The sequence below is a fragment of the Kribbella swartbergensis genome (genome assembly GCF_054784135.1).
On sequence record NZ_BAAGPM010000017.1, the window covers coordinates 166,327 to 223,148 of the forward strand.

Consider the following 56,822-nt stretch of genomic DNA (forward strand, 5'->3'; position numbering starts at 1 on the left):
GTGGCCGCGCCCGCCGACCTTGCCGACTTCTGGCGCCGTTCCGTCGAGAAGGCGCGCACCGACGACCTGTCCGCCACCTTCACCGCGGTCGACAACAAGCTCGCCGTCATCGACACCTACGACGTGACGTTCGCCGGCTTCGGCGGGGCGCCGATCAAGGGCTGGCTGCACGTTCCGGCCGGTACGACGGGACCGCTGCCGACCGTGGTGCAGTACTTCGGCTACTCCGGCGGCCGCGGCTTCCCGCACACCACGAACCTGTGGGCGCAGGCCGGGTACGCCCACTTCTGCATGGACACCCGCGGCCAGGGCTACAGCGCCGGCAACCCGGGCGGCACCCCGGACGACAGCCCGTACGCCGGCCTGAACCACGCGCCCGGGTTCATGACCGCCGGCATCACCGATCCCGAGACGTACTACTACCGCCGGGTCTTCGTCGACGCCGTCCGCGCTCTCGAGGCGGCCCGGACGTCGCCGTTCGTGGACCCGGACCGGATCATCGTCACCGGTGGCAGCCAGGGCGGCGGCATCTCGATCGCGGCCGCCGGGCTCGCGGGCCTGGCCGGCATCAAGCTGGCCGGGTGCGCGCCGGACGTCCCGTTCCTGTGCCACTTCGAGAGGGCGCTGCAGATCACCGACAAGGACCCGTACGGCGAGATCACCCGCTACCTGAAGGGGTTCCGGGACCAGGTCGAGACGGCGTACCGGACGCTGAGCTACTTCGACGGCGTCAACCTCGGCCGCCTGGCCACCGCACCGACGCTGTTCTCGGTCGCCCTGATGGACCCGGTCTGCCCGCCGTCGACCGTGTTCGCCGCCTACAACGCCTACGGCACCGCCTCCGCCACCGAGGTCGCGAAGGACATCAAGGTCTACACCCACAACGAGCACGAGGGCGGCCAGACCTACCAGCAGGACGCCCAGCTCGACTGGTTCGCGGAGATCTTCGGTACGGCGTCCTGAAAAAACTCATCGCTGGACCGATGAGTTCCGGCCGGCGCTGTCGTTTCACCGTCTGACAGCGTCGGTCAGACTGTGACCGACCCGAACCGCGGGAGGCCGCAGATGGACTGGAAACTCGAACTCGTCATCGTCCCGGTGTCGGACGTGGACCGGGCGAAGAAGTTCTACACCGAGCAACTCGGGTTCACCGAGGACGTCGACCACAGCGCGGGGGACTCGTTCCGGGTGGTGCAGCTGACCCCGCCGGGCTCGGCCTGCTCGATCACCATCGGCACCGGCGTGACCACGGCGCAGCCCGGGACGTACCAGGGCACGCACCTGGTGGTGACCGACATCGAGGCGGCCCGGGCGGAGCTGGTCGAGCGCGGGGTCGACGTGAGCGAGCCGTTCCACTTCACCGCCGAGGGCAAGCAGCCCGGGCTGCACCCGGACCGGGCCGACTACAGCACGTTCCTGAGCTTCGAGGACCCCGACGGCAACGGCTGGACGGTCCAGGAGGTCGGCAGGACGAACCCGGGCCGGCTGTAACTGTGTTCGAATCATCGACAGAGTCATCGCTCGAGGCGGCGGCGTTCGCGGGCGACGAGTCCGCGTTCGCCGACCTCGCCGGACGGTACCGGCGTGAGTTGCACGTGCACTGCTACCGGATGCTGGCGTCCTTCGACGACGCGGAGGACGCCGTACAGGAGACTCTGCTGCGGGCCTGGCGGGGGCGGGACGGGTACGACGGCCGGACGTACTTCCGCGCGTGGTTGTACCGGATCGCCACCAATGTCTGCCTTGACGTGGCCCGACGACACGCGCGGAGGCAGGCCGCGTCGCCGGGGGAGATGGTGTGGCTGCAGCCGTACCCGGACCAGCTGCTCGACGAGATCGCCCCGTCCACGGACCAGCCCGACGCGGCGGCTGTGGACCGGGAGACGATCGAGCTGGCCTTCCTGGTCGCGCTGCAGTCGTTGCCGCCGCGGCAACGGGCAGCACTCATCGCCCGCGATGTGCTCGGCTGGTCTGCCAACGACACCGCGACACTGCTCGAGACGAGCGTGGCCGCGGCGAACAGTGCGCTCCAGCGAGCGAGGGCGACCATGCAACAACGGTTGCCTGCTCGCCGTACCGACTGGAGTGCACCGCGGCCGACGGCGGAGGAGCGCGAGCTGCTGGAGCGGTTCATTGACGCGCACGAGCGGTGTGACACCGCGGCGGCCGTGGCGATCGCGGCCGAGGACCTGCGCATCTCGATGCCGCCGGACCAGCTGTCCTTCGCCGGGCTGGACGCCTGCCTGCCGCTGTTCGACCGGGCGTTCGGACCGGACCGGGACGGCGACTGGCGGCTGGTGCCGACGTCGGCGAACCGGTCGCCGGCCGCGGCGACGTACCTGCGCCGCCCGGGCGACACGGTCTTCCGGGCGTTCAAGCTCGACGTACTGCGGATCCGCGACGGTGCGATCGCGGAGATCACGACATTCGGGTGTTCGCGCTTCCCTGCGTTCGGGTTGCCGCCCAGGCTCTGACTACTCTGGGGACATGCTGGGACTGCCGACGGGGATCAGGGCCTGCTTGTTCGATCTCGACGGGGTGCTGACCGACACCGCGGCGGTGCATGCCGCCGCGTGGAAGGAGATGTTCGACGAGTTCCTCCGGGTGTACTCCGAGCAGCACGGCATCGCGTTCCGGCCGTTCGACGCCCGGGACGAGTACGACGAACACGTCGACGGCAAGCCCCGGGCCGACGGTGTCCGGGACTTCCTGGCGTCGCGCGGGATCTCACTGCCGGACGGCAGTCCGGACGACCCACCGGCCGCGATGACGGTCAACGGCCTCGGCAACCGGAAGAACGAGGCCGTCCAGCGCCGGATCCGGACCGACGGCGTGAAGGTGTTCGAGGGCTCGAGGCAGTACCTGCAGGCCGTCGAGAAGGCCGGTCTCCGGCGCGCTGTGGTGTCGTCGAGCGCCAACACCCGCGAGGTACTCGAGGTCACCGGACTGGCGCCGTACGTCGAGGAAGTGGTCGACGGCGTGACGATCCGGGCCGAGGGCTTGCTCGGCAAACCGGCGCCGGACACGTTCCTGCGGGCGGCGCAGCGGTTCGGGGTCGACCCGGCCGAAGCGGCGGTGTTCGAGGACGCGCTGGCCGGGGTCGCCGCGGGACGAGCCGGTGCCTTCGGCATCGTGGTCGGTGTCGACCGCGTCGGGCAGGCCGAGGAACTGCGGGCCCACGGCGCGGACGTCGTCGTACGGGATCTGGCCGAACTACTGGGGAAGGACGACCGATGATCGACCGTGGGCACCACCCGATCGAGCCGTGGCGGTTGCGGGAGACCCGGCTCCAACTCGACAAGCTCGCGCAGTCGGAGTCGCTGTTCGCGCTGTCCAACGGGCACATCGGCCTGCGCGGCAACCTCGACGAAGGCGAGCCGTACGCGATCCCGGGCACCTACCTGAACTCGTTCTACGAGCAACGTCCGCTCCCGTACGCCGAAGCCGGCTACGGCTATCCCGAGTCCGGCCAGACGCTGGTCGACGTCACCAACGGCAAGCTGATCCGGCTGCTGGTGGACGACTCGCCGTTCGACATCCGCTACGGCTACCTCAGCCGCCACGAGCGGTCGCTCGACTTCCGCACCGGCCTGCTGGAACGCGACGTGGACTGGACGTCGCCGGGCGGCAAGCGGGTCCGGGTCCGCAGCCGCCGTATGGTGTCGCTCACCCAGCGGGCGGTGGCCGCGATCGAGTACATCGTCGAGCCGGTGGACCAGCCGACGCGGTTCGTGATCCAGTCCGAGCTGGTCGCGAACGAGACCCAGCCGAAGCTGTCCGACGATCCGCGGGTCGCGGCGGTGCTGGACAACCCGCTCAAGCCGGTCAGCCACGACGGCGGCGACAACGGCGTCGTGCTGATCCACCGGACCACGCGCAGCCGCCAGTTGATGGCCGCGGCGATGGCGCACGAGGTCGACACCTCGGTCCGGTACGCGATGGACCTCGACGTACGGGAGAACTGGGCCCGCCACACGGTGATCTGCCAGCTGCAGCCGGGGGAGTCGCTGCGCGTGGTGAAGTACCTGGCCTACGGCTGGTCGAGCCTGCGGACCGACACGGCGATCCGGGACCAGGTCGCCGCGGCGCTGGCCAGTGCGCGCTTCTCCGGGTGGGACGGGCTGACCAAGCAGCAGGCCGAGTTCCTGGACGACTTCTGGGACGGCGCCGACGTGGAGGTGCACGGCCATCCGGAGCTGCAGCAGGCGGTCCGGTTCGCGCTGTTCCATGTGGTGCAGGCCGGTGCCCGGGCCGAGCGCCGGGCGATTCCGTCGAAGGGTCTGACCGGAGCCGGGTACGACGGCCACACGTTCTGGGACACCGAGGGATTCGTCCTGCCGGTGCTCAACTACACGCTGCCGCACGCTGCCGCCGACGCCCTGCGCTGGCGGCACTCGACCCTCGAGCTGGCGCGCGACCGGGCCGCCGTACTGGGCCTGCGGGGTGCCGCGTTCCCGTGGCGGACGATCCGGGGCCAGGAGTGCTCGGGCTACTGGCCCGCGGGTACGGCGGCCTTCCACATCAACGCGGACATCGCCGAGGCGGTGATGAGGTACCACACCGCAACCGGGGACGACGAGTTCCTCGAGGAGATCGGGCTCGAACTGCTGGTCGAGACGGCCCGGCTGTGGATGTCCCTCGGTCACCACGACCGGCACGGTCGCTGGCACCTTCCGGGAGTGACCGGTCCGGACGAGTACAGCGCGGTTGCCGACGACAACGTCTTCACCAACCTGATGGCCGCCCGGAACCTGCGGTCCGCGGCCGAGGTGGCGGTGCGGCATCCGGCCAAGGCCCGTGAGCTCGGCGTCGACAGCGAGGAGGAGGCGTCCTGGCGGGACGCGGCGGCCGCGGTCCATGTCCCGTACGACGAGGAACTCGGTGTCCACCCGCAGTCCGAGGGGTTCACCGGGTACGCCGAGTGGGACTTCGACGCGTACAAGGACAAGTACCCGTTGATGATGCACGCGCCGTACTTCCAGCTGTATCGCAAGCAGGTGATCAAGCAGGCCGACCTGATGCTCGCGACGTACTGGTGCGGTGACGCGTTCACGGCCGAGGAGAAGGCACGCAACTTCGACTACTACGAGCGGCTGACGGTGCGCGACTCGTCCTTGTCGGCGTGCGTCCAGGCGGTGATGGCGGCCGAGGTCGGCCACCTGGATCTCGCCTACGACTACGCGTACGAGGCGGCGCTGATCGACATGCGCAACCTGCACCACAACACCGGCGACGGCCTGCACATGGCCTCGCTCGCCGGCGCGTGGACCGCACTCGTCGCCGGATTCGGCGGTCTGCGCGAGATCGGGGGCTGCCTCTGCTTCAACCCGGCGCTACCGCAGGGCATGTCCCGGCTCGCCTTCTCGATCCGCTGGCGTGGCGCCCGGCTGAAGGTCGACATCACCGAACTCGAGGTCACCTACGCGGTCCACGACGGCGCCGACTGCAGCATTTCCTTCAAACACGCGGGTGAGCCGGTCACCGTGACCCCGGACAGCCCCGTGACCCGATCACTCAACAAACGCACCCCGCTGCTGCCCCGGCCCAGCCAACCGCCCGGCCGCGAACCCCGCTCGGCCTTGGCCCAGAACAGTCTGGGTGGCTGATCGTCTCGGGCGAGCGTGCATCACCAAGGTGCACTGCGTAGAGCGCGTAGCAGCAGGACGACGCCGCGCAGGGCGTCGGCGTTGGCTGCCACCGCTACCGCGATCAGTCCCCACAGCGGGACACCGGCGATCGCCGCCACCGCGAAGATCAGCAGCCGGAACTCACGCCGGAACAACAGCCGTACGTCGGTGTCGCGTCCGACCGCGTGCACATAGGAGATGAGTAGACAGCCCACCCCGGCCGCAAACCCCCAGACCCAGGCGGCCGACGTCGGACCGGTCGCGAGGACGAGCGCCAGGACGACGGCCAGATCGGCGTACCGATCCAAAAGGGTGTCCAAGACTGCACCGTGCTTGGTGGCCCTTGCGCTGACCCGGGCGAGCTCGCCGTCCACTCCGTCGAGTGCAGACCCGAGGACGACGGTCAGCCCGCCGGCAATCATCAGCCAGGTGTTGCCGGTCGCCACCAGACCTGCCGCCAGCAGCGTGACGGCGAAGGCCACCGCGGTCGCCACGTCAGGTTTGAGGCCGGTGCGCAGCAGGAGCCGGGTGAGCGGCCCGGAGATGCGTCGATTGAGTACCCGGGCAACAACCCCGTCGGTCGGCTTCGGGCCGTACCGCTGCCACATGGACCGCTCAAGCGCTCGCACGGTCTCCGGCGTGTCCACATCGGCCCAAAGGCCCTCCACCTCCCGGGTCTGAATCTGGCAGCCGTGCGCGAGCAGCTGCTGCCGCACCTCCAGCCATGACTCCGGCTCCCGGTACGTCACCAGCAGCACGTCCTGTACGTCGACCACGGCAAGACCCGCGTCCACGCCGTCGTACTCGTCGAGGTCCGGTCCCAGGCTCGCGACGGTCCCGTCGTCGCGGAGCCGGACGAGGGTTGGTCGCGCGCCGTTCAGTGCGGCCGCTCGGCCGGAGCGGTCCACGGCCGCGACGTTCCCGGTCGGGGTCTGGATGAGTCGCCGTACGTCGTCCGCCTCGAACACGTGGTCACCCATCACCACCAGGCAGCGCCGGTCGCCGATCACGCTGAGTCCTGCCAGCAGCGAGGATGCCGTGCCGCTCTCCCAGTCCGGATTGACCACGACCTCCACCGGGAGGTCGCGTTCCTTGATCGCGGCGACCACCTCGTCGGCGCCGTAGCCGAGGACGACCACGATCCGCTCGACGCCCGCCTGTCTCAGCACCCGGACCGACCGCTCCAGCAGGCTGACGCCGCCGACGCGGTGCAGCGGCTTCGGCTGAGCCGACCGCATCCGAAGTCCCCGGCCGGCCGCGAGCAGCAGGGCCACCCGCACCTGATTCGTCTTGACCACAGTCAAACCTCCACTCGCCGTCCCCAGGATGCCCCAGATGCCCCCGATATTCGTTCTGAAAGTGAAATGTCGGGCACGTGGCCTAGCCTCGGGTTGTGGGTGTTCACGAGCTTTCACGGCGCGATGCGCGGCGGATCGCCGTGCGGGCGCAGTTGCTCGACGAGGAGCGGCCGGAGGACCTGTTCGACGTGGTCCGGCGGCTGACGGTGGTGCAGTACGACCAGACGGCCGCGGTCGCGCCGAATGCCGATCTGGTGGCGTGGAGTCGGCTCGGGTCGTCGTACTCGCCGAGCGAGCTGGTCGAGGCCCTCGAGACGCAGGCGTTGCTGGAATTGCGCGGGTTCGTGCGGCCACCCGAGAGCCTTGCTCTGTTCCGGGCCGAGATGGAGGAGTGGCCGGGGAGCGGGCCGCTGCTCGACTGGCAGGAGTACCGCCGGGACTGGGTGAAGGCGAACGAGGGCTGTCGCCTGGACATCCTCGAGCGGCTCCGGCAGGACGGCCCGCTGGTGATGCGCGAGCTGCCGGACACCTGTGTGAAGCCGTGGAAGTCGTCGGGCTGGACCAACAACCGCAACGTGTCGCAGCTGTTGGAGTTCATGCTGCAGCGCGGTGAGGTCGCGGTCGCCGGCAGGGACGGGCGGGACCGGCTGTGGGACCTGGCGTCGCGCGTCTATCCCGACGAGCCCGCCGTACCGGTCGAAGCGGCGAAGCGCATCCGTGACGAGCAGCGCCTGCGCTCACTCGGCATCGCGCGGGCCAAGGGGCCGGCCTGCCCGGGCGAGCCGCTCGACGTCGCCCAGGCGGGAGAGGCGGCAGTGGTCGAAGGCGTCCGCGGTCAGTGGCGGGTGGACCCGGCCCAGCTCGGTCAGCCCTTCTCGGGTCGTACGGCGTTGCTCTCGCCGCTGGACCGACTGGTGTACGACCGGAAGCGGCTCGCCGAGCTGTTCGAGTTCGACTACCAGTTGGAGATGTACAAACCGGCCGCCCAGCGCCGCTGGGGGTACTTCGCGCTGCCGATCCTGCACGGCGACCGCCTGGTCGGGAAGGTCGACGCCACCTCCGACCACAAGGGCGGCATCCTCCGCGTCGACGCGATCCACGAGGACGAGCCGTTCGGCAAGAGTCTCACCGCGGCCGTACGACGTGAGCTCGAGGACCTCGCCACCTGGCTGCAATTGGACCCCGTGCTGCCCAAGTAGCGGTCTAATGGAAGTGGCTGCGGGAGGCTGGTCGGATGGCGCCTGGACAAGGACCAGATCAGCGGACAGGCATGCGGCCGGCCGCGGTCGTCGCGGCGGCCGTGGTGGTCACGCTGCTGTCCGCCGTGCTGGCCGGGCTCGCGGTGCTGTACTTCGGCGGCGGTCCGGCCTCGACCGGGCAAGGCGCCGTACCGCTGCCGGGAGCGCCCACCGCGACCACCACGACTTCATCCCCGCAACCGGCCGAGCCGTCTCCGACCAGGCAGGTCCCGCCGAGTCCGCGGCGCTTCGCGTACCAGCCGTTGTGGCCGTTCGCCTCGGTGGCGGAGGCCTCCGAGTGGCAGGAGGAATACCGCGACAGCGGGAAGCAACCCTGGCATCTGGACGCGGATCAGACCGCGTTGTCCTTCACCACCGGCTTCCTCGGCTTTACCGAGATCGACCGTGTCGTCGACCGGGAGATCAGCGGTGACGAGGCCTGGATCTCGGTCGGCTACGAGTCGGGCGAAGGCCCGGCGAGTGTGGCGGCCGAGATCCACCTGGCCCGCATCGGCCAGGGCGACGACGCACCGTGGGAGGTCGTCGGGACCCGGGACTCCACGCTCACGCTCGAGCGGCCGCGGTACGGCGCGAGGGTGACCTCGCCGATCACGGTCGGCGGCCGGATCACCGGAGTCGACGAGTCGATCCGGATCGCCATCCGCCAGGCCGGTTCCGATCGGATCCTCGGCTCGGCGTGTTGCATTCCGGGCGGTGGGGAGCGGCAGCCGTGGTCGACCCGGGTCAGCTTCCGTGGTGCGGACGACGGTGCACTGACCGTGGTGGCGTCGACCGGCGGTCACGTGCAGGACGTCGAGCGCTTCGCGATCACCGCGGTCGAGGTCGGCTGACCCAGGGGTGACCTGCGCGCCGTCGAGCCCAGGCCGACGTCGCCGCCTGACAGGTGTGACTCCCGTCACATCTGATGTTGACGCAAACATCCGCCATTGACGGCTGCCCATGTTTACGTAAACATCGCCGCGATACAGAATCGCGGCGTCCGGGGCCGCCGCTCGCTCGTGAGGATCGGAGAGAGTGTGAGATCAACTGTTGGCCGCATCGCCGCGGCGGCGCTGCTCGCGTCGTCGGTGGTCGCCGCCGTGACCGTGCAGGCCGGGGCGTCCACCACCGAGGCCGGAACCGCAGCCGCGGCCGGCAGCACAGGGACCGGCGAGACCGCCGGGTCCACCGGACCGGCCGGGACGAGTGAGTTCCGCGGGGTGAACTGGGCGGACCCGCGAGACAACTACGCCGACGACGAGGTCGTCCCGTCCGGCCTGAGTACGGCGGACTCGTACGCGACGACGTACCAGAAGGCCACCGGCATCGTCGGCGAGTTCCGCAAGGAACTGAAGGCCAACACGATCCGGCTGCCGATCAACCCGTCGAGCGTCGGGACTGCCTGGTGGACGTCGTACCGGGGTGCGATCGACGCCTCGGTGGCGAACGGCTTCAAGGTCATCCTCAGCTACTGGGAGGCCGACAACGCCAAGGACGGCCGGGTCGACGACCCCGCGAAGTACACCGCGATGTGGGACACTGTCGTCGCGGCGTACGGCAAGAACCCGCGGGTGTACTTCGAGCCGATGAACGAGCCGTTCGGCTACTCGCTGACCGAGTGGGTGTCGCTCACCTCGTCGTGGATCGACCGGCACCAGAGCGTCCCGCGCGGCCGGATCGTCATCTCCGGCACCGGCTACAACGACAACGTCACCGGGGTCGGCGCGGCGCCCGAGCTGAACGGCACGCTGCTGTCCCTGCACTTCTACGGCTTCTGGGCCTCCGACGAGAACGAGGCCGCCTGGCTGGCGAACCTGCGGCCGCGAATCGGCGAGTACGGCTGGCGCACGATCATCGACGAGGCCGGTTCGCCGATGACGATCGGGCTGAACTACGGCAACCACGAGGGCAACGTCTACACGTCGTACCTCGCTGCTCTCACCCAGGTCGCGCGTGAGCAGAACATGGGCATCGTCTACTGGCCCGGCCTGCGCACCGGCGACTCGTACTCGATGACGACCCAGGTCGGCCCGAAGGACCTCCAGGTCAACAGCCAGAGTGGCCTGGCGCAGCTGTGGTGGGGCTGGGGCCTGCTCAAGCAGGAGCCGAGCAACGACCTGCCGCCGGCGCCCCCGGGTGAACCGATCCGTGGCGTGGCCAGCAACCGGTGTGTCGACGTGCCTGGCTTCTCGACCGCACCTGGTACGGCGCTCGACCTGTGGGACTGCAACAACGGCGGCAACCAGTCGTGGAACTACACGGCCGACAAGCAGCTCACCGTGTACGCCGACAAGTGCATGACCGCCGGCGAGGCCGGCAGCCGGGTCACCATCGAGAACTGCACCGGCGCGGCGAACCAGGCCTGGAACCTCAACGCCGACCTCACCATCACCAGCGTCGCGAACCCCGGCCTCTGCCTGGACGCAGCCGGCGGCGGAACCGGCAACGGTACGCCGATCGACGTCTGGTACTGCAACGGCGCCGACAACCAGAAGTGGACCCGCAGCTAGCCACTTCGCCGAGGTGCCTCCCACCCTCCCGGGAGGCACCTCCGGCTCGCTGCCGCGCTCACGTGCCGACAGCCGCCGGAGGACGTGTGTGGTGTGTGCCGTCAGCGCGGAGGCGCTGGGCGCGTTCGATGGACTGGCCCCAGGTGGTGCCGGCGACCATCAGTGCGGCGCCGATCGCGGCCGGGAGGGTGAGGTGTTCGCCGGCCAGGAGGATGCCGATGGCAACGGCCCAGACGGGTTCGGTGCCGAGGAGGAGGCTGGCGCGGCTGGCGGAGGTGCGTTGCACGGCCCAGGTCTGGGCCAGGAACGCGAACACACTGCAGAACAGCGCGAGATAGACGAGTTGCAGCCAGGTCGCCACACCGGCGTCGAGCGGCAGGTGACCAACGGCGGGTCCTGCGAAGAGCGCCGTACCGACGACCGTCTGTACGGTCGTCACCTGCAGAGGCCGGAGGTCGACGGCAAGCCGGCCGACCAGCGCGACATGGGCGGCGCGGACCACGGCGGCGGCGAGCATGAGCAGGTCACCGATGCCGGGTGTGTCGAGCCCGTTGCCGGACATCAGCAGACCGACCGCGACGACGCAGATGCCTGCCGCGAGGAAGAATCTCGGCGGCAGCCGGCGACGGTCCATCAGCGGCGTCAGGACGAGCGTCAGACTGATGATCAGCCCGGCGTTGGCCGCGCTGGTGTGCGTCACGCCGTACGTCTCCAGGACCAGGACTGCCGCCTGGCTCAGCCCGAGCAGCCCGCCGACCTTGAGTTCACGGCGGCTGACGCTCCGCACGAAGAACAGCAGCGCGACCGCGGAGATCCCGTACCGCAGGAACAGCACGGTCAGAACCGGCGTGGAACCGGTCGCCGTCTTGGCCGCGAGGTAGCTCGAACCCCACACGACGGCGACCAGCAACAAGACGATGTCGGTACGGCGGGAGGCGAGCACGGGCTCAACGATGACCGCTCGCGACGTTGAAGCCCAGTACCAACTTCTTAATCAACCTTGTAGCGACCCTACAGTGTAGGGATGGACGAGCGTCAGCTGAGAGTGCTTCGGGAAGTCGGTGAGCTGGGCAGCGTCACCGCCGCCGCGGAGGCGTTGCTGGTGACGCCATCGGCGATCTCGCAGCAGCTCAGGTTGTTGCAACGGTCGATCCCGGTGCCACTGACCGAACGAGACGGCCGGCGAGTCGTTCTCACCGCGGCCGGGCGAGCGCTCGCGGCCGCGGCCGCGGACGTGGAAAGCGCGCTGGCCCGGGCTCGGCACACCGTCGACGAGTTCATCGAGCAGCCCGACGCGCTCGTCTCCGTCGCGGCGTTCCACAGTGCGGCGGCGACCTTCTTCCCGTTGCTCCTGCGCGCCGATGCCGCGCCTCAGCTCAGCCTGCACGACGAGGACGTCCCGCAGGACGAGTTCCCCTTGCTGACACGCGAGTACGACGTCGTCCTGGCACACCGGCTGGACCACGGTGCCGCCTGGCCGCCTTCTGTCGCCGTCACCCCACTACTGCACGAACCCTTGGACGTAGCCCTGCCCGTCGATCACCCACTGGCCGCGAAGCGTCAACTGACCCCGCGCGACGTCGCCCACGAGCCCTGGATCACCGTCCACGACGGCTTCCCGCTGATGGCGACCATCGAGGCGATCGGGGCCGCCGCCAACCATCGCCTCGACCTGGTCCATCGCATCAACGAGTTCACCGTCGTCGCCGAAGTCGTCGCGGCCGGCGGCGGGATCGCCCTCATGCCTCGCTGGACCGCCCGCCGCCATCCCGCCGTCGTCCTTCGCCCTCTGCGTGGTGTCCACACCCGCCGCCACATCGACGCGCTCCACCGCCCCGAGCGCGCCGCCCGCCAAGCGGTCCGCACCGTCCTCACCACACTCCGGCAGGCCGCATCCACACTTGCCCGACCGAGAAACGCCGGTCAGCCGTCGAGCAGTTGACCGGCGATTGCGGCAGAATCTCAGGCACTGTCACCCGCCCGCGGCAGTGTCGATCGGACGGGACGCGAGGGAGTTACGCGGTGGCAGTTCTTCGGAGTGTTGTGGCGGCTGCGGTTGCGCTGGCTACTGGAATGGTTGCGCCGGTGGCCGTTGCCAAGCCTGTGGATGCGAGTGTTGTCACTGCTCACGACAACCTGCGCGACCTGGCACCGACGGCCGGCGGGCCGTTCGACCGTGCGCGGGCGTTGGCGGTGCTGGTGTCGCATGGCGGGTCGACCTTGGCGATTTTCCAGGTCCGGGGGATCGGGCGGTCGGCGGCCGGCCGGTCGTTCGGTGCTCACCTGCACACCGGGCCTTGTGTGACCGGCGACGGCGCGGCGGCCGGGCCGCACTACAACGCCGACACGGTGGCCGGGAAGGTCCCTCCGCGCGTGAACCCCACCACCGAGATCTGGCTCGACTTCACCGTCAGCCCGTCCGGCGCCGGCAACGCCATGACCGTCGTACCGTTCACACCTCTGCCGGGCAACCGCTCGATCGTCATCCACGAGAAACCCACCGACCACCACGGCGCGGCCGGTTCCCGCCTCGCCTGCCTGCCGGTCTCCTGGTGAGCAGAAGGCTAGGCGAAGCCGCCGTTGCTCAGCAGTAGCTGGCCGTTCATCCATCCGCCCTGCTCCGAGCAGAGGAAGTCGACCAGGTTGGCGGTGTCCTGCGGCGTACCCAGGCGGCCGAGTGGCGTCTGCCCGATACCGGCGGCGCGGATCTCGTCGGTCATCCAGCCGGTGTCGATCGGGCCGGGATTGACGACGTTGGCGGTGACGCCGAGGTGGGCTAGTTCGCGGGCGGCGGCCAGCGTGATCCGGTCCAGCGCGCCCTTGCTCGCGCCGTACGGGAGGTTGTGGACGGTGTGGTCGCTGGTCAGTGCGATGATCCGGCCGGTTCCGGGTACGCCGGTGAAGCGGCGGCCGTACTCGCGGATCAGCAGCCAGGTGGCTCTGGCGTTGACCGCGAAGTGCCGGTCGAAGCTCTCGACGGTCGTGTCCAGGATGCTCGAGGCGACGGATTCGCAGTGGCACATGACCAGCGCGGTGACCTTGCCGACGCCCCGCTCGGCCTCGTCGAAGATCCGCTCGGGGGCCGCCGGGTCGACCAGGTCGGCCTCGATCGGCACCGCGGTCGCACCGAGCCCGCTCAACTCCTGGGTGATCTCGTCGGTGGCGCCCGGCTGCACACCCCAGGTCATCCGCTCGTCGTACGCCGTCCAGTAGCTGAACGCGACATCCCACCCGGATGCGGCGAGTTTGCGGGCGATGCCGGCGCCGATACCGCTCGTGCGGCCGACACCGGTGACGAGGGCCACAGGCCGTTGGTCGGTCATGGCGGTGATCCTGGCGGTTCGAGGTCCGGCGGGCAACCGGAATACCTGCCGCCGGTGCATCTACGACAGGCTGTAGTATGACGAGGTCGGCGGTGGCTGAGGGACCTCCTGGAGTTGGTGTGAAGATCGAGACCGTGCAGCGGTGGGTCGCTTCGGTGATCCTGATCCATGTCGGGTCGGTGCCGGCGGTGTCACTGGCGGTCTACAGCATCGGCATCGCGGAGGCCGATCGCGGCAAGGGCATCGGCTTGTGGTTGATGTCCGGCGTGATCGGGCTGCTGACCGTGGCCGGCGTGCTGGCGATCTTCCGGCGGTCGCTGCTGTCCGGGTGGATGATCCTGGGCGCCGCACCGACCGCGGCGACCGGTTTCTGGATCTTCTGAACATGAGAACTCTGTAATCTTCGGCTCATGCGGATCTCCGGGAGAGGTCGCAGGCTTTGAGCATGCGGTCTCCACGCGTGATCTACGGGGTTGTCGCCGGCTTGCTGGTGGTGGCCGGTTTCCTGCTGCCCCGCTACCTGGCCGAACGCTCCGCACCGGAGCTCGGTGAGACGGTCGTCGTCCCCGCGTCGGCCACCACACCGGGACCGGCGCCCACGCCGGCACCGACGGGATCCACACCGACCAAACCGACGGTGACGAGCAGCCCGGGTGCCGACCCGGTGTCGCCGGCGCCGGCGAGAACCGCCGGGCAGGACGATGACGACGATCTCGGTGACACGTCCGCGGACGACCCGGACGACGACGATGGGTGATTGCCGGCGCCGGCCGGTGGTCAGTGCCCGGGTGCGGATCATCGGCTGGATGTTCGGTGTGCTCGCGCTCGCGTTGTCGGCGCTGGTCTTCCTCACCTGGCAGGTCCTCGCGACCCGGGCCGACGCCGCGGCGGACGACGAACTCACCCACGAGGCGAGCAAGTTCCGCGCCTTCGCGAAGTCCCAGTCCGCCGCGTCCTTCACCCGGCCCGAGGACCTGCTCGACCGCTGGCTGCAGCTCAACCTGCCGGACGACTCCGAGGCGTTCTTCACCATCGTCGACGGCCGCGAGTACCACCGCAGCCAGGGCATCCCACCCGCGCGGCTCGACACCGACGCGGCCTTCGTCCGGCGTCTCGCCGGCGCGAACGAACCGACGTACGGCTGGACCGACAGCCCGGCCGGCAGGGTCCGGTACGGCGTGATCCCGGTGCAGCTCGGATCGCAGCCGGTGCGCGCCCAGCTGGTGATGCTCGAGTTCCGCGACGTGATCGCCAAGCCGTCGATGGACGCGGCCCGGGCGCTGGTGGTCGTCGGCGCGATCACCCTGGCGATGGCCGCCGGTGCCTGCTGGCTGGTCACCGGCCGGGTGCTGGCGCCGATCCGGCAGCTGCGGACGACGGCGGAGCGGATCAGCGAGACCGATCTGCGGCGCCGGATCGATGTCGTCGGCAACGACGACGTCGCGCAACTGGCCCGCACCTTCAACACGATGCTGGACCGGCTGGAGGACGCGTTCACGGCGCAACGGGAGTTCGCCGACAACGCCGGCCACGAACTGCGGACGCCGATCACGGTGATCCGCGGTCACCTGGAACTGATGGGCGACGACCCGCGCGACCGCGAGGAGACCAAGGCGCTGGTGCTGGACGAGCTGGCCCGGATGAACCGGATGGTCGACGACCTGCTCGTCCTGGCCAAGAGCGACCGCCCCGACTTCCTCGACCCCGGTGAGGTCAACCTGACCGAACTCGTCGTCGAGGTGGTCGCGAAATCCCGGCCGCTGGCCGACCGGAACTGGCGGGTGGCCGCGACGGCCGACGCGACCGTCGTCGCCGACGGCCAGCGGCTCACGCAGGCGCTGATGCAACTGGTGTCGAACGCGGTCCGGCACACCGGGACCGGCGACCGGATCGAGGTCGGCTCGCACCTCGACGCCGACGGCAGCGTGCTGCTGTGGGTGGCCGACTCCGGTCCGGGCGTGCCGCCGGCGGACCGGGAGCGCATCTTCGACCGATTTGCCCGCGGCAACGATCAGCGCCGGACCGAGGGAGCCGGGCTCGGGCTGGCGATCGTCCGTTCGATCGCGCAGGCCCACGGCGGTGACGTCCGGCTCGCGCCGGGTCCGGGTGCGCGGTTCGAGCTGACCCTGCCGGCGAACGAGGAGGCGCTGCCGCGATGAACCGGATCCTGATCGCCGAGGACGAGGAGCGGATCGCGTCGTTCGTCGAACGCGGTCTGCGCAGCAACGGGTTCGTGACGACCGTGGTCGGCGACGGCGAAACGGCGTACCAGGAAGGTGTCAGCGGCGCCTACGACCTGCTGATCCTGGACCTCGGGCTGCCGCGGGTGGACGGGTTCACCGTGCTGCGGCGGTTGCGAGAGGCCCGGGTGACGATGCCGGTGGTGATCCTCACCGCGCGCGACAGTGTCCGCGACACGGTCGCCGGACTGGAGGGCGGTGCGGACGACTACATCGCCAAACCGTTCGCCTTCGAGGAACTGCTGGCCCGCGTCCGTCTCAGGCTGCGCAGCGAGGGTACGCCGGACGCCAACATCCTGCAGGTCGGAGATCTCAGCCTGGACCTGCGGACCCGGCGGGCACTCGTCGACGGCGAGACGGTCGAACTCACCGCGCGCGAGTTCCTGCTCGCGGAGGTGTTCTGCCGGCATCCCGACCAGGTGCTGTCGCGCGAGCAACTCCTTTCCCAGGTCTGGGGTTTCGACTTCGACCCGGGCTCCAACGTCGTCGACGTCTATATCCGCTACCTACGCCGCAAACTCGGCGCGAACCGCATCCAAACCGTCCGCGGAATGGGTTACCGACTTCTTCCGTGAGAGGTCTCTCACCGAAGACTCAGGGACGTCTCACCGGTGGGCGGGAAGGTGGAAGCACCATCAGCCACCTGGAGGAAACGTGTCCGGTCTGGGAGTCGCGATACCCGCCGATCTGCTCGCCATCGGTCTGCTTGCTTACGGCACCTACTTTCGCCGGTACCACCGGCGTGACCTGCTGCTCGCGTACGTCGCACTCAACGTCGGCGTCCTCGCGGTCACGGCGATGCTCGCCGGCAGCGGCGCCGGGATGGGGCTCGGGCTCGGCCTGTTCGGCATCCTGTCGATCATCCGGCTCCGGTCGGACTCGATCACCCAGGAGGAGGTCGCGTACTACTTCATCTCGCTCGCCATGGGCCTGGTCAACGGCCTGCACCCCGGTCCGTTCTGGCTCGCTCCCGCGCTGAGCTTCCTGCTGGTCGCCCTGATGTACGTCGTCGACCACCCGCGGCTGACGCTGCGGTCTCGCCGTCAGCGGGTCGTCCTCGACCAGGCCTACCCGGACGTCCGCGACGTCGGGCCGGCGCTCGAGCGGCTGCTCCGGGCCGACATCCGGTACTTCGTCGTACTCCACCTGGACCTGGTCACCGACACGACGGTGGTCGACGTTCGCTACCGGGTCCGGACCGCCGGCCCGCACCTGGACGCCGTACGCCGGCTCGAGCGGTTCGCCTCATGAGCAGCCGGTTGCACGCGGCGACGACCGGGGCGCTGGCCCAGTTGCCGCCGATCACGCTCGCCGAGGTGCTCGCGGAGGCGGAGTTGCAGACCCGGGTGGATCGCAAGTACCTCGTCCCGATCGGGACGTTCGTCGAGATGGTGACGCGGCTGCGCGACCGGTTCGCCGTCCTGGAGATCGACGGGCAGCGGAGTTTCCGGTACGAGTCGGTGTACTTCGACACACCGTCACTCGGGCTGTACCGGCAGCACGTGCAGCGGCGGCGGTACCGGTACAAGGTCCGGACGCGGTCGTACCTGGACAGCGGGGAGTGCAGCTTCGAGGTGAAGCTGAAGGGCAACAGGTCCGAGACGGTCAAGTCGCGGATGCCGTACCCGATCGGAGACCGGGCGCGGCTGACCGAGCCGGCCTGGACGTTCCTCGCCGACCAGGTGCGGACGGCGTACGGCGTGGGCGTCGAGGAACCACTGCGGCCGGCGTTGACGACCACGTACCGGCGGAGCACCCTGGTCGACCGCACCGAGCACGCCCGGTTGACGTGCGACATCGACCTGCGGTTCTTCGACGGCCGGTCGTCGGTCGACGTGCTGCCGGCCGCCGTACTGGTGGAGAGCAAGACCGCAGGGCGTGCGGGAGCGGCCGACGTGGTCCTGCGCGAGCTTCAGGTGCGGCCGATCCAGGTCAGCAAGTACTGCGTCGCGGCCGCGCTGCTCAACCCTCAGCTGCCCGCCAACCCGTGGCACCGAACACTGCGTCAGCTCACTCGGAATGGATGATGTGCGCGTCCGGTCCGGGGAAGAAGAGGGTCTCGGTGTCGGTGTCGGTCCAGTGCACCAGGTACGGCGGAGCGCCGTTCGGGTCGTGGACCTCAACGATCTCGCCTTGCCGCCGATGGGCCATCACGTGGGTGCCCTCGACGATCACTGTGTCACCCGCCGCCGCCTTCATCGGACCTCCTCCGTCAGGTCGTCGACTGCTCTGCTCCCAGCTTGACTCAGCACCCCCTGCCGGCACCACCCCTGGCAGGGGTCGGATCCCGGCTCAGCGGATGTCGACGGCGAGGCGGGCGGCGAGGGCGGCGAAGATGCCGGCGCAGATCCGTTCGAGCCGCCGGCGAACCGTGCTGCCGGCGCGGAACAGGGTGCCGGCGAGGCTTCCGGCCAGCAGGCCGGCGGATGCGTCGACGGGGAAGCCGACGGCGATGAAGACGGCGCCGAGGACCAGGAACTGGACCGTGACCGGCCAGCTGCCGGCGCCGGTGGTGACGAACTGGGGCACGAAGGCGAGGTAGAACAGGATGACCTTCGGGTTGGCGAGGTTCGTGAGCGTCGCCATCACGTAGGTCTTCCGCAGCGTCCGTCTGGGCAACTCGAGGGTGTCGTCGGCCTCCGCCACCTCCTGCCGGCTCGCCCGCCAGGTCAGGTAGGCGAGATACAGCAGGAACGCGGCCCCGGCGATGCGTACGCCGTTCAGCACCTGCGGCGCGGCCTGGATCAGCGCACCGAGTCCGAGGGACGCCGCCACGGTGTGCACCGCGAGACCGGTGGACATTCCGGCCGCCGCGACCACTCCGGCCCGGCGCCCTCCGACGGCCGCGTTGGCGACGATGAACAGCATGTCCGGGCCCGGAACGATGCTCACGAAGAACACCGCGACCACGAACCCCAGCACGATCGAGAGCTCCATCCGCCCATCCTCGCCTGTGACCTGTCTCGCGCTCCACGGGTTTCCACACCGTGAGCAGTTCCCGCCGGGTAGGCTCTGTCGAAGCGCTTCGACAATTCGCTCGAGAGAGGCGGTCCCCGATGAAGTTCACCGACGGATACTGGCAGCTGCGCGAGGGCCTGACACGGCTGCGGCCGGCCGAGGTCGAGAGCGTGGAGCCGGGGGAGCGGGAGCTGACCGTGTTCGCCCCGGCCAAACGGCTCGAGCGGCGCGGGGACACGCTCAACCAGCCGGTCTTCACGGTCACCTTCACCTCGCCCGCTCGCGGGGTGATCGGAGTCCGGATCGCTCACCATCTCGGTGGCCTGCCCGCGCGTCCGTCGTACCGGCTGAACACCGACGACGGTCACCCGGTCAAGGTGGAGGTCGGCCCCGTCGAGGCGCGGCTGACGTCCGGCGAGCTGAGCGTGATCGTCAGCCTGGACGGGCCCTGGGACGTCCGCTTCGAGCAGGATGGCCGGCCGCTGACGAACTCCGGTGTGCGCAGCATCGGGCTGATCACCGACCAGCACGGCCGGACCCACCTGCACGAGCAGCTGGCGCTCGGGGTGGGAGAGACGATCTACGGCCTCGGCGAGCGGTTCGGCCCGCTGGTGAAGAACGGTCAGGTCGTCGACATCTGGAACGCCGACGGCGGCACGTCCAGCGAGCAGGCCTACAAGAACGTCCCGTTCTACCTGAGCAGCAACGGGTACGGCGTCCTGGTCGACACCCCGGCGCCGGTGTCGTTCGAGGTCGGGTCCGAGGTCACCTCGCGCACCCAGTTCAGCGTCGAGGGTGAGGAACTCTCGTACTACGTCTTCGCCGGGCCGACGCCGAAGGACGTGCTCCGTCGCTACACCGCCCTCACCGGCCGGCCCGCCCGGGTGCCCGCGTGGTCGATGGGGCTGTGGCTGTCCACGTCGTTCACCACCGACTACAGCGAGGAGACCACGACCGCGTTCGTCGACGGCATGGCCGAGCGGGACATCCCGTTGAGCGTCTTCCACTTCGACTGTTTCTGGATGCGGCAGTTCCACTGGTGCGACTTCCTCTGGGACCCGGTCGCGTTCCCGGATCCGGAGGGGATGCTGCGGCGGCTGAAGGATCGCGGTCTCCGGATCAGCCTGTGGATCAACCCGTACATCGCGCAGCGTTCGGTGCTGTTCGACGAAGGCCGTCGGCTCGGATACCTGCTGAAGCGTCCGGACGGTTCGGTCTGGCAGTGGGACATGTGGCAGGCCGGGATGGCGATCGTCGACTTCACCAACCCGGACGCGACCGCGTGGTACCGCTCGAAGCTGCAGACCCTGATCGACATGGGCGTCGACTGCTTCAAGACCGACTTCGGCGAACGCATCCCGACCGATGTCGTCTGGTACGACGGCTCGGACCCTCAACGCATGCACAACTACTACCCGCACCTGTACAACCAGGCCGTCTTCGGTCTGCTGGAGGAGAACCGCGGCGAGGGCGAGGCCGTCCTGTACGCGCGGTCGGCGACGGCCGGCGGTCAGCAGTTCCCCGTGCACTGGGGTGGCGACTGCGAGTCGACGTTCGAGGCGATGGCCGAGTCGTTGCGCGGTGGACTGTCGCTGGCCGCGTCCGGGTTCGGCTACTGGAGTCACGACATCGGCGGGTTCGAGGGCACTCCCGATCCGGCGATCTTCAAGCGCTGGGTGCCGTTCGGGCTGCTCTCCTCGCACTCGCGGCTGCACGGCTCGTCGTCGTACCGGGTGCCGTGGGCGTTCGACGAGGAGGCGGTCGACGTACTGCGGAAGTTCACCAAGCTGAAGCTGTCGCTGATGCCGTACCTGATGACGGCGGCGGCCGAGGCGCATCGCGACGGCGTGCCGATGATGCGGCCGATGGTGCTGGAGTTCCCGGACGATCCCGGGGTGGCCTACCTCGACCGTCAGTACATGCTCGGCCCGGACCTCCTGGTAGCGCCGGTGATGAGCTCCACGGGGGAGGTGTCGTTCTATCTGCCGCCGGGCACGTGGACCGATCTGCTCAGTGGTGAGCGGTTCACCGGGCCGCGCTGGGTCCACCAGACTCACGGCTTCGACTCTCTGCCGGTCCTCGTGCGCGAGGGCGCAGTGATCCCGATCGGCGCGGTCGACGACCGGCCGGAGTACGACTGGTCCTCGGACGTCGAACTCCGGTGGTTCGCGCCGGCCGAGGGTCAGACCGTCCGGGCGAACCTGCCCGACGCGGTGATCGAGCTCAGCCTGCGCAACGGTCGCCCGGAGAGCCGAGTGGTCGAAGGCGCCTGTGAGCGCTACACGGTGAAGCTCTCCAGCACGACGTCGGCCGCGGAGACGACGATGTAGAGCGTGTGAACACCGGTCGACCTCACCTGGCCCGACAACCGGGTGAGGTCGTCCGTCGGTGAGACCCGCAACGTGTCCAGCAGCTCGCCATGCAGGGGATCGTCGAGCCGGAGTTCGATCGTCGCCGGTGCCGTCCCGCGGTTGGCGACGGTTGCTGTGTACGACGTGTGCTTCAGCTCGACCTGGTCGAAAGACAGCCAGGCGCCGGCCTCCAGCGAGACGACCGCATCGCCCTGGTCGCGGGTCGCAGCGGTCAAGGTGATGGCGGAGTACTCGTCGAAGCTCGTGGCGGCGAGATGGCCGAGAGGTCGGGGCGGGATGCGTTCACCCTGCACGTCGAGAGTGGCCACGAGACGGATGTCCGTGCTGGAGCGGCCGACCATGATGCTGTGCCGCGCCGTCTCGACGCAACGGCGGTCCCGCGTGACGTCCCAGAACCCCAGGTCGGCCGCGGCGATCGTCATGTCGACGTCGGTGCTCTCACCAGGGAGCAGCGTCAGCCGATGGAAGCCGCGGAGCTGACGCAACGGTTGCTTGACCCGTGAACGCTGCTGGTGCGTGTAGAGCTGGGCAACCTCGCTGCCCACCCTGCTCCCCGTGTTGGTCACCGTGAACGTCACTCGGATGTCACCGTCCGCCGGGATCGACGCGGAGCTGAGGCGCAGGTCGCTGTACGCGAAAGTCGTGTAGCTGAGACCGTGGCCGAACGGGTAGAGCGGCAGACCGCGGTAGTACAGGTACGTCGCGTCGGTCGCGACGATGTCGTAGTCGAGCAGGTCGGGGAGATCGGCGGCGGAGTGGTACCACGTCTGGGTGAGCCGCCCGGCGGGTTCGGCGTCGCCGAAGAGTACGTCGGCCAACGCGCGACCGTGCTCCTGCCCGCCGTGAGCCGACCACAGCAGCGCCGGAAGGTTCTGCTGAGCCCAGCCGACCGCGAACGGGTAGCTGCTCGTCATCACCAGGACCGTCCGCGAGTTCGCCGCGTGCACGGCGCGGATCAGCCGGTCCTGGGCCTTCGGCAGGTCCAGGTCGCGGCGGTCCTCGGTCTCCCGCCCGTTGACCATCGGATGATTGCCTGCGACAACGATCGCGAGATCGGCCCGGGCGGCGACCCGGGCCGCCTCGGCGGCGCCGTCGATCCACACCTCGAGCTCGAACTCCGTACCCGCCTCGCCGAGGCCGACCGCGTCGTCGACGTGCAGATACCGGCCGCTGTTCAGATGCAGCACCTGAATGGTGCCACCCGTCTCGACCAGGCGGAACGTCTCCTTCACCTCCCAGCCGTTCGGCCCGGGCTGATCGGCCACCAACGAGCCGTCGTCGGTGACGGTCAGGTGCCGTCCGTTCCGGACCGACCGCAGGGAGCAGGCGTCACCACCCCAGTCGAACAGGTCGAACCACTTGTGCTCACCGTCGTCCGCCCGCAGTACGCCGTCGTCCCCGATGGTGAGGTACGACGTCGAGCCGGCGACCCGAAGCGCGATCCGATCGACGCCTTCGCAGTACTCGACCCGGTCCTTCCCCAGTCGTTCGACCAGGCCGTCGTACGCGGTGATCTGGTACGGCAAGGTCCCGGCGTACCAGTCCGCCGGAAGGGAGTCGGCCAGCGGGCCGATGACGGCCAGGCGTCTGATCGCCGCGGCCTCGAGCGGGAGCACCTGGCACTCGTGCTTGAGCAGCACGATCGACTGCCGCGCCGCTTCCTGCGCGAGCCGGCGATGCGCGGGGCAGTTGACGACGTCGGGTTCGAGACCGCGATACGGGTCGAGTTCGGGCGGGTCGAACTCGCCCAGACGGAAGCGGACGGCGAGCACGCGCCGGACCGCGGTGTCGAGGTCGTCGACGGTGATCAGGTCGCGGTCGAGCGCCTCGGTGAGGTTCTCGATCGACGGTCCGGAGTCATCGCCGTCCTGGGTGAAGCTGTCCACCCCGGCCCTGAGGGCGGCGGCGTACGCGGTCGGACCGTCGGGGTGGTACTGCTGCAGTCCGTACAGGTTGCCCGGCGCGTACGCGTCACTGACGACGAGCACGTCGTCGTCGGTCCACGTGCGGAGCGCGTCGTTGATCAGCGGACTGAGGTGGGCCGGCCGTCCATTCACCAGGTTGTACGACGGCATCACCGCAACGGCTGCCCCGGCGTCGATCGGAGCGCGGAACGCGGGCAGTTCGTAGTCGTGCAGGACCCGCGGCGGCAGGTTGCTCGAGGTGGTGCACCGGTCGGTCTCGTTGTTGTAGGCAAGGAAGTGCTTGAGGGTCGGCGCGGTCTTGAGGTAGGTGGGGTGGTCACCGGCCAGGCCGCGACCGTACGCGGTCGCGATGACCCCGGTCAGCCAGGGATCCTCGGCGTACCCCTCCTCGTTCCGGCCCCAGCGTGGATCGCGGAGCGGGTTGACCACCGGTGCCCAGACGTTCAATCCGACCGCGGCTGGGTCCTTGTCGTGGAAGACGCGGACCTCGTCACCGACCGCGGAGCCGACCGCGCGGACCAGTTCGGGGTTCCAGGTGGTGGCCAGTCCGACGGCTTGCGGGAACACGGTGGCCGGTCCGAGCCAGGCGACGCCGTGGAGCGCCTCCGTTCCGGTGCGGAACGAGTCCACGCCGAGGCGGTGCACCGGGGCCTGGTGCTGGTGCAGCAGGCCCAGCTTCTCGCCGGTGGTCAGCCGGCCGATCAGATCGTCGACCCGTTCCCGCAGCGGCCGGGCCGGGTCGCGGAACGCTGGCTTCGTGGCTGGAGTGCTCATCGGCGATCGACTCCACTGCGGCTGGTGTCGAAGCGCTTCGAATGATCACCGCTGCCTTCATTCGAAGCGCTTCGACAAGCTGGGCGAAAAAATCCGTCTCGGCCAGTGATGGCCTGTGACGACGGAGTGATCAGAGGGTTGCATTCCCGGCCAGGCTGGTCAAGACCTGGCCGACGCTTTCCGGTGTTCAGAACGGGTTCGGGGGTCACCCGCGGGCCGGGAGATGACCGGTCGTGAGCGGGGTCAGAGCCCGAGCCGTGGCGCCCAGGGGAGTGGCGGTGTCCGGGAACGTCGAGGCGACGATCCGGCAGCCGCCGGCGTCGGGAGCGATCGCGGACTCGTCCAGCGCCTTGGTAATGGCGGGGGAGAGATGCGCCGCCAGCAAGGCGTAGGAACCGCCGAGCACGACGTGGCTGGGGTTCAGAAGGTTGACCAGAGCGGCGATGCCGTGGCCGAGATGGGTGCCGGCTTCGGCGAGGACCTTGGTGACGGCCGCCTCGCCGTCGTCGGCCCGGCGGATGAGGTGCTCGAGCTGGATCTGCGGATCGGCGTCGGCCGGCCCGTCGAGGCGGGACAGGATCGCCGGCAGGCTCGCGAGCGCCTCCAGGCAACCGCGGCGGCCGCAGCCGCACAGTGGCCCGTCCGCGACCACGCGGAGATGACCGATCTCGCCGACGTACCCGAGATGCCCTCGGAGCGGGCGGCCGTCGACGATGATGCCCGCACCGACTCCGGTGTCGCCGGTGAGCTGGATCAGGTTCTCCGATCCGGCCAGCGGGCCGTAGAGATGCTCGGCCAGTACGGCGAGCGACGCGTCGTTGTCGACGTTCACGGGAATGTCCGGCCGCCCGAGCGCGGTCGTGAGATCCGCCTGGAGCGGCACACCCCGCCAGCCCAGACCGGCCGCCAGGACGACGGAGCCGTCCCGGTTGACCAGTCCCGGCACGCCGACCGTGATCCCCAGGACCCGCCGGCCGGACGACTGCACCGTCGAGATCGCCCGCCGGGCCAGCGCCGCCACCGCGGCGATCGTCTTCGCCGGCCCCGCCTCGACACCCGGTCCCGCGCGGTGCCAGCGCAGCACCTGGTCACCGGCGGTGTCGCAGGCGAGGGCGGTCAGGCCCCGGGCGCTCACCTCCAGCCCGATCGCGGCGTACGCCGACCCGTCCAGGACGAGCAGGGTCGCGGGCCGGCCGACGTGGTTCTGGGTCTGCTGGGTCTCGCGGACCAGCCGGCGGTCGAGCAGGTCCCCGACGATGCTGGTCACGGTCGCCTTGTTCAGCCCGGTCCCGGTCGCGATCGCGGCCCGTGAGCACGGCGCCTCCCGGCGCAGGAAACCCAGCACCGCGGCCAGGTTGGTGGCCCGGATGTCGGTGTGGTCCGCGGTCTGTGTGGTCAAGGTCCGTCCTGTTCGGCTCGTGGCCAGTGTTTCGGCAGTGGCTCAGTTCTACACCTTGTCGTGCTCTCGCGCTTGGGTTAATTTGTTTGGCTACCAGCCCAACTAATTCTAGGCCAAGAAATCCAGGAGAGCCATCGTGACCGGATCAGTGGGCGGCCAGACCAGCCGCCGGACGTTCATCTCCCTGCTCGGCGCGGGTGCCGCGGCGGCCACCGGCGGCGTCACGCTGACCGGTTGCTCGGACGGCAGCTCCGGGTCGTCGACCGGCGGCCGCGCCGAGACCGAGGACAAGCTGTCCGGGCTGCTGCCGAAGTACACCCCGTACGAGTCGGTCAAGCCGGACCTGCCGGGGGAGAACGGCGCCGCACCGGGCTACACCAAGTACCCGGCCGAGCTGAAGCGGGCCGTGCCGGACAAGGCGGTCACCAGCGGCAAGGAAGTCTCCGCGATGACCCCGCTGTGGAGCCCGCCGCCGCCCGGGCTCGGCAACAACAGCTACTACGACGTGAACAACGAGCGGATCGGCGCGCCGGTCCGGTTCAACATCCTCAACGGCAACGACTACGGCGACAAGCTCGGCCCGATTCTTGCGGCCGGCAACGTGCCGGAGCTGCTCTGCATCCCGGGCTGGAACATCTCCGGGCTGACCCGGTTCGGCCAGGCCGTGGACAAGCTGTTCGAGGACCTGACGCCGTACCTGGCCGGAGACAAGGTGTCGGCGTACCCGATGCTGGCCAACTTGCCGACCAGGGCCTGGGCGTACGGCGTCTGGAACAACCAGCTCAAGGCGGTGCCGTTCCCCTCGGACGGCTTCCCCTGGATGCTGATGTACCGCAAGGACATCTTCGACCAGGTCGGCGCGGAGCCGCCGAAGACTGCCGACGATCTGCTCGCACTGGGCAAGCAACTGACCAACGCGAAGGCGAACCGGTGGGCCTTCGGTTCGGTTGCCGACGAGGTGGCCCGGGCGTTCGGGGCACCGGCCGGCTGGCGCAAGGAGCCGGACGGCAAGCTGGTCAACAAGATCGAGACGCCGGAGTTCGAGGAGTCGGTGGCCTTCGTCCGGAAACTGTTTCAAGCCGGCTACGTGCATCCGGAGGTGGTTGGCAACGCAGCGGATGAGAACGCGCTGTTCGAGGGTGGCAAGCTGCTGATCCGTCAGAACGGGCTGGGCGGCTGGCAGGAGTCGCTGCAGCGGCAGTCCACGATCAACCCGACGTACAACCCGCAGCCGGTGATGCCGTTCGCCCACGACGGCGGTACGCCGATCACCTGGGGCGGCGACCCGGCCGGCATCTTCACCTTCGTGAAGAAGGGGGTCGGCGAGGCTCGCGTGAAGGAGCTGCTCGGCGTTCTCAACTACACCTCCGCTCCGTTCGGCACCGAGGAATACCAGCTCTACAACTACGGGCAGGAGGGCAAGCACTACACCAAACAGCCTTCCGGTGCGCCGAAGCTCACCGCGCTGGGCCAGAAGGAGGTGTCGCAGACCTACATCTTCCTCGGCGGCCGGCCGCCGGCCATCACCCAGAGCGAGTACCCGGGCTATGTCGAGTCGATGAGTGCCTGGCAGAACGCTGCGGCGAAGGTCCGGGAGAAGAACCTCTTCGACGGGATCCGGGTCGAACAGCCGGCCAGGATGGCGGCGCTCCACCAACCGTTCGACGACGCGCTGCAGGACATCTTCCGCGGCCGGAAGCCGGTCAGCGAGCTGAAGACCGCGATCAAGCAGTGGCAGACCAACGGCGGCAACGAGGGCCGGGACTTCTACGCGAAGGTGCTCAGTGACAACGGTCGCTAAGAATCCTGTGAGGACGGCGCCGGCCGCAGCGAAGCGTCCGCCGGCGCCGCGACGGAAGCGTCCGCGAGGCGGAGCGAGCTTTCGGCATCGGTGGGCGCGGGACTGGCCGCTGCTGTTGATGGTGCTGCCGGTGATCGTGCTGCTCGGGGTGTTCCACTACTTCCCGACGCTGGGCAATGTGATCGCGTTCCAGGACTACTCGCCGTACGTCGGGATCCGCGGCAGTGAGTTCATCGGCTTCGCCAACTTCAGCCGGATGTTCTCCGAGCCGGCGTTCTGGCAGGCGGCGGCCAACACATTGACGATCACCGCCGTCCAGTTGGTGTTCTTCTTCCCGATTCCGATCGCGCTGGCGTTGCTGCTGAACAGCGTGTTGTCGGCCAAGCTCCGCAACGTCATCCAGGGCATCGTGTACCTGCCGCACTTCTTCTCGTGGGTGCTGGTCGTGTCGCTGTTCCAGCAGATGATCGGCGGTGGCGGGCTGCTGGCGCAGTCGCTGCGGAACAACGGCTACGAGGCCGTCGATCTGATGACCAGGCCGGACACGTTCATCCTGCTGGTCACCGCGCAGTCGATCTGGAAGGACGCCGGCTGGGGGATGATCGTGTTCCTCGCGGCGTTGTCGACGATCAACCCGGCGCTCTACGAGGCGGCCGCGGCGGATGGCGCGAACCGCTGGCGCCGGCTGTGGCACATCACGCTGCCCGGACTGCGGCCGGTGATCGTTCTGCTGCTCATCCTGCGGCTGGGTGACGCGTTGACGGTCGGTTTCGAGCAGTTCATCCTGCAGCGCAGCGCGGTCGGCGCGGATGCCGCCGAGGTGCTCGACACGTACGTCTACTACCAGGGCCTGCTCGTCGGAGACTTCGGGTACGGAGCCGCCGCCGGCCTGTTCAAGGGTGTCGTCGGGCTCGTCCTGGTCCTGGCGGCCAACCGATTCGCTCACATGGTGGGCGAGCAGGGGGTGTATTCGCGCTCATGACGACAAGAGCTGTCTGGGAGGAAGAGCCGACCGCTGTCGGCCGGGTGGGCAAGCCGGTGGTGCTGGCCCTGATCGCACTCGCGGTCGCGTTTCCGCTGTACGTCGTGGTCGTCACGAGTCTGTCCAGCACCGAAGCAGTGACCCGGGCCGGCGGACTGGTCGTCGTACCCCGGGACCTGACGATCGCGGCGTACGTGCAACTGCTGTCGGGTGGTGTGGTCACACGGGCCCTGGTGATCAGCGTGTTGATCACGTTGATCGGCACGGCGTTCAGCCTGTGGGTCACCGTGCTGGCGGCTTACGGGCTGTCCCGGCCGGGATCGTTGTTCCACCGGCCGTTGCTGTTCGTCGTCCTGCTGACGTTCCTGTTCGGGCCGGGCATCATCCCGAGCTATCTGCTGGTGAACGCGCTCGGGCTGATCGACAGCTACGCGTCGCTGATTCTGCCGACCGCGGTGTCGGCGTTCAACCTGATCGTGATGCGGGCGTTCTTCATGGCGATCCCGGCCGAGTTGATCGACAGTGCGCGGATCGACGGAGCGGGAGAGTTCGCGATCCTGCGCCGGATCGTGATGCCGCTGTCGAAGGCGGTCGTGGCCGTGGTCGGGTTGTTCTACGCGGTCGGCTACTGGAACGCGTTCTTCAACGCGTTGCTCTACCTCAACGACAACAACAAGTGGCCGTTGCAGATGGTGCTACGGACGTACATCGTCGAACAGCAGGCCCTGCCCACCGGCGCCGGCGGAGTGGCGAGTGGCGTCGGCCTCGGATTGGCACCGGCGCCTGGTCTGGCGATCAAGATGGCGATCGTGGTGATCGCGATCGTGCCGGTGCTGCTGGTCTACCCGTTCATCCAGCGCCACTTCACCAAGGGCGTCATCATCGGCGCCGTCAAGGGGTGAGTATGGACCTCAAACGCAGACACTTCCTGGCCCTCACCACAGGTACCGCGCTCGCCGCGGCGACCGCTGGGCATGCCGAGGCCGCTGCGGCGAAAAGGTATCGGTGGCGGAACGTGGAGATCGTGGGCGGCGGATTCGTCACCGGCATCATCCACCACCCGCGGAAGCGCGGGCTCGTCTACGCACGCACCGACATCGGGGGAGCGGCGCGCTTCGACAACCGCACGCAGCGGTGGGTGCAACTGCTGCACTGGATCGGCTGGGACGAGTGGAACTGGACCGGCGTCGAGAGTCTCGCCCTCGACCCGGCGGATCCCAGCCGCCTGTATCTTGCCGTCGGCACCTACACGAACGACTGGTCGCCGATCAACGGCGCGATCCTGCGGTCCTGCGACCAGGGCCGGACGTTCGAGCGAACCGACCTGCCGTTCAAGCTCGGCGGCAACGAGCCGGGCCGCTCGATGGGGGAGCGGCTGGTGGTCGATCCCCGCGACGGCCGGGTGCTGTTCCTCGGCACTCGTGGGCACGGCCTGTGGCGCAGCGCCGACCGGGGCAGGACCTGGGCACGGGTCGACAGCTTCCCGGTCAACGGTACGGCCGGGATCGGCATCGGCTTCGTCTTCTTCGACCCTCGCGACGGCACGATCTACGCCGGCGTCGCGGACCCGGCGGCCGGCCTGTACCGCAGCACCGATGCGGGCCGGACCTGGGCACCGGTGCCGGGCCAGCCGACCGGACTGTTGCCGCACCACGGTGAATTGGGAGCCGACGGCAACATCTATCTCACCTACGGCGACCGGCCCGGACCGTACGAGATGTACGACGGCGCCGTACACAAGCTGGACACCGCGACTGGGGTGTGGACCGACATCACGCCGCTGCGGCCGAACACCGGCGGTGAAGCCGGCTTCGGGTACGGCGGCCTCGCCACCGATCCACGTCGTCCGGGCACGGTGATGGTGTCGACGATGAGCCGATGGGGTCCGGTCGACGACGTGTTCCGCTCGGTCGACGGCGGCCGTACCTGGCACTCGATCGCCGAGCGCATCGTGCTGGACACGTCCGGAGCGCCGTACCTGAACTTCCACGGCACGCCGAAGCTCGGCTGGATGATCGGCGACATCTCGATCGATCCGTTCGACTCGGGCAAGGTCCTGTACGTCACCGGCGCGACGATCTTCGGTACGGACGACGTCACCGAGGCCGAGGCCGGCCGGAGTACGCACTGGTCGGTGCGGGCGCAGGGGTTGGAGGAGACCGCCGTCCTGGATCTGATCAGTCCGCCGTGGGGACCGCCGTTGATCAGCGCGCTCGGTGACATCGGTGTGTATCGGCACGAGCGGCTGGACGTCGTACCGCCGGATGGACAGGCGTCGAACCCGGTCAGCGGGACGTCACCGAGTCTCGACTACGCCGCACTGTCGCCCGGGTTCGTCGTCCGGCTGGCGAATGCGGCAGCCGGTGAGCGGGGTGCGTACTCGACCGATGCCGGGGTGTCGTGGCAGCCGTTCCGCGGCGAGCCGGCCGGTCTGACGCAGACGGGACGGATCGCGGTGAGCGCCGACGCCCGGACGTTGCTGTGGACACCGGGTGACGTCGCGCCGCACTACTCGCGCGACCGCGGAACCACCTGGACGAGTGTCGACGATCTGCCCGTCAACTGTGTGGTTGCCGGCGATCGGGTCGATCCGCGGCTGTTCTATGCTTTCGATCCGGCGACCGGTACGGCGTACGTGAGCACGACCGGCGGTGTCACCTTCACGGCCACAACCAGCGGGTTGCCCACCGGTGCAGGGAAGTTGGAGACCGTGCTCGATCGGGCCGGCCACTGCTGGCTGGCGGCCGGTGGCGGAGGGTTGTATCGGTCGGTCGATCGCGGTCTGACGTTCCTGCCGGTGAACTCTGTCGAGGAGGCGTACACGATCGGCTTCGGCAAGGCAGCGCCCGGACGACCCGACATGGCGGCCTACACGTCGGGCAAGGTGAACGGCGTCCGCGGGATCTTCCGGTCCGACGACAGCGGTGCGTCGTGGGTGCGGGTGAACGACGACCGGCACCAGTACGCGTACACCGGCGAGGCGATCACCGGCGACCCGCGGGTCTACGGTCGTGTCTACCTCTCGACCAACGGCTTCGGCATTCCCTATGGAGAACCGGTATGACGCGACTCTGGTACGGCGGCGACTACAACCCGGAGCAGTGGGACCCGGCGGTGTGGAAGGAGGACGTCGACCTGATGCGTCAGGCCGGCGTCAACCTCGTCACCGTCGGGGTCTTCTCCTGGTCGAGTCTCGAGCCGTCGCCCGGGGTCTACGAGTTCGGTTGGCTGGACCGGGTGCTCGACCAGCTCCACGAAGGCGGCATCAGTGTGGACCTCGCCACGCCTACCGCGTCGCCGCCCCCGTGGTTCAGCCGGGTGCACCCGGAGGCGTTGCCGGTGACGGCCGACGGCGTACGGCTGACGCACGGCAGCCGTGACACGTACTGCGCTTGCGCACCCGCCTACCGTACGGCGGCAACCCGAATTGCCGGTGTGTTGGCCGACCGGTACCACGATCATCCGGCGCTCGCTCTGTGGCACGTTCACAACGAGTACGGGACGACCTGTTACTGCTCGCTGGCCGCCGAGCGGTTTCGCTCGTGGTTGCAGGAGAGGTATGGCACGCTCGATCGGCTGAATTCCGCGTGGACCACTGCTTTCTGGAGCCAGGGGTACGCCGATTGGCAGGACGTCCAGCCGCCGCGTCGTACGCAGTACCTGGTGAATCCGACGCAGTTCCTGGACTACCGGCGGTTCTGGTCGGACGAGTTGCTGGCGGCGTTCCTCGAGCAGAAGGCCGCGATCCGGGCCCGCTCTTCGTTGCCGATCACAACGAACTTCGTCTTCGGCGGCTGGGTGCCGGTCAATCACGCGCAGTGGGCCTCGGCAGTCGACGTCGTTGCCATAGACCACTATCCCGGCCGGACCGACCTCGGCGCGGAGGAGCAGACCGCGTTCGGCGCCGACCTCGCGCGGTCGTGGGCCGGTGGGAAGCCGTGGCTGCTGATGGAGCAGGCCGCGGGCACGCTGAACGACGGGCGGCGCCTGCACCCGAAGGAACCCGGGCGGATGGCGCGCCACAGCCTGTCGCACATCGCGCGCGGCTCCAAGGGTGCGCTGTTCTTCCAATGGCGGGCGTCGCGCGGTGGGGCCGAGATGTATCACTCGGCGCTGGTGCCGCACGCGGGACCTTCGTCGCGGATGTTCCGGGAGGTCACCGCACTGGGATCGGTGCTGCCCTCGCTGGCCGAGGTGGCCGACGCCGAAGTCGTCGCCGACGTCGCGATCCTGTGGGACGTCGAATGCTGGTGGGCGATGCAAGGAACGCACCTGCCGTCGTCATCGCTGGACTACCTCGCGGCCGTGCAGGACGCGCATCGGCACTTCTGGCGTGCCGGCGTCACTGTCGACTTGGCGGCTCCTTCGGCCGCCCTGTCGTCGTACCGGCTCGTCGTGGTGCCGTCGCTGTACCTGGTCGGCGACGAGGCGGCCGCGTCACTGGCGGCGTACGTCGAAGGTGGCGGACAGTTGGTGATCGGATACTTCAGCGGCATCGTGGATCCCGACGTACAGGTGCGGCTCGGCGGGTACCCGGGCGCCTTCAGCGAGTTGCTCGGGGTGCGGGTCGAGGAGTTCCACCCGCTGCCCGAGGACGGCGAGGTGGAACTGTCGTCCGGTGGGCGAGGCCGGTTGTGGAGCGAGGACGTGGCGGCGGTGTCGGCCGAGGTGGTCGACCGGTACGTGGGCGGAGTGCTCGACGGGAAGCCGGCGATCACCCGCCGCCAGGTCGGCGCCGGGACCGCTTGGTACGTCTCGACCTCGCTCGATTTCGAGACTTTTGCAGGCCTTTTCGACCTGTCGTCGGCGGAGGTCGAGAGCGTAAGTCGCCGAGCCGGCGACACCACGTGGACCTTCCTCTTCAACCACGGCGACACGCAGGTCGTCGTACCCGGTGACGGGATCGAGCTGATCTCCGGTGCCCGCGTCGACGGCTCGTTGTCGCTGCCGGGTGGCGGCTACGCCGTCGTGCGGTCACCATGAGGCGCCTGGCAGGTGCTGCCGCGGGGGGTGAGCTTCGGCGGGAGCAGGGTCAGCTCGGGGACGTCGCCGCCCTCGAGCTTGCTGATCAGTGCCTCGACCGCCTGCTCACCGATGCGCTCGGCCGGGATCGTCACCGACGACAGCTGCGGCACCTGCCGCTCGGCGACGTCGTCCGCGCAGATGGCCATCAGCGACATGTCTTCCGGGACGCGACGCCCGAGTCGCCGCAGTACGTCGAGCAGCGGACCGATGATCGGTTCGTTCTGTACGACGAGTCCGGTGATGTCAGGGTGCTCGTGCAGCAGCTGCTCGACGGTGCCGAGGATCGCGTCGAACGTGTGCTCACAGGGCGTCTCGACGCCGAGCACCCCGCGGCGTTCCGCCGCCTCGGCGAAGCCGGTGAGGGTGCGTTGCGCGAAGCCGGTCTGGCGTTCGTACACGGCCGACGGCGTACCGAGCAAGGCGAGCGACCGGTGTCCGAGGTCCGCCAGGTGGTCGACACAATGGGCGCCCGCGGCAACGAAGTCGAGGTCGACGCAGGTCAGCCCGTCGGCGTCGTCCGGATACCCGATGAGCACCGACGGCATCGGCAGCTCACGCAGCACCGGCACCCGCTCGTCGTGCAGCTCGACGTCCATGACGACCAACGCGTCCACCAGCGAGCTCTGGGCGACCCGCTCCAGCCCTTCCGGTCCCTCGTCGGCGGTCAGCAGCAGTACGTCGTGGTCGAACCGGCGGGCCGTGGTCACCACCGCGGTGGCGAACTGCATCATCACCGGAACGTGCATGCCGGTGCGCAGCGGGATCACCAGCGCGAGCACGTTGGATCGCTGGCTGGCGAGCGCGCGGGCGCTGGCGTTCGGCCGGTAGCCGAGCGCGCGGACGCTGCGCTGGACGCGTTCGCGGGTGTCGGAGGAGATCGACCGCTTGCCGCTGAGCACGTAGGAGACCGTGCTGGCCGCGACCCCGGCATGCCGGGCGACGTCCGCGATCGTGACCATGCTTTTCCCCTTGCCTGGGTTGTCTTCCCCTGTCATACCCCAGTCGAAGCGCTTCGACTCGGAGCAACAGCGTCGAGTCGTGGAATCCCCTGTGTCAAGTCCCTGCATCATCTCAACGCCCAAGGATGAGAGGAACACGCAATGACAAAGTGGTGGAGAGCAGTGACAGCGATCCTCACCGTGCTCGCGGCGGGCCTGGTGGCCGCCGTACCCGCGCAGGCCGCGGCCTGGTCGTCGTCGGATCGATGGGGTACCTGGTCGAACGGTGGCTACACGGTCCGCAACAACATCTGGGGCAGCGGCGCCGGCCCGCAGACGATCTGGGCCAACTCCTACAGCAACTGGGGTGTCTGGGCCGACCACCCGAACACCGGAGGCGTGAAGTCGTACCCGCACGCCGGCCGCAACATCGGCAAATGAGTCAGTGCGATCGGCACGTTGACCAGTTCCTTCAACGTCTCCCGGCCGGGTAGCGGCGCCTACGCGACGGCGTACGACATCTGGGCCGGCGACCACGCCTACGAGATCATGATCTGGATGAACAAGCAGGGCGCCGTCGGCCCGATCGGCTCCCGCCAGGCCACCGCCACGGTCGGCGGCCACACCTGGGACATCTACCGCGGCAGCAACGGCTCGAACGCCGTCTTCTCCTTCGTCCGCACCTCCAACACCAACTCCGGCTGGGTCGACATCAAAGCCGTCCTGAACTGGATCCGCGCCCGCGGCTGGATGCCTGACACCACCGTCGGCGAAGTCCAGTTCGGCTTCGAGATCACCTCGTCCTCCGGAGGCCTCAACTTCACCACCAACTCCTACTCGGTCAGCAGTTCCTGATCAGACCGGGGGCTCCCGCAACCGCCCCTCCGGGAGCCCCCACCTGATTCGCCCCTGCCTGCGACGGTCGTCTTGCGTTGCGGGCGGGCGAGGGTGATGCCGCCGAGCACGAGCAACATCCCCAGAGCCTGTGCAAATGTCAGCCTTTCGCCGGACAGGGTCAGGCCGAGGAGTGCACCGGTGAGTGGATTGAGCAGGCCGATGAGGCCGACGGTGGCGGTGGTGAGGTGGCGCAGGCCGGCGAACCAGGCGCTGAAGGCCAGCGCGGTGGCCACCAGGCTGACATAGGCGAATGCGCCGAGGGCAGGCCCGTCGAGGGACGGCGGCGCACCCTCGACGAGGACGGCGAATGGGATCAGCACCAGACCGCCGGCGACGAGCTGCCAGGAGGTGGTCGCCAAGGCGCTGTCGGTGCCGCCCCACTTCTTGACCAGCACGTAGCCGCAGGAAGACATCGTGAGCGCGGCGAAGGACGCGGCCACACCGCGGAGATTCATTGCCGAGGCGCCGGCGCCGAGCATCAGGTAGACACCGGCGATGCCGGCCGCGGCGCCGACGAGCACCGGAACGGCCGGGCGTTCGGCCAGCAGCGCCCACGCGAATCCCGTCATCGCCAGCGGTGACGCCGACATGATGGTCGAGGCGACGCTGACCGGGAGCAGTTGCGAGGCGACGTAGATCAGGGCGAAGAACGCGCCCATGTTGCAGAGGCCGAGCAGCATGGACCGCCACCACCAAGCGCCGTGGGGAAGACGTCGGGCGATGCACAGCAACAGCAGTCCGGCGGGCAGGGCGCGGAAGACGGCGCCGTACAGGGGATACCCGGCGGGGAGGTACTCGTGGGTGACGAAGTAGTTCGTCCCCCACGCGACCGGAGCGATCGCGGTGACCAGCGCCCACCGAAAGGTATTTTCCATGGAAACTACTATATCTTCCTGGGAAGATATGCTGTCGGGGTGACCGAAGACCACGTGGCGCGGATCCAGGCGGAGTGGCGGGTCGAGCGGCCGGACGTCGACACGACGCCGCAGGGCGTGATCGGCCGCCTGCACCGGATCGCGAACCACCTGACCGGTGAGCTGACCCTGCTGTACGCGAAGTACGGGCTGTCCGAGGGCGAGTTCGACGTACTGGCGTCGCTGCGCCGGGCCGGTGCCCCGTACGAGCGGGCACCCGGAGAGATCGCGCTGCACACCATGGTGACGACCGGCGCGGTCACCAAGCGGGTGGACCGGCTCGAGAAGGCCGGACTGGTGGAGCGGCGCCGCAGCGACGCCGATGGCCGCGGCCGGGTCGTCCGGCTGACGCCCGCCGGGCGCCGCCTGTTCGACCAGGCGTTCACCGCCCACATGGCCAACGAGAAACGCCTTCTCGAACCCCTCACCCCCCACCAGACCGCCCAACTCGAAAAACTCCTCACCACCTGGCTGGCCGCCCTGGAGCCACCCACCACCTGACAATCCGCCGGTCGGCCTCGTGGCAGGATCAGCGGCGTACGGCGGGCTTGCTGGCGGCGCTGGGGAGCGGTGGGTAACCTTCCCTGGTCGTCGGTCGAGCGGATAGGAGATGATGCCCCCCGTGACCGGACCACGTAGCCAGGACGCGAAGGACCGGCTGACCCCGTCGGAGGCCGACCCGTCCGTCGCAGGCCTGACGGTGGGGCTCGGTGGGCCGTCCGGACGGTTCGCCCGGCTGGGCTCGTCCTGGTGGACACCGCTGCGGATCGCGCTCGCGGTGTGCACGGTCACGTTCGCGCTCGGCGTGCTGCAGAAGGCGCCGTGTATGGACGCCGGCTGGGATCGGCAGAGCTGGCGGCCGTTCAAGGCGCTGTGCTACTCCGACATCGGGTTCCTGTACCAGGAGCGCGGGTTCGCCGAAGGCAACCGGCCGTTCCTGGACACCGGCAACTACCCGGTGCTGGAGTACCCGGTGCTGACCGGCGGCTTCATGGAGGTCGCGGCGCAGATCACCTGGGTGATCACCGGTGACCCGGAGAAGGACGTGACCGCCGAGCAGAAGCGCGACACCGCCGGCGTCTTCTTCGTGGTCAACCTGGTGATGTTGTTCCTCTGCGCCCTCGTCATCGTCGGCCTCACCGTGGCCACCGCGCGCGGGGTCGAGACACGTCCCGGTGCGGCCCGCGGTCAGCCACTGGACGCGCTGTACGTCGCCGCCGCGCCCGTGCTGGCGTTGACGTCGACGATCAACTGGGACCTGTTCGCGGTCGCGCTGACGGCCGGCGCGATGTTCGCCTGGTCCCGGGGCCGGCCGATCTGGTTCGGCATCCTGCTCGGACTGGGGACCGCGGCCAAGTTCTACCCGTTCCTGCTCCTCGGTCCGCTGCTGATCGTGTGCATCCGCGGTCGCAAGCTGTGGCCGTGGTTCCAGGCGGTCGTCGCCGCGGTCGTGGCCTGGGCGTTGGTGAACGCCCCGATCTACTTGCTGGCGAAGAACGAGTGGATGTCGTTCTGGACGTTCAACGACCAGCGGGAGAGCGACTACGGCTCGATCTGGTACGTTCTCAAGCTGGCCAAACACGAGGTCGCGGACGTCAACCAGCTGAACATCGTGATCTTCGCCGGTCTGTGCCTGTCGATCGCGATCCTCGGCCTGATGGCACCCCGGCCGCCGAGATTCGCCCAGCTCGCGTTCCTCGTCGTGGCGGCGTTCCTGCTGGTGAACAAGGTCTACTCACCGCAGTACGTGCTGTGGCTGCTCCCGCTGATGGCGCTGGCCCGGCCGCGGCTGCGGGACTGGCTGATCTGGCAGGCCTGTGAATGCTTCTACTGGATGCTCGTGTGGATGCACCTGGCCCAGTTCCTCGCTCCGGGGAATCCGGACCAGCCGGACCGGATCTACTGGCTGTCGGTGATCCTGCGGATGGCCGGCACGCTGTGGCTGATGCTGGTCGTGTCGCGCGACATCCTGCTGCCGGAGAACGACCCGGTGCGCCAAGGCGACGTGGTCGACGATCCGAGTGACGGCGTCAAGTCCGACGCCCGTGCACTCGCTCCTGCCTAGAGCACCAGCTTCGACACGTCCAGGTTGCCGCCGCTGACGACGGAGGCGGTCGTGCCCTCCAGCCGGATGCTGCCTTCGAGCAGGGCGGCGAAGGGTGCGGCCGCGGCCGGCTCGAGCGCGAGCTTGGTGCGGGAGATCACCAGGCGGGTCGCTTCCAGGAGCGCCTCTTCACTCACGCGGACGACGTGGTCGACGTACTGCTGGATGAGCGGGAAGTTGCGTGTCCCGCAGACCGGTGCGGCCAGGCCGTCGGCGATGGACCGGGCGGTCGGGAGCTTCTGCGGTGCGCCGGCCGCGAGGCTGCGGCTGACCACGTCGGCCTGCTCGGGCTCGATGCCGATCACGCGGATCTGCGGCTTGACGAGCTTCACCGCGAGCGCGACGCCCGAGATCAGTCCGCCGCCGCCCATCGGGACCAGCACGGTGTCGATGTCGGGACGGTCGGTGAGGAGTTCCAGGCCGAGGCTGCCGTGACCGGTGATCACGTCCTCGTCGTCGAAGGGGTGGACGCCGGTCAGCTTCCGCTCGTCCCGGATCCGCTCGTACTGCGCGATCAGGTCGCCCTCGACGAGTTCGACGGTGGCGCCGTACCCGCGGGCCGCGTCGATCTTCGCCGGTACGGCGGTCGTCGCCATGACCACCGTGGCCGGGACGCCGGCGTTGCGGGCGGCCCAGGCCAGTGCGCCGGCCGCGTTCCCGGCCGAGACGGTGATGACGCCGCGGTCGCGCTCCTCCGGGCTGAGCCGGAGCAGCTTGGTGAGCAGGCCGCGAACCTTGAAACTGCCGGTCTTCTGGAACAACTCGGCCTTGAGCAGGATCGTGCCGCCGAAGCGTGCGTCGAGCGCGCTCGAGGTCACGATCGGCGTCCGATGAATCCGGCCATCGAGCTCACGTGCGGCCGCCTGAATGTCCACGAGCGTCGGCATGACTCCGACTCTATTTGTCTATTAAATCAGTCGAAAAACTCTCGTATCGCGAGACGCGGTCCGGAGCGGCCGCCAGGGCACTTACCTTCGGGTCATGAGGCCGACCCTGACAGTGATCGTTGATCCCGCCGACCGCTGGATGAGCCGGGCCGCCTGTATCGGTCAGGCCCCTGCGTACGACGAGACGGCGACGCCCTGGGAGCAGCGCAAGGCCCGCGAACGCTGCCTGACCGCGTGCCCGGTGCTCGCCGAGTGCCGTGAGTGGGCCCGCCGGACCAAGTTCACCGGCACCGCGGCCGGCGAGACCCTGCTCTACGGCCGCCGCCGGGGTCACCCGGAGACGGCTGCCCGGGACGGCATGGAGGCGGCGAGCTAGATCCGTTGGGACCGCGGGGCGAGCTGGAGGCGCTTGGCGACTGCGGCGGCGAGTTTCTCGGTGGCTTCTGGGAACTCCGGTAGGAACAGGTAGGGCTCGATGAGTTCCAGTTCCATCAGGAGGAAGCGGCCGTTGACGACCACGCCGTCTACGCGCGCGTAGAGGGTCTGCGCGTTGGCTGCTTCCAGGGCCGCGCGGGCGCTGAAGAGGACGTCGGGTGACGGCTCGGTGAGGGTCGCCTCGCCGCCGAACATCATCTGGACCCGGTAGTCACCAGCCGCCGGGCGCTTGACGACCGCGTGGGTGAACTCGCCGTCGACGAACATCAGCGACCACTCGCCGCCGGTCACGATCTCCGGCTGGAACGGCTGAACCAGGTACACGGTGTCCGGGAGGTCCTCCATCGCCCGGCTCAACTCGCCGGAGCCGGCGACGCCGCGGATGGTGTGGCGGGAGGACGCGCTCACCGTGGGCTTGATGACGATCTCCTGGCCGTCCAGTCCGGCGACAACCTCGCGCAGGCACGCCCCGGCTGCGATCTGTGACGGCACGATCGCCACACCCCGCTCGCGCAGTTCGATCAGGTAGCGCTTGTCGCCGTTCCACCGGACCAGACTGCTGTCGTTGAACACCGGTACGCCGGCCTTGTCGACCAGGTTGAGCCATTCGGTGAACTCGTCGTACCGGAGGTGGTAGTCCCACACCGACCGCAGCAGTACGGCGTCGTACACCGACCAGTCGACGGACGGGTCGGTCCAGACCTCGGCCACCGGGTCCGCCCCGGCCGCACGCAGGGCGTCGACCAGCGGGAGATCGTGCTCGTGCAACTCCGGATGATCGGCCGAGGTCGCGAGGGCAATGCGTTTCGTCACGCCCGACAGTGTTGGCGCGGAGTTGTCGGCGAGTCAAACTGCTTCAGAGCGTTGGAACGATGACAGTCCGTTATCCCGGTCGGACGATCTACGCTCGTGCTGTGGCTACTCGTGTGCTCGTGGTGGATGACGATCCGACCGTTTCGAATGTGGTTTCGGCGTACCTGACGAAGGCCGGGTACGACGCCCGGGTGGTGGCCGACGGGTTGGCGGCGGTGGAGGTGTGGCAGCAGTGGAGGCCGTCGGTCGTCGTACTGGACGTGATGCTGCCGGGGCTGTCGGGGTTGGAGGTGCTGCGGCGGATGCGAGCGGCCGATGACGGGGCGGCGGTGATCATGTTGTCGGCCCGGGGTGAGGAGGAGGACCGGCTGGTCGGGTTGGAGGTCGGGGCGGACGACTATGTGGTGAAGCCGTTCAGTCCGCGGGAGTTGACGTTGCGGGTGCAGGCGATGCTGCGGCGCGAGGAGCGGCTGGCCGGGTTGGATCTGACCCCGACCAAGATCAGCGCGGGGCCGGTGACGATCGACACCGCGGCGCGGGTCGCGTACCTGGACGGGTCGGAGTTGTCGCTGACGCATCGCGAGTTCGACCTGCTGACGTACCTGGTGTCGCATCCGGGTAAGGCGTACACGAAGGCGGAGCTGATGCGCCGGGTGTGGGGGTGGGACTTCGGCGACTCCTCCACGGTGACGGTGCACATCCGGCGGTTGCGGGAGAAGATCGAGGCGGACCCGTCGGATCCTCGGCTGGTGCTGACGGTCCCGCGGACCGGGTACCGCTTCGTGGGTGAATCGGGATGAACCGCGACACCGCCACGATCCTCGGACTGACAGCGCTGTGGACCCTGATCGTCGCCGCCGTCGGTGCGCTGGTGCTGTGGCAGTTCCGGCGTCGTTCGTTGCGTACGGCGATGATCGTGGCCGCGCTGGTGCCGATGGCTGCCGCGCTGGCCGCCGTACTGCAGAGTGTGCGGGCGATGTTCATCTCGGCGCACGACTCCTGGGTCGTGTTGTGGACGCTGGCCTTCTCGGCGCTGCTCGGGGTGGCGCTGGCGATCCTGATCGGGCACTGGATCAGTGTCGGCTCACGTGACGTCGGACGGCGATTGCGTCAGCTCGGGACGTCGTACGACGCCCCTGCCGACCCATCGACCGGGACGGTGCCGGCCGAGTTGGCGGCGTTGACCGACGAACTCGAGCAGACGCGTCAACGGCTGGCCGCGTCGCGCGAACGGGAACGTGCTTTGGAGGACAGCCGCCGTGAGTTGGTGGCCTTCATGTCGCACGACCTGCGTACGCCGTTGGCCGGGTTGCGGGCCGTGTCCGAAGGGCTCGAGGACGGGGTGATCGACGACGTACCGGGGGCGCTGCGGCAGATGCGGGCGACGGTCGACCGGATGACCGGGCTGGTCGACGACCTCTTCGAGCTGTCGCGGTTGTCCTCGGCGCCGGCGCCGCGGCGGCAGATGGCTGTGTCACTGCGAGAGCTTGCGGACGACGTGGTGGGGGAGAGCAGCGAGCATGCGCGGGTCTCGGGGGTTCGGCTCGCGGTGTCCGCGCCGGCGGACGACGATCGGCTCGCCGTACAAGGAGATCCGGACGAACTGACGCGCGCGGTGACGAACCTGGTCGACAACGCGATCCGGCACACGAAACCGGAGGAGACGGTCACCCTGTCCGTCGACCGCGCGTCGGACGGCGGTGTCAGTCTCGCGGTCACCGACGCCTGCGGAGGCATCCCGGCTGAGGACTTGGAGCGAGTCTTCGACGTCGGGTGGCGTGGCGACGCTGGGCGGACACCCGCGAGTGGTGGCGCCGGCCTGGGCCTCGCGATCGCCCGCGGCATCGTCGAGTCCCATGACGGGGTCATTGCTGTCAGCAACGTCCCGGGTGGCTGCACGTTCCGGATCGACCTTCCTGCCGCGCAGCCGTGACCCTTGTCTGGGTGCTCGTCGCGGTGGCTGTCGTGCTGCTGCTGGTCGGGGCGTACGCGAGCTGGACCGCCGGGCGGCTGGATCGGCTGCATCATCGGGTCGAGAGCTCGCGGGCGGCGCTGGAGACCGAGCTGGCCCGGCGGGCCGCGTTGGTTGCCGAACTGGCCGGGGCCGGGATTCTCGATCCGGCGTCCTCGCTGTTGCTGCTCGATGCGGCTCACCGGGCCCGGACCGCGTCGCCGGAAGAGCGTGAACAGCGGGAGTCCGCGTTGACCCGGGCAATCAACGCCACCGGCACAGAGGTGGAGCCGTGGGCGGGCGAGCTGAGCCTGGCGATGCGGCGGGTCCAGCTCGCGCGGCGGTTCCACAACGACATCGTGGTGACAACCCGCAACCTCCGCCGCCGCCGCCTCGTCACCTGGCTCCACCTAGCCGGCCACGCCCCAATCCCCGACACCATCGAACTAGAGGACGGCAGCTGAAGAAGTCCACCAAGGCCGCGGAGCGCGACCGGCCCGTTGCTCTGCCCACCCGACAAGCCGAAACCCCCGCCTCCGCCAACGGGCCGTGACTGCAAGACCAAAGGCGACGAGAAGTCGTGGGTCGAGGCTGCCGAATTGAGGGCAGGCAGTGAACTCAGTTCAACGGCGCCGAACACTGTAATCACGGTCCATTCGACGACCCCACGCGTTGCGAGCACCAGTGTGTTCAACCTGACGATCGACAACACCCACACGTATTACGTGGTGCGGGCAACACTCTGTTGCTTGTACACAACTCGGGCGGGCTCGACGGCTGTTCTGACGCGGCTTACCAGGGTGTCCTTCACATCCGGGATGAAATCGCGGGAGGGTCCCGGAGGTAGCCACTCGTGGGCAGCTGGCATGTCCGATGATGAACTTGCAGACTACCTAGATGGATTCGTTACCAGGGACGGTGGCCAACCGTTCGGAGATGGCGCCACGGGCTGGCACGACCCCCGATCGAGGCATCGCAATCATTCAGAGAAGGTGAGTATTCGATGACCAGATATACGATGTCATACCATGACTGCCTCAGGCGGCTGAGGAGATAGCAAATGGATATCCGAGTTTCAGACGAGATCGTCGAGATCCAGTTAACCCACGACGAGGCGCGCAGACTCTGTAGTGCGATTGCGACGGGGTACGAGGGACTATCGCGTGCGGAATATTACATCCGGAGCGGGCTATCGATGACAACTGTTAGTGAAATCGTCCAGGCGCTACAGGTTATGCTTGATGGCTCCGGCGGGCACCTTGACCGACCTCTGGATGCCGGGGTCGAGGAGATCGAGAATCCTCGACGCCCTCGAATCCATTGACAACATAAAACCCTGAAGATCCCTGAGTCCATCCTTTGGCAAACACGATCCCGGCTGGTGGAGACCGGTGACTGAGCGGAGGGAGTCGCCGGTGTGATACGCGAAGTGCTGGTTGACGCGACTCGAGTTGCGACTGTGCAACAACGGTTTCACCTTCGGTTTGCTACTTGGCGTCGGCGTACGTCTGCACGGTGGCTGTGATGAAAGGGAAGTTGGTGGGGGGCCGAGGTTAGGGTGGCGGCGGATTGGATTGCGGCGGCTACCTCGGGAGCTTCTTCGGTGGGGCAGTGGACTACTACTTCGTCGTGTTGGAAGAAGACTAGTTCGGCTTTCATGGGTGCGATTGATTGGCGGAGGGCGGCGAGTAGCAGTAGGGCCTAGTCGGCGGCGGAGCCTTGGACTGCGAAGTTGCGGGTGAAGCGGCCCGCGGAGCTCCGCGACCTCCATTAGCGCGGGTTCGCGGGAGATCGCCGCCAGGACGCGCGGCTCGAGTTGGGAGGCGTCGGCTACGACGAGGCTCCAGCCCGGGTCGGCGACGACGGCCCGGCGATGACCTTGGGGATCTGTAGACCGCCGGCGTCGGCAACAACACCTACACCTACGACCAACTGGGCCGGCTCACCTCCTGGACGAAGGGAACGACCACCACCGCGTACGGGTGGGACGCCGCCAGCAACCGCATCAAGGCCGGCACGAAACTCGCGTCGTACGACGAACGCAACCGGCTCATCAACGACGGCACCTCCGCCTACACCTACTCACCCCGCGGCGCGCTGTTGTCCAAGACCACCGGGACGACGACCGAGGCTTTCACCTTCGATGCGTTCGACCGGATGATCCGCACCGCCGAACGCGACTTCACCTACGACGCGCTCGACCGGCCCGTCCAGGCCGGTACCGCGAGGATGCGCTACGACGGCTTCAGCGACGAAGTCGTCTCCGACGGCACCCAGTTCTTCGGCCGCTCGGCCTCCGACGGCCTGCTGTCGGTCGGCTACGAAACCACCAAACGACTCGTCCTGGCCGACCGCCACGGCGACATCGTCGCCGGCTTCGACCCAGCCGACACCGCCCTGGCCGCAGGACTGCCCGACACCCGCACCTTCGACCCCTTCGGCAACTCAACCAACGCCTCCGGCCTGAAGTACCGCGTCGGCTACCAAGGCGACTGGACCGACCCCCGCTCCGGCGACGTCAACCAAGGCGCCCGCTGGTACAACCCAGAATCCGCCACCTTCAACTCCCGAGACACCATCACCCACAACGCCGGCACCCCCTCCTCGGTCCTGAACCTGTATGCCTACGGTGCCGGCAATCCCGTTACGCTCAACGATCCCGACGGGCACCGTCCCTTTGATCCGCAACCGGAGTGCGTAAACCAGTTCGTCGGATGGGCACCCGGTGGCGGCGACACGCCCATCTACAAGCGGGTGTGCAACGACCCGCCGAAGCCACCGAAGGACGATGACGACAAGGGCAGCTGCAAGGCAAAGGGCACCTGCCCCACCCCTGGCGAAGGCAAGGGGGACGGCGACGGCGGTGGTTGCAAGAAGAACTGTGGCATCGATAAGCCGACGCCGCCCAAGATCTGCAAGACACAGAGCTGCCGGCCCAAGCCCCCTTCACCGCCGGTGTGCGATGCACAGTGCCATCTGCAGAAAAAGATCAAGAAGGAACGCGAGCAGCTCGAGCACGACGCCAAGAACGTTCCCCAACCGCCCCCGGGGGACCCCTCGTGCACCAACGGCAACCCCGCCCTGTGCCCCGTCAGCCCCACCCAGCCCGCGGCCGTCGTCGGCGCCAAAGACAACCTGACCGACGCAACCAGCGACTGGTCCGACCAACAGCACCAAAACGCCCTCAACCAGGTCGGCTCCGTCGTAGCCACCGTCAGCTCCACCGGCAGCCACAACTGGTTCCACATGGGCATGGGCAACCTACCCATGATCAACTCCCCCTGCGGAGGCAACGGCAGCCAGTGCGCTGGCGGCGCCGGTGGCGGCGGTATTCGCGGCGGAGCGGTGCCAGTGCCGGCCGCCGGTCCTGCAATTCCTCCTGTGGTCGGCATCGTCATTGGCGCCACGGGTATCGGCGGCCAGGCCACCGTCATCTTCCTCGAGATGTTGGCAGGGCGTGGTGGCGGTGGAGGAATGGCTCAGCCTCCCGGCGACGGCGGAGACGCAGAGCGAAGGAGGCTCTCGCGATTCGATTGACACGGATCGAAGGGTTGACACGACGAACAGCAGGGTGTTCAACCTGACGTGGACAACACGTACGCGTACAACGTTGTCGTCGGTGCGAGGCCGGTCTGGTGCACAACGTGGGCAGCCGACATGGAGCTGTGGCGGGATGTAGAAAACCGCCTCGAGGGTGTAGCGATTGACGAGATGCGCCGTGCCGGCCGAATCGGTCCCGGTGAAACATCAAAGGTGACGCCTGGAAGCGTCCTCATGTCGATAGGTTGTGTTGATGAGATTCGTTCAGATATCCGCTCTGGTTGAGGATGGTCGACGGAAGGGGTATTCACTGGATGCGAATCTCTACTTGCATGAACTGCCGAGGATCGCAGAAGACTTGCCGCGGGGTGCGCGGGCGTTTGCGTTGGACGAGGACCACTACAACTTCTTCGCGCGGAAGTGTGTGAAGGATCTGAAGCTCCGAAAAGTCACGATGCTGGACCGAAATGATGCCTTGGGGTTGAGGGTCGAGTTCGAGCCGAATCGATTCAAGCACGACGGAGCGCTGACCATCGACTACTCGAACGTGATCGAGTTTTCGGTGAATGTCTCGTCAGAGCCTAGGCGGCGTGATGGCTGGCCAGAGACTCGCCGCCTCGGCGAGGTTCAATTGGACGAGATCCTGCCGGATAAGCACGGATGTAGTCATGAGGTTCAGATGACAGGTGGATCGCTGTTCGTGCTGGCGGCAGATCTGAATGCTCAGTGGTCCGATGAGGTCAGGCCCTTCTCAGCGTGAACCGGGGTATCTACTTGGCATCGGTGTGGGTTTTGTGGTTGTGGTGGTGAAGGAAAGAATGGTCGAGTATTCGATGGGGTTCTCTGATCGATACGGGGGTGCCGATGAGTGAGTACAACCAATTGTGGGATTCGGGGTTTCCCTGAAATGGACGCCGGTGAAATAATGGACCGGAGTTGGCTTATCGAGCAACTGCAGTCGCGGCCGGGTATGTTTAGCCTGGATGGCTCATTCCGCATGTACGGTGCCTTTTTGAGAGGATACCAATGTGGCGCTGATGCGGTCTGGTTGCAGGATTTTCAGGCATGGCTGGTGCGGCAATTAGGTACTGGGCAGAACCTAGGCTGGGAAGCGCTGATGCTTCGATCCGTATTTCCTGATGATCCGACCAAGTGGCGGTATCCGGCTCAGTTGAGCGAAGAGGATGATGTCGCACTGTGTCGGGCGCTATTCAGTTGGCTCAGAAGATTTGACACCGAATTCCCTGAACCCAAGCCGCCTACACGTTGCGAATAGGCGTAGCGACTGGATTGACCTCGGGGAAATTGGAGTAGATCTCCTGTTGCTGCGGTTCAGTTCGTAGCAATTTGCCGTCCGGGCTGCCCGTCCAACCGGAGATTCAGCCAACTGCCTACCGTCTGTACTTCCAGCGGCAGGCAGGCCTATACGTAGGGTGCATGCTATTAGTCACCCGACACAGCTCAGCTTCGGCATTTCAGCGGTGAACTACTGCTTGGCGTCGGCGTAGGTCTGGACCGTTGTGGTGGTGAAGGGGAAGTTGGTGGGGGTGGGGCCGAAGGTTAGGGTGGCGGCGCGGGTGGCGGCGGATTGGATTGCGGTGGCTACCTCGGGGGCTTCTTCGGTGGGGCAGTGGACTATTACTTCGTCGTGTTGGAAGAAGACTAGTTCGGCTTTCATGGGTGCGATTGATTGGCGGAGGGCGGCGAGTAGCAGTAGGGCCCAGTCGGCGGCGGAGCCTTGGACTACGAAGTTGCGGGTGAAGCGACCGCGGGCTCTGGCGCGGCGGGCGTCGGTGACGGGTTCGTCGGTGGGTGGGCCTTCCAGGGTGGCGGCGTCGAGCGGGGTGCCGGCGGGTGGGCAGGTGCGGCCCAGCCAGGTGCGGACCAGGCGGCCTTCCTCGCCGGCGCGGGCAGCTTCGTCGACGTACGCGACTGCCTGAGGGAACCGCTTCCGGAGCATGGCGAGGTTCTTCAGGCCGTCGCCGGAGGTTTGGCCGTAGATCGCGCCGAGTACGGCGAGTTTCGCCATCGCGCGGTCACCGGAGAAGGCCTGGTCCGAGACTGCTTTGTACAGGTCGCCCGCGGAGCTCGCGACCTCCATCAACGCCGGGTCGCGGGAGATCGCCGCCAGGATGCGCGGCTCGAGTTGTGAGGCGTCGGCGACGACGAGGCTCCAGCCGGGGTCGGCGACGACGGCTCGGCGGATGACCTTGGGGATCTGCAGACCGCCACCGCCGTTCGTGACCCAACGCCCGGAGACTGTGCCGCCCGGGAGGAAGCCGGGGCGGAAGCGGCCGTTGTGCACCCAGTCCTGCAGCCAGGTCCAGCCGTTCGCGGTGTAGATGCGGTAGAGCTTCTTGTACTCGATCAGCGGCGCGACCGCCGGATGGTCGATCGTCTCCAACTCCCAGCGCCGGGTCGACTTCAGCTGGTACCCGGCCGACTTGAACGCCTTCAGTACGTCGGCCGGCAAATCCGGACGCACGCGGCGACCGAACGCCGCCGACACCTCGTCCGCCAACTCGGTCAACCGCCGCGGCTCCCCGGTCCCGCCGAACCGTTCCCCCAGCAACTCCGTCAGCAACTCACGATGGACCTCGGCGCTCCACGGCAGCCCGGCCCGGTCCATCTCGGCGGCGATCAACATCGCCGACGATTCGGATGCCGTCAGCAACCGCATCCGATCCGGGTGCTCGGCCAAAGCGTGCCGTCTCAGTTGGTCGGCGTACACCCGCAGGAGCGCTTCGAACGGAACCGGCTCATCCTGGATCTCGAACAGCGAAGACTGCTCACCTGGTACGACGGAGCGCACCGGCGGATCCGGTGGCACCGCACCACCGGTCAATCGCGCCCACGCGGCGGCCGCCGATCGCGGCTCGCCCAGTCGGCCTTCGTGCCCGAGCAGCAGGTTCTCACTGTTCTCGATGTCGTAGCAGCGGTCGACGCGTACGCCGCTCTCGAGCAGCCGCGGGTAGATCTCGGAGGTCGACCGCCACACCCACCGCGTCACGTGCGGACGCGATCCGATGGCGGCCGCCAGATCCGGCTCGTGCAGCACCTCGCCGGCAGGCTGCCCGTCCGGCCGCAGAGCGACGAGCACCGCCCCGCCACCCTCCTCCGGCGCAATCGCCCACCGCTCGTCCATAGGCCAAATACAAGCACCTGCGACGGACAGTTCGCGGCGGATGAGGCCACCCGTGGCAGACTGGACTTATGTGGCGGGCGGGGGATCTGGATCCGGCGGACGGGACCAAGACCGAGCAGGTCGAGGCCCTGGTGTTGCGGCGGATCGAACGCGGTGACCTGTCGATCGGGTCGCGGCTGCCGTCGGAGCGGGTGCTGGCGGAGCGGCTCGGCCTGAGCCGCGTGACCGTCGTACGCGCACTGGATCACCTCCGGGCCGACGGCGTACTGGAGACAAAGCGCGGCTCCGGGACCGTGGTCAGGCCGCTTGACCGCCTCCTGGACCCGATCGCCCCGGCATCGACCGTGACAGCGGGGGACCAGCCGGTCCTGGACCTGCGGTTCGCGACAACGGCCGCACCACACGATGTGGCCGAAGTAGCGGCGCAGATCGTGCAGAACGGGCTGCCGCACGCAATGGGCGGCGACGGCCCACCACCAGGCGGCTCAATGGAGCTACGTACGGCGTTGGCCGACCGACTCACCAAAGAGGGCGTGCCGACCGAGCCCGACCAGCTAACACTCACCGTGGGCGCGGCAGCCGGGCTCAACGCCGCGCTGGCCGGACTGGACCTCGGACCAGGCGTAGCGATCACCGAGACCCCCACGTACCCGGCTGCCTTCGACCTGCTCCGCAAACACCGCCTGGACGTCGCAGCCTGGCCCGCAGGGGTCTGGGACACCGACCAGCTCGCCCACCTCTGCAGACGCCACCGGCCCAAGGTCATCTACCTCCAGGCCGACAACCACAACCCGACCGGGCTCAGCCTGCCGCCTGAGCGCCGTACGGCGGTTGTAGAGATCGCCCGCAGGTACGGCGCCGCACTGATCAGTGACGAGACCATGAGGCCATTGTGGCTGGCCAGCGGAGAGCAGGCCGAGCCACTGAGTCGCTACCCGCGCACAGTCAGCGTCGGCTCGCTCAGCAAGACGGTGTGGGGCGGACTGCGCGTCGGCTGGGTCCGCACCGGCAAGCAACTCCGGAGGCGCATCAACACGGCCTCACAGCTCAGTGTGGCGTCGCCCAGCGCGTTGGACGACCTCCTGGCCCAGGCGATCCTGAGCCGCCTCGACCGCGTGATCAGCCGCCGTCGCACCCGCCTCCGGGCCAACCTTCAAGCGTTGGAGGCCGGGCTCAAGACACTCGACGGTGTGGCCTGGCCCACGCCGACAGGTGGCATGACGCTGTGGCTGGAGCTGACCGAGACCAGAGCCCGCCGGGTGCTGGACAAGGCTCGTGAGCAAGGGCTCCTGCTCGGCGCCGGTGACCTGTTCACGCCGGACGGGACAGACCGCCGGCACATCAGGATCCCGTTCACCGCGCCGCCGGCCACGCTCCGGCTGGTGGTCGCCCGGCTCGGGGAAGCGATTCAGTCCACTTGATCTGAGGTGGACTGAAGATCGATGCCGACCGCGCCTTAATCTGGACAGTGAGCCCCACGACCAGGAGGAAGCAGTGACGGACAACCAGACCCCCCAGGCGCCGCAGACCGGTACGGCGAAGGTCAAGCGCGGTATGGCGGAGATGCTCAAGGGCGGCGTGATCATGGACGTGGTCACCGCCGAGCAGGCCAAGATCGCCGAGGACGCCGGTGCCGTCGCGGTAATGGCGCTGGAGCGGGTCCCGGCCGACATCCGCGCGCAGGGCGGCGTGTCCCGGATGAGCGACCCGGACATGATCGACGGCATCATCAACGCCGTCTCGATCCCGGTGATGGCCAAGGCCCGGATCGGTCACTTCGTCGAGGCGCAGGTGCTGCAGGCCCTCGGGGTCGACTACATCGACGAGTCCGAGGTGCTCACCCCGGCCGACTACGCCAACCACATCGACAAGTGGCAGTTCACCGTGCCGTTCGTGTGCGGTGCGACCAACCTGGGCGAGGCGCTGCGCCGGATCACCGAGGGTGCGGCGATGATCCGCTCCAAGGGCGAGGCCGGCACCGGTGACGTCTCCAACGCGACCACGCACATGCGCCAGATCCGGCAGGAGATCCGCCGGCTGCAGAACCTGCCGGAGGACGAGCTGTACGTCGCGGCCAAGGAGCTGCAGGCGCCGTACGAGCTGGTCAAGGAGGTCGCCGAGCTCGGCAAGCTCCCGGTGGTGCTATTCACCGCCGGTGGTATCGCCACCCCGGCCGACGCCGCGATGATGATGCAGCTCGGCGCCGAGGGTGTGTTCGTCGGCTCCGGCATCTTCAAGTCCGGCAACCCGGCCCAGCGCGCCGAGGCGATCGTCAAGGCGACCACCTTCTACGACGACCCGGACGTGATCGCCAAGGTCTCCCGCGGCCTGGGCGAGGCGATGGTCGGCATCAACGTCGACGAGATCCCGCAGCCGCACCGCCTCGCCGAGCGCGGCTGGTGACCGGCGAGTGACCGGGCCGGAAGGCCTGTTGGCGGTGGACCAGCGGACCGCCCGGGAACTGCGGGGTCTGGCCCGCGTCCTGGTGCGGTCCGGGTACGCCGACCACGCGGCCATCTCGGACGCGCTGACCGAGGCGGTCCGTGAGGACGCGCCGGCGATGGACCCGGCCACGCTGGTCCCGCTGCTGATCGGCGAAGCGGTGATCGACCTCGACGCGGACGCCAAGGACTGGCCCGCGACGACGGACCCGGACCGGCTGGACGCCGTACTGGCCGAGCTGGAGGCACGCGGGCTGGTGGTGGTCCGGTACACGTCGGACCACCACGCGGCCAAGCAGGCGCTCGAGGCCGCAAACGATCCGAAGGGGCTGGTGTTCTTCACCGACACCGACGTCTGGCACGCGGTCGACTTCGGCATGCTCGAGCTCAAGCTCTGGCACCCTGACACGGCCAACGTGGCACCGGGCGAACCGCTCCTGGAGGACGTGCTGGCACTGCTGCACCAGCACGATCTCCCAGCGACCTTCGACGAGGGCCGCATCGAGGTAACGCTCAGCTGGCAACGGAGGGTGACGCTTTGACTGTGATCGGAGTCTTCGCGCTGCAGGGCAATGTGCGCGAGCACCTGGCCATGCTCACCCAGGTCGGCGTCGAGGCGCGGCCGGTACGGCGGCCGTCGGAGCTCGAGCAGGTGGACGCGCTGGTGCTGCCCGGTGGCGAGTCGACCACGATGGACAAGCTGGCCCGCGCCTTCGAGCTGTTCGAGCCGCTGCAGAAGCGGATCGCGGACGGGATGCCGGTGTTCGGCACCTGCGCCGGGATGATCATGCTCGCCAACGAGATCACCGGCGGGATCGAGGGCCAGGAGACGCTCGGCGGGCTGGACGTGACGGTCCGGCGGAACGCGTTCGGGCGGCAGGTGGACTCGTTCGAGGCAGACCTGGAGTTCGCCGCGTTGGACACGCCGTACCACGCCGTGTTCATCCGGGCACCGTGGGTCGAGCGGGTCGGCCGGGACGTCGAGGTACTCTCGACGGTGAGCTCGGGCCCCGCCACGGGTAGGATCGTCGCGGTTCGTCACGATCGGCTGCTGGCCACGTCGTTCCATCCGGAGATGACCGGGGACGCCAGGCTGCACGGCTACTTCGCCGAGCTGGTCCGCGGCCTCTGAGTCGATCGCAGGTAGTAGAAGGGTTGGGTTCGCCATGTCAGGCCACTCCAAGTGGGCCACCACGAAGCACAAGAAGGCCGTCATCGACGCGAGGCGCGGCAAGCTCTTCGCGAAGCTGATCAAGAACATCGAGGTGGCCGCCCGGATGGGCGGTGGCGACCCGGCCGGCAACCCGACCCTGTACGACGCCATCCAGAAGGCGAAGAAGTCGTCGGTCCCGAACGACAACATCGACCGCGCGGTCAAGCGCGGCTCCGGTGCCGAAGCCGGCGGCGCCGAGTACCAGACGATCATGTACGAGGGCTACGGCCCGAACGGCGTGGCGATGCTGGTCGAGTGCCTCACCGACAACCGCAACCGTGCGGCGGCCGACGTACGGACGGCGATGTCGCGCAACGGCGGCTCGCTGGCCGACCCGAACTCGGTCGCCTACCTGTTCAACCGCAAGGGCGTCATCGTGCTGGCGAAGGAGCAGGACGGGAAGTCGCTGACCGAGGACGACGTGATGGAGGCGGTGCTCGAGGCCGGCGCCGAGGAGGTCAACGACCTCGGCGACTCGTGGGAGGTCGTCACCGAGGCGACCGACCTGGTCCCGGCCCGGACCGCGCTGCAGGACGCCGGGATCGACTACGAGTCGGCCGACGTGCAGTTCGTCCCGTCGATGACGGTCGAGCTGGACGCCGAGGGCGCCGGCAAGATCTTCCGCCTGATCGAGGCCCTCGAGGACAGCGACGACGTCCAGAACGTCTACGCCAACTTCGACGTCTCCGACGAAATCATGGAAACAGTCGGCTGATCGGTCCGCCGATAGGAAGTTGGCGTTTCGCCGCTGTGCCTGATGGCTCGTCTCCGACGAGCGCCGACGTCTCCGACGAAATCATGGAAACAGTCGGCTGATCGGTCCCCCGGCTGAAGTTGGCGTTTCGCCGCTCTGCTGATTGCTTGTCTTCGACAAGGGCCGACGTCTCCGACGAAATCATGGAAAAGGTCGGCTGACCGGTCCGCTGGTCAGGTAGTTGGCGTTCCCGCCGCTGTGCCCGATGGCTCGTCTCCGACGAGCGCCGACGTCTCCGACGAAATCATGGAGAAGGTCGGCTGGGGGATTACATGCCGAGGGCTTTGCCGTCGATGACCTGGGTGGCGGGCGGGGCCTTCGGTGCCGGGATGCGGTCGTACTCGGTGAAGGTCAGTGCGTCGGTCCTGGCCTTGCCGGGGATCTCCAGCCGGACCGGGCGCGCGGTGGAGGCGTCGACCCACAGGGTGCCGTCGCTGCCCCGCAGCCCGATGCAGTTGATGCCGTCGACCGTCCGCGGCGCGGTCTTGCGGAGCGTGCCGGCCTCCTCGAACAGTCCGTCGAAGAAACCGGTCTTACTGGCGAAGAGCGCCAGGTCGCCGAGGTCCTTGCTGGTCAGCGCCGTCTTGATCCACCGGCCGCCGACGAGGGCGATGACCGCGTTGGCCTCGGCCTTGGTCTTCGCCTGCTTCCGCCAGAACGCGTCGCTCATCCGGAGGTAGGCGGTCCGGCCGATCACGATGACGGACACGGTGTCGCCGTCCATGGTGATCACCCCGCCACCGCCGGACCGGGCGAGACGAAGGTCCAGCCCCATCCGCTGCTCACCGTCCGTCGTCGCACCCTTCACGTGGACGCTGTTGGCCGCCTTGGCCGCGGCCTGCGCCTTCGTGAGGATGGCCGCACTCGACAGCCCGGCGATGCTGACCGGCGTCGGCGTCGGCGTCGCGGTCTGTGTCGGCGCCGACGTTGGTGCTGAGGTCGGCGTTGAGGCCGGCGCCGACGCGGTGACCGTCGTGCCGCTGGTTGCGGGATCGGATTCACTGCAACCAGCGGCGACAACGGCCATCAGAACCAATACCGCGCCGGCCGCCGTCCGAGTTGTCGACATCTGCTCTTCCCCCCAAGCTTCCCCCCGTACCGGTCGGCACGGCTATTTGGAGAGATGCGGCTCCGGGCGGAAAAGTTATGTGTCAGGGGTTCACGATCTGGTCGCCGACGAGGGCGAGGGTTTGGATGGCGGCCAGGCCGTAGAGGGCTGTGGTGTTGGTGGACACCCACTTGGCGGCCTGGGTCGGGTTGAGGGTTGTCTTGACCTCCTCGGCGGTCCACGGAAGGTTCGGGCCGTAGCCGTCGCCGGTGTAGAACTCCTTCCAGGCCCGGGCGGCCAGGTCGTCGCGGTCGAGGCGGACGGCGGCGTACGCGGTCAGGCGGGCGTGCCCCTGGCGCAGGATCAGGTTCCCGAAGTGCGCGCCGCACTCCGCCGTCTGCTCCGCCCGGCTGGCGTTGTACAGGCGGCAGTACTGCAGCCACGCCTTCTCGAACGCCGGCATGTCGACCAGGTCGATCAGCTCGGCACAGATCTCCACCTGGCCGAACATCGCACTCAGGTGCGACACACTGACGGTCTTCTGGGTGACCGGAGCGAACCGGCCGGTGTCCAGGTCGTAGAGCCCGCTGCCGGTCACGAACCCGTTCGGCATCGCACCGATCGTCTCCATGGTTCCCAGCAGCTTGGCGCGAGCAGTCGCAGCCTTGGGTCCCTGGCGCTCCCACTCGGTGAGCCACGCGGCGGCCAGACCACTCCAGTCCGTGCCAAGGCCGATCGACAGTGCGTGCGGGTCCGGCTCGTACGGCTCAGTCCTGATCTTCCTCAGCGGGTCCAGCACCAGGAACGTGCGGTCGGAGTCGACCAGTTCGGACAACAGGTCGCCGGTGCGTTCGTCGGCCGTCAGGTAGTAGTAGAAGCGGCGGTAGATCGCTGTACTGATCCGCTGCTGCTTCGCACTGTCCGCCCAGTGCTGTACGCCGTGCCGCGTACCGAGGCCGGCCCACTGACCCAGGTGGTAGACGTCGACCTCACCGGTGTGTCGCGTCATCGCCTCGGCGAACCGGAAGATGTCAGCCCGTCCGGAGCGCAGGAAGGCGTACCAGAGCCACAGGTCCGGCGACAGCTCCGAGTTGTCCCACGCGTACCCGCCCACGTCGTACCGCCAGACCAGCCGGTCCTCGTCGAACGTGTGCATGATGTCGCCGTAGTCCCAGAACCCGTACCAGTGCCGCGACTCCACCTGTCCCTTGTAGAAGTCGAACAGGAAGTCCAGGTGGTCCTCGATCGCCTTCTTGGCCGGCACCGACCGGTCGACCGGCGTGATCAACCCACCGAAGACCTTCGTGCTGACGAGCTGCTCCACCGGGTTGATCAGCTGTGGGGGAGTCCGCACCTGGTCGGCCATGTCGCCGAGGCGTGAGGCCGACGGTGTCGCCGCCAGCGCCCAGAACGTCAGCTCACTGGTCCGTGCGATGCCGTACGGCGTACCGAAACCGGGCTCGTAGTCCTCATAGGTGATGTTCAGACCCTCGAGCTGCTTCGGGTAGGTGTCCTGCCCCATGCCGTCGTGGTAGAACCGCGTGTCCATGGGGCCTGCCTCCGGCGACCACAGCCACACCGTGACCTCGGCCTCCTCGGTCGCAGCACCACGGATGTCGAGCTGGGTGGGGTGCCGTTGCCAGAAGTCCCGCAGGCCGAAGGCGAACCCGCCACTCACGCCGCCGACGTACCCGAGGCCGGAGGCGCGCTTGCCTTGGTCGACCGGGATCCAGCCGTAGCCCTTCTTGGTCCGCTTCTTCACCGTGAAGCCGTCCGCGCTGAGCTGGCTGAGGGAGTAGTCACCCCACTCGGGGATGTACTGCAGTCGCGTGGTCACGCGCTGGTCCCATGTCGACGGGTCGGGCAGCTTGGTCCCGGCGACCTGAGCGGCCCGTACGGCGGCGCCCGGGTCACGCCGCAACCCGGTGATGCCCTTCACCGCCTCGGCCAGCATGCCGTGCCCCTCACCCACGAACCGGACATGGCGGTCGTACGCCGCATCGCGCAGCGGCACCCGGAAGCGCACTCCGAGCCCGGCGATGTAGTCGTTCTGCCCGTCGCGGTCGTAGACGAACGTGTGCACCATCCGCACGTTCTCGGCGCCCGCCGCGAAGTACAGCCGCACCGAGAACGGCAACCAGGTCTTGCCCTTGCGTGACTTGTGCCGGCCCTCGATCCGCACCACCGCACGGACCGGCCCGGACTGCTCCACGGTGACCTTCTGGATGTCGCTCTCGTAGCGTTCCCGGACGCTGCCGCCTTCCTCGTCC

The 56,822-nt window shown here is 68.4% G+C and carries 53 protein-coding genes (2 of these 53 only partly in view); 38 read left to right on the top strand and 15 right to left on the bottom strand.

Annotated features, from left to right (window positions below; translation table 11 throughout):
• The 5 genes from ACYVOK_RS12635 to ACYVOK_RS12655 form a co-directional block, all read left to right on the top strand.
• Window positions 1-963 carry the 3' portion of an acetylxylan esterase gene (locus ACYVOK_RS12635; protein ID WP_460662539.1) on the top strand. The gene continues 51 nt to the left of window position 1, outside the view, so the window shows 963 of its 1,014 coding nt (coding positions 52-1,014); its start codon lies beyond the left edge, outside the window; the stop codon is at window positions 961-963.
• 102 nt (window positions 964-1,065) lie between these two features.
• Entirely contained in the window at window positions 1,066-1,491 is a 426-nt protein-coding gene (locus ACYVOK_RS12640; protein WP_460662540.1) for a VOC family protein, read from the top strand.
• 2 nt (window positions 1,492-1,493) lie between these two features.
• A complete protein-coding gene (locus ACYVOK_RS12645; protein WP_460662541.1) occupies window positions 1,494-2,474 on the top strand; it encodes an RNA polymerase subunit sigma-70 in 981 nt (326 codons plus the stop codon).
• A gap of 13 nt (window positions 2,475-2,487) precedes the next feature.
• The gene (locus tag ACYVOK_RS12650) at window positions 2,488-3,237 is read left to right on the top strand and encodes a beta-phosphoglucomutase family hydrolase (RefSeq protein WP_460662542.1); all 750 of its coding nucleotides are present in this window, start codon (window positions 2,488-2,490) and stop codon (window positions 3,235-3,237) included.
• A complete protein-coding gene (locus ACYVOK_RS12655) occupies window positions 3,234-5,606 on the top strand; it encodes a glycoside hydrolase family 65 protein (protein ID WP_460662543.1) in 2,373 nt (790 codons plus the stop codon). Before ACYVOK_RS12650 ends, ACYVOK_RS12655 begins: the two co-directional genes overlap by 4 nt.
• A 20-nt stretch (window positions 5,607-5,626) precedes the next feature.
• On the opposite strand, the gene ACYVOK_RS12660 is transcribed toward ACYVOK_RS12655, so the two are convergent.
• Window positions 5,627-6,925 carry an NTP transferase domain-containing protein gene (locus ACYVOK_RS12660; RefSeq protein ID WP_460662544.1) on the bottom strand — a complete coding sequence of 433 codons (1,299 nt, stop codon included), beginning with the start codon at window positions 6,923-6,925 and terminating at the stop codon, window positions 5,627-5,629.
• 95 nt (window positions 6,926-7,020) lie between these two features.
• Between ACYVOK_RS12660 and ACYVOK_RS12665 the strand changes: the two genes are divergently transcribed.
• The 3 genes from ACYVOK_RS12665 (at window position 7,021) to ACYVOK_RS12675 (ending at window position 10,673) form a co-directional block, all read left to right on the top strand.
• The gene (locus ACYVOK_RS12665; RefSeq protein ID WP_460662545.1) at window positions 7,021-8,124 is read left to right on the top strand and encodes a DNA glycosylase AlkZ-like family protein; all 1,104 of its coding nucleotides are present in this window, start codon (window positions 7,021-7,023) and stop codon (window positions 8,122-8,124) included.
• A gap of 35 nt (window positions 8,125-8,159) precedes the next feature.
• Complete coding sequence (locus tag ACYVOK_RS12670; RefSeq protein ID WP_460662546.1) at window positions 8,160-9,014, top strand: hypothetical protein; 855 nt, start codon at window positions 8,160-8,162, stop codon at window positions 9,012-9,014.
• Window positions 9,015-9,200: 186 nt separating this feature from the next.
• Window positions 9,201-10,673 (top strand): ricin-type beta-trefoil lectin domain protein, encoded by a 1,473-nt coding sequence (locus tag ACYVOK_RS12675; RefSeq protein WP_460662547.1) that lies wholly within the window; start codon window positions 9,201-9,203, stop codon window positions 10,671-10,673.
• A 58-nt stretch (window positions 10,674-10,731) separates the two neighbouring features.
• Here the strand turns inward: ACYVOK_RS12675 and ACYVOK_RS12680 are convergent, their stop codons facing one another.
• Window positions 10,732-11,616 (bottom strand): DMT family transporter, encoded by an 885-nt coding sequence (locus tag ACYVOK_RS12680; protein ID WP_460662548.1) that lies wholly within the window; start codon window positions 11,614-11,616, stop codon window positions 10,732-10,734.
• Between the two features lie 81 nt (window positions 11,617-11,697).
• Between ACYVOK_RS12680 and ACYVOK_RS12685 the strand changes: the two genes are divergently transcribed.
• Window positions 11,698-12,615, top strand: a complete 918-nt coding sequence (locus ACYVOK_RS12685; RefSeq protein ID WP_460662549.1) for a LysR family transcriptional regulator — start codon at window positions 11,698-11,700, stop codon at window positions 12,613-12,615.
• 143 nt (window positions 12,616-12,758) lie between these two features.
• Window positions 12,759-13,229, top strand: coding sequence for a superoxide dismutase family protein (locus ACYVOK_RS12690; protein ID WP_460662550.1), 471 nt, complete (start codon window positions 12,759-12,761; stop codon window positions 13,227-13,229).
• 8 nt (window positions 13,230-13,237) lie between these two features.
• On the opposite strand, the gene ACYVOK_RS12695 is transcribed toward ACYVOK_RS12690, so the two are convergent.
• Window positions 13,238-13,996, bottom strand: coding sequence for an SDR family oxidoreductase (locus tag ACYVOK_RS12695; RefSeq protein ID WP_460662551.1), 759 nt, complete (start codon window positions 13,994-13,996; stop codon window positions 13,238-13,240).
• A gap of 119 nt (window positions 13,997-14,115) precedes the next feature.
• Here ACYVOK_RS12695 and ACYVOK_RS12700 point away from each other — a divergent pair, with 119 nt between their 5' ends.
• The 6 genes from ACYVOK_RS12700 (at window position 14,116) to ACYVOK_RS12725 (ending at window position 18,263) form a co-directional block, all read left to right on the top strand.
• Window positions 14,116-14,379: a hypothetical protein gene (locus ACYVOK_RS12700; protein WP_460662552.1), complete on the top strand. Its 264-nt coding sequence runs from the start codon at window positions 14,116-14,118 to the stop codon at window positions 14,377-14,379.
• 62 nt (window positions 14,380-14,441) lie between these two features.
• Complete coding sequence (locus ACYVOK_RS12705; RefSeq protein WP_460662553.1) at window positions 14,442-14,753, top strand: hypothetical protein; 312 nt, start codon at window positions 14,442-14,444, stop codon at window positions 14,751-14,753.
• Window positions 14,698-16,155 (top strand): sensor histidine kinase, encoded by a 1,458-nt coding sequence (locus ACYVOK_RS12710; protein WP_460662554.1) that lies wholly within the window; start codon window positions 14,698-14,700, stop codon window positions 16,153-16,155. The genes ACYVOK_RS12705 and ACYVOK_RS12710 overlap by 56 nt, the downstream gene beginning before the upstream one ends.
• Window positions 16,152-16,811 (top strand): response regulator transcription factor, encoded by a 660-nt coding sequence (locus tag ACYVOK_RS12715; RefSeq protein ID WP_460662555.1) that lies wholly within the window; start codon window positions 16,152-16,154, stop codon window positions 16,809-16,811. Before ACYVOK_RS12710 ends, ACYVOK_RS12715 begins: the two co-directional genes overlap by 4 nt.
• Before the next feature lie 79 nt (window positions 16,812-16,890).
• Window positions 16,891-17,487, top strand: coding sequence for a DUF4956 domain-containing protein (locus ACYVOK_RS12720; RefSeq protein WP_460662556.1), 597 nt, complete (start codon window positions 16,891-16,893; stop codon window positions 17,485-17,487).
• A complete protein-coding gene (locus tag ACYVOK_RS12725; RefSeq protein WP_460662557.1) occupies window positions 17,484-18,263 on the top strand; it encodes a polyphosphate polymerase domain-containing protein in 780 nt (259 codons plus the stop codon). Before ACYVOK_RS12720 ends, ACYVOK_RS12725 begins: the two co-directional genes overlap by 4 nt.
• Here ACYVOK_RS12725 and ACYVOK_RS12730 read toward each other — a convergent pair.
• Together ACYVOK_RS12730 and ACYVOK_RS12735 are read right to left on the bottom strand one after the other, a co-directional pair.
• Window positions 18,247-18,435: a DUF1918 domain-containing protein gene (locus ACYVOK_RS12730; protein ID WP_460662558.1), complete on the bottom strand. Its 189-nt coding sequence runs from the start codon at window positions 18,433-18,435 to the stop codon at window positions 18,247-18,249. The genes ACYVOK_RS12725 and ACYVOK_RS12730 overlap by 17 nt on opposite strands.
• A 93-nt stretch (window positions 18,436-18,528) precedes the next feature.
• The gene (locus tag ACYVOK_RS12735; protein WP_460662559.1) at window positions 18,529-19,173 is read right to left on the bottom strand and encodes a LysE family translocator; all 645 of its coding nucleotides are present in this window, start codon (window positions 19,171-19,173) and stop codon (window positions 18,529-18,531) included.
• A gap of 119 nt (window positions 19,174-19,292) precedes the next feature.
• Between ACYVOK_RS12735 and yicI the strand changes: the two genes are divergently transcribed.
• Entirely contained in the window at window positions 19,293-21,524 is a 2,232-nt protein-coding gene (gene yicI, locus ACYVOK_RS12740; RefSeq protein ID WP_460662560.1) for an alpha-xylosidase, read from the top strand.
• Here the strand turns inward: yicI and ACYVOK_RS12745 are convergent.
• Window positions 21,473-24,265 (bottom strand): glycoside hydrolase family 3 protein, encoded by a 2,793-nt coding sequence (locus ACYVOK_RS12745; protein WP_460662561.1) that lies wholly within the window; start codon window positions 24,263-24,265, stop codon window positions 21,473-21,475. The genes yicI and ACYVOK_RS12745 overlap by 52 nt on opposite strands.
• 205 nt (window positions 24,266-24,470) lie before the next feature.
• A complete protein-coding gene (locus tag ACYVOK_RS12750; protein ID WP_460662562.1) occupies window positions 24,471-25,664 on the bottom strand; it encodes an ROK family protein in 1,194 nt (397 codons plus the stop codon).
• A gap of 136 nt (window positions 25,665-25,800) precedes the next feature.
• On the opposite strand from ACYVOK_RS12750, the gene ACYVOK_RS12755 reads away from it, so the two are divergent.
• The 5 genes from ACYVOK_RS12755 to ACYVOK_RS12775 all read left to right on the top strand — a co-directional run bounded on the left by ACYVOK_RS12755 (window position 25,801) and on the right by ACYVOK_RS12775 (window position 33,430).
• A complete protein-coding gene (locus ACYVOK_RS12755; protein ID WP_460662563.1) occupies window positions 25,801-27,465 on the top strand; it encodes an extracellular solute-binding protein in 1,665 nt (554 codons plus the stop codon).
• Between the two features lie 118 nt (window positions 27,466-27,583).
• A complete protein-coding gene (locus tag ACYVOK_RS12760) occupies window positions 27,584-28,447 on the top strand; it encodes an ABC transporter permease (protein ID WP_460662564.1) in 864 nt (287 codons plus the stop codon).
• Complete coding sequence (locus ACYVOK_RS12765) at window positions 28,444-29,349, top strand: carbohydrate ABC transporter permease (protein ID WP_460662565.1); 906 nt, start codon at window positions 28,444-28,446, stop codon at window positions 29,347-29,349. Before ACYVOK_RS12760 ends, ACYVOK_RS12765 begins: the two co-directional genes overlap by 4 nt.
• Before the next feature lie 2 nt (window positions 29,350-29,351).
• Complete coding sequence (locus tag ACYVOK_RS12770; RefSeq protein WP_460662566.1) at window positions 29,352-31,511, top strand: WD40/YVTN/BNR-like repeat-containing protein; 2,160 nt, start codon at window positions 29,352-29,354, stop codon at window positions 31,509-31,511.
• Window positions 31,508-33,430, top strand: coding sequence for a beta-galactosidase (locus tag ACYVOK_RS12775; protein ID WP_460662567.1), 1,923 nt, complete (start codon window positions 31,508-31,510; stop codon window positions 33,428-33,430). Before ACYVOK_RS12770 ends, ACYVOK_RS12775 begins: the two co-directional genes overlap by 4 nt.
• On the opposite strand, the gene ACYVOK_RS12780 is transcribed toward ACYVOK_RS12775, so the two are convergent.
• The gene (locus ACYVOK_RS12780; protein ID WP_460662568.1) at window positions 33,406-34,431 is read right to left on the bottom strand and encodes a LacI family DNA-binding transcriptional regulator; all 1,026 of its coding nucleotides are present in this window, start codon (window positions 34,429-34,431) and stop codon (window positions 33,406-33,408) included. The genes ACYVOK_RS12775 and ACYVOK_RS12780 overlap by 25 nt on opposite strands.
• Window positions 34,432-34,593: 162 nt before the next feature.
• Between ACYVOK_RS12780 and ACYVOK_RS12785 the strand changes: the two genes are divergently transcribed.
• Entirely contained in the window at window positions 34,594-34,851 is a 258-nt protein-coding gene (locus ACYVOK_RS12785) for a glycoside hydrolase family 12 protein (protein WP_460662569.1), read from the top strand.
• Between the two features lie 18 nt (window positions 34,852-34,869).
• The gene (locus tag ACYVOK_RS12790; RefSeq protein ID WP_460662570.1) at window positions 34,870-35,265 is read left to right on the top strand and encodes a GH12 family glycosyl hydrolase domain-containing protein; all 396 of its coding nucleotides are present in this window, start codon (window positions 34,870-34,872) and stop codon (window positions 35,263-35,265) included.
• Here ACYVOK_RS12790 and ACYVOK_RS12795 read toward each other — a convergent pair.
• Window positions 35,244-36,182, bottom strand: coding sequence for an EamA family transporter (locus tag ACYVOK_RS12795; RefSeq protein WP_460662571.1), 939 nt, complete (start codon window positions 36,180-36,182; stop codon window positions 35,244-35,246). The two genes, ACYVOK_RS12790 and ACYVOK_RS12795, sit on opposite strands and share 22 nt — an antisense overlap.
• 39 nt (window positions 36,183-36,221) lie before the next feature.
• Here ACYVOK_RS12795 and ACYVOK_RS12800 point away from each other — a divergent pair, with 39 nt between their 5' ends.
• Complete coding sequence (locus ACYVOK_RS12800) at window positions 36,222-36,722, top strand: MarR family winged helix-turn-helix transcriptional regulator (protein WP_460662572.1); 501 nt, start codon at window positions 36,222-36,224, stop codon at window positions 36,720-36,722.
• A gap of 112 nt (window positions 36,723-36,834) precedes the next feature.
• Window positions 36,835-38,286: a glycosyltransferase family 87 protein gene (locus ACYVOK_RS12805; protein WP_460663068.1), complete on the top strand. Its 1,452-nt coding sequence runs from the start codon at window positions 36,835-36,837 to the stop codon at window positions 38,284-38,286.
• On the opposite strand, the gene ACYVOK_RS12810 is transcribed toward ACYVOK_RS12805, so the two are convergent.
• The gene (locus ACYVOK_RS12810) at window positions 38,283-39,212 is read right to left on the bottom strand and encodes a threonine ammonia-lyase (RefSeq protein ID WP_460662573.1); all 930 of its coding nucleotides are present in this window, start codon (window positions 39,210-39,212) and stop codon (window positions 38,283-38,285) included. The genes ACYVOK_RS12805 and ACYVOK_RS12810 overlap by 4 nt on opposite strands.
• A 94-nt stretch (window positions 39,213-39,306) precedes the next feature.
• On the opposite strand from ACYVOK_RS12810, the gene ACYVOK_RS12815 reads away from it, so the two are divergent.
• On the top strand, window positions 39,307-39,588 hold the full coding sequence (locus ACYVOK_RS12815; RefSeq protein ID WP_460662574.1) for a WhiB family transcriptional regulator: 282 nt from the start codon (window positions 39,307-39,309) through the stop codon (window positions 39,586-39,588).
• On the opposite strand, the gene ACYVOK_RS12820 is transcribed toward ACYVOK_RS12815, so the two are convergent.
• Complete coding sequence (locus ACYVOK_RS12820; protein WP_460662575.1) at window positions 39,585-40,460, bottom strand: ATP-grasp domain-containing protein; 876 nt, start codon at window positions 40,458-40,460, stop codon at window positions 39,585-39,587. The genes ACYVOK_RS12815 and ACYVOK_RS12820 overlap by 4 nt on opposite strands.
• Before the next feature lie 101 nt (window positions 40,461-40,561).
• Between ACYVOK_RS12820 and ACYVOK_RS12825 the strand changes: the two genes are divergently transcribed.
• From ACYVOK_RS12825 to ACYVOK_RS12835, 3 genes are read left to right on the top strand one after another with little or no spacing between them, the layout of a single operon-like run.
• Window positions 40,562-41,260 carry a response regulator transcription factor gene (locus tag ACYVOK_RS12825; RefSeq protein ID WP_460662576.1) on the top strand — a complete coding sequence of 233 codons (699 nt, stop codon included), beginning with the start codon at window positions 40,562-40,564 and terminating at the stop codon, window positions 41,258-41,260.
• Entirely contained in the window at window positions 41,257-42,393 is a 1,137-nt protein-coding gene (locus ACYVOK_RS12830) for a sensor histidine kinase (RefSeq protein ID WP_460662577.1), read from the top strand. Before ACYVOK_RS12825 ends, ACYVOK_RS12830 begins: the two co-directional genes overlap by 4 nt.
• 11 nt (window positions 42,394-42,404) lie before the next feature.
• A complete protein-coding gene (locus tag ACYVOK_RS12835) occupies window positions 42,405-42,875 on the top strand; it encodes a hypothetical protein (RefSeq protein WP_460662578.1) in 471 nt (156 codons plus the stop codon).
• A 1,458-nt stretch (window positions 42,876-44,333) separates the two neighbouring features.
• Here ACYVOK_RS12835 and ACYVOK_RS12840 read toward each other — a convergent pair.
• Window positions 44,334-44,465 carry a hypothetical protein gene (locus ACYVOK_RS12840; RefSeq protein WP_460662579.1) on the bottom strand — a complete coding sequence of 44 codons (132 nt, stop codon included), beginning with the start codon at window positions 44,463-44,465 and terminating at the stop codon, window positions 44,334-44,336.
• 46 nt (window positions 44,466-44,511) lie between these two features.
• Between ACYVOK_RS12840 and ACYVOK_RS12845 the strand changes: the two genes are divergently transcribed.
• From ACYVOK_RS12845 to ACYVOK_RS12855, 3 genes are all read left to right on the top strand, one after another.
• Complete coding sequence (locus tag ACYVOK_RS12845) at window positions 44,512-45,948, top strand: RHS repeat domain-containing protein (RefSeq protein ID WP_460662580.1); 1,437 nt, start codon at window positions 44,512-44,514, stop codon at window positions 45,946-45,948.
• Between the two features lie 256 nt (window positions 45,949-46,204).
• The gene (locus tag ACYVOK_RS12850; RefSeq protein ID WP_460662581.1) at window positions 46,205-46,711 is read left to right on the top strand and encodes a hypothetical protein; all 507 of its coding nucleotides are present in this window, start codon (window positions 46,205-46,207) and stop codon (window positions 46,709-46,711) included.
• A gap of 108 nt (window positions 46,712-46,819) precedes the next feature.
• On the top strand, window positions 46,820-47,227 hold the full coding sequence (locus ACYVOK_RS12855) for a hypothetical protein (protein ID WP_460662582.1): 408 nt from the start codon (window positions 46,820-46,822) through the stop codon (window positions 47,225-47,227).
• A 210-nt stretch (window positions 47,228-47,437) separates the two neighbouring features.
• Here ACYVOK_RS12855 and ACYVOK_RS12860 read toward each other — a convergent pair whose 3' ends face one another.
• The gene (locus tag ACYVOK_RS12860; protein WP_460662583.1) at window positions 47,438-49,096 is read right to left on the bottom strand and encodes a bifunctional 3'-5' exonuclease/DNA polymerase; all 1,659 of its coding nucleotides are present in this window, start codon (window positions 49,094-49,096) and stop codon (window positions 47,438-47,440) included.
• Between the two features lie 68 nt (window positions 49,097-49,164).
• Between ACYVOK_RS12860 and ACYVOK_RS12865 the strand changes: the two genes are divergently transcribed.
• The 5 genes from ACYVOK_RS12865 (at window position 49,165) to ACYVOK_RS12885 (ending at window position 53,465) form a co-directional block, all read left to right on the top strand.
• Window positions 49,165-50,517, top strand: a complete 1,353-nt coding sequence (locus ACYVOK_RS12865; RefSeq protein WP_460662584.1) for an aminotransferase-like domain-containing protein — start codon at window positions 49,165-49,167, stop codon at window positions 50,515-50,517.
• 73 nt (window positions 50,518-50,590) lie between these two features.
• Entirely contained in the window at window positions 50,591-51,499 is a 909-nt protein-coding gene (gene pdxS, locus ACYVOK_RS12870; protein WP_460662585.1) for a pyridoxal 5'-phosphate synthase lyase subunit PdxS, read from the top strand.
• 7 nt (window positions 51,500-51,506) lie between these two features.
• Complete coding sequence (locus ACYVOK_RS12875) at window positions 51,507-52,079, top strand: DUF6891 domain-containing protein (RefSeq protein ID WP_460662586.1); 573 nt, start codon at window positions 51,507-51,509, stop codon at window positions 52,077-52,079.
• Window positions 52,076-52,669 (top strand): pyridoxal 5'-phosphate synthase glutaminase subunit PdxT, encoded by a 594-nt coding sequence (gene pdxT / locus ACYVOK_RS12880; RefSeq protein WP_460662587.1) that lies wholly within the window; start codon window positions 52,076-52,078, stop codon window positions 52,667-52,669. The genes ACYVOK_RS12875 and pdxT overlap by 4 nt, the downstream gene beginning before the upstream one ends.
• 34 nt (window positions 52,670-52,703) lie before the next feature.
• Complete coding sequence (locus tag ACYVOK_RS12885; protein ID WP_460662588.1) at window positions 52,704-53,465, top strand: YebC/PmpR family DNA-binding transcriptional regulator; 762 nt, start codon at window positions 52,704-52,706, stop codon at window positions 53,463-53,465.
• A 307-nt stretch (window positions 53,466-53,772) separates the two neighbouring features.
• Here ACYVOK_RS12885 and ACYVOK_RS12890 read toward each other — a convergent pair whose 3' ends face one another.
• Both ACYVOK_RS12890 and ACYVOK_RS12895 read right to left on the bottom strand, forming a co-directional pair.
• Complete coding sequence (locus ACYVOK_RS12890) at window positions 53,773-54,573, bottom strand: hypothetical protein (protein ID WP_460662589.1); 801 nt, start codon at window positions 54,571-54,573, stop codon at window positions 53,773-53,775.
• Between the two features lie 82 nt (window positions 54,574-54,655).
• On the bottom strand, window positions 54,656-56,822 hold the 3' portion of the coding sequence (locus tag ACYVOK_RS12895; RefSeq protein WP_460662590.1) for an exo-rhamnogalacturonan lyase family protein. The gene runs 536 nt beyond the window's last position; 2,167 of the gene's 2,703 nt are visible here — the last part of the coding sequence; its start codon lies off the right edge, out of view — the gene reads right to left on this strand; its stop codon occupies window positions 54,656-54,658.

Bases quoted from the DNA above. Each gene is read 5' to 3' on its own strand.
- ACYVOK_RS12640 (WP_460662540.1), top strand. From the start codon at position 1,066: ATGGACTGGAAACTCGAACTCGTCATCGTCCCGGTGTCGGACGTGGAC.
- ACYVOK_RS12650 (WP_460662542.1), top strand. From the start codon at position 2,488: ATGCTGGGACTGCCGACGGGGATCAGGGCCTGCTTGTTCGATCTCGAC.
- ACYVOK_RS12655 (WP_460662543.1), top strand. From the start codon at position 3,234: ATGATCGACCGTGGGCACCACCCGATCGAGCCGTGGCGGTTGCGGGAG.
- ACYVOK_RS12670 (WP_460662546.1), top strand. From the start codon at position 8,160: ATGGCGCCTGGACAAGGACCAGATCAGCGGACAGGCATGCGGCCGGCC.
- ACYVOK_RS12685 (WP_460662549.1), top strand. From the start codon at position 11,698: ATGGACGAGCGTCAGCTGAGAGTGCTTCGGGAAGTCGGTGAGCTGGGC.
- ACYVOK_RS12695 (WP_460662551.1), bottom strand. From the start codon at position 13,996: ATGACCGACCAACGGCCTGTGGCCCTCGTCACCGGTGTCGGCCGCACG.
- ACYVOK_RS12705 (WP_460662553.1), top strand. From the start codon at position 14,442: ATGCGGTCTCCACGCGTGATCTACGGGGTTGTCGCCGGCTTGCTGGTG.
- ACYVOK_RS12710 (WP_460662554.1), top strand. From the start codon at position 14,698: ATGACGACGATCTCGGTGACACGTCCGCGGACGACCCGGACGACGACG.
- ACYVOK_RS12715 (WP_460662555.1), top strand. From the start codon at position 16,152: ATGAACCGGATCCTGATCGCCGAGGACGAGGAGCGGATCGCGTCGTTC.
- ACYVOK_RS12725 (WP_460662557.1), top strand. From the start codon at position 17,484: ATGAGCAGCCGGTTGCACGCGGCGACGACCGGGGCGCTGGCCCAGTTG.
- ACYVOK_RS12730 (WP_460662558.1), bottom strand. From the start codon at position 18,435: ATGAAGGCGGCGGCGGGTGACACAGTGATCGTCGAGGGCACCCACGTG.
- ACYVOK_RS12735 (WP_460662559.1), bottom strand. From the start codon at position 19,173: ATGGAGCTCTCGATCGTGCTGGGGTTCGTGGTCGCGGTGTTCTTCGTG.
- yicI (WP_460662560.1), top strand. From the start codon at position 19,293: ATGAAGTTCACCGACGGATACTGGCAGCTGCGCGAGGGCCTGACACGG.
- ACYVOK_RS12745 (WP_460662561.1), bottom strand. From the start codon at position 24,265: ATGAGCACTCCAGCCACGAAGCCAGCGTTCCGCGACCCGGCCCGGCCG.
- ACYVOK_RS12760 (WP_460662564.1), top strand. From the start codon at position 27,584: ATGGTGCTGCCGGTGATCGTGCTGCTCGGGGTGTTCCACTACTTCCCG.
- ACYVOK_RS12765 (WP_460662565.1), top strand. From the start codon at position 28,444: ATGACGACAAGAGCTGTCTGGGAGGAAGAGCCGACCGCTGTCGGCCGG.
- ACYVOK_RS12770 (WP_460662566.1), top strand. From the start codon at position 29,352: ATGGACCTCAAACGCAGACACTTCCTGGCCCTCACCACAGGTACCGCG.
- ACYVOK_RS12775 (WP_460662567.1), top strand. From the start codon at position 31,508: ATGACGCGACTCTGGTACGGCGGCGACTACAACCCGGAGCAGTGGGAC.
- ACYVOK_RS12780 (WP_460662568.1), bottom strand. From the start codon at position 34,431: ATGGTCACGATCGCGGACGTCGCCCGGCATGCCGGGGTCGCGGCCAGC.
- ACYVOK_RS12795 (WP_460662571.1), bottom strand. From the start codon at position 36,182: ATGGAAAATACCTTTCGGTGGGCGCTGGTCACCGCGATCGCTCCGGTC.
- ACYVOK_RS12805 (WP_460663068.1), top strand. From the start codon at position 36,835: ATGCCCCCCGTGACCGGACCACGTAGCCAGGACGCGAAGGACCGGCTG.
- ACYVOK_RS12810 (WP_460662573.1), bottom strand. From the start codon at position 39,212: ATGCCGACGCTCGTGGACATTCAGGCGGCCGCACGTGAGCTCGATGGC.
- ACYVOK_RS12815 (WP_460662574.1), top strand. From the start codon at position 39,307: ATGAGGCCGACCCTGACAGTGATCGTTGATCCCGCCGACCGCTGGATG.
- ACYVOK_RS12830 (WP_460662577.1), top strand. From the start codon at position 41,257: ATGAACCGCGACACCGCCACGATCCTCGGACTGACAGCGCTGTGGACC.
- ACYVOK_RS12840 (WP_460662579.1), bottom strand. From the start codon at position 44,465: ATGAGCCGGTTGCGTTCGTCGTACGACGCGAGTTTCGTGCCGGCCTTG.
- ACYVOK_RS12850 (WP_460662581.1), top strand. From the start codon at position 46,205: ATGAGATTCGTTCAGATATCCGCTCTGGTTGAGGATGGTCGACGGAAG.
- ACYVOK_RS12860 (WP_460662583.1), bottom strand. From the start codon at position 49,096: ATGGACGAGCGGTGGGCGATTGCGCCGGAGGAGGGTGGCGGGGCGGTG.
- ACYVOK_RS12865 (WP_460662584.1), top strand. From the start codon at position 49,165: ATGTGGCGGGCGGGGGATCTGGATCCGGCGGACGGGACCAAGACCGAG.
- ACYVOK_RS12885 (WP_460662588.1), top strand. From the start codon at position 52,704: ATGTCAGGCCACTCCAAGTGGGCCACCACGAAGCACAAGAAGGCCGTC.
- ACYVOK_RS12890 (WP_460662589.1), bottom strand. From the start codon at position 54,573: ATGTCGACAACTCGGACGGCGGCCGGCGCGGTATTGGTTCTGATGGCC.